The organism is Mycobacterium sp. SMC-18 (assembly GCF_045310895.1).
Taxonomy (GTDB): domain Bacteria; phylum Actinomycetota; class Actinomycetes; order Mycobacteriales; family Mycobacteriaceae; genus Mycobacterium.
In genome coordinates this window covers 114,589-171,226 of record NZ_JBJIAL010000009.1, presented here as the reverse complement: position 1 = coordinate 171,226, position 56,638 = coordinate 114,589, and the positions used below count along the sequence as shown (strand labels likewise).

The window sequence follows — 56,638 nt, the reverse complement described above, 5'->3', positions numbered from 1 at the left end:
GCTCGACCGGGCCTTCGCCAAGAAGTTCCGCTTCCCGACGTTCCTGGGTGCGTTCAAGTACTACACCAGCTACACGCTGAAGACCTTCGACGGTAAGCGCTACCTGGAGCGCTTCGAGGACCGCGTCGTCATGGTCGCCCTCACGCTGGCCGCCGGCGATACCGAGCTGGCCGAGAAGCTCGTCGACGAGATCATCGACGGCCGGTTCCAGCCGGCCACCCCGACGTTCCTCAACTCGGGCAAGAAGCAGCGCGGCGAGCCCGTGTCGTGCTTCCTGCTGCGCATCGAGGACAACATGGAGTCCATCGGTCGCTCCATCAACTCGGCGCTGCAGCTGTCCAAGCGCGGCGGCGGAGTTGCGTTGCTGCTCAGCAACATTCGCGAGCACGGCGCGCCGATCAAGAACATCGAGAACCAGTCCTCGGGCGTCATCCCGATCATGAAGCTGCTGGAGGACTCGTTCTCCTACGCCAACCAGCTCGGTGCCCGTCAGGGTGCGGGTGCGGTGTACCTGCACGCGCACCACCCGGACATCTACCGCTTCCTCGACACCAAGCGCGAGAACGCCGACGAGAAGATCCGCATCAAGACGCTCTCGCTGGGCGTCGTCATCCCGGACATCACGTTCGAGCTGGCGAAGAAGAACGAGGACATGTACCTCTTCTCGCCGTACGACGTCGAAAAGGTCTACGGACTCCCGTTCGCCGACGTCAACGTCACCGAGAAGTACTACGAGATGGTCGACAACGGCGCCATCCGCAAGACGAAGATCAAGGCGCGCGAGTTCTTCCAGACGCTCGCCGAGCTGCAGTTCGAGTCGGGCTACCCGTACATCATGTTCGAGGACACGGTGAACCGGGCCAACCCGATCGACGGCAAGATCACGCACTCGAACCTGTGCTCGGAAATCCTGCAGGTGTCGACGCCGTCGCTGTACAACGACGATCTGTCCTACGCCAAGGTCGGCAAGGACATCTCGTGCAACCTGGGCTCGCTGAACATCGCGAAGGCCATGGACTCGCCGGACTTCGCGCAGACCATCGAGGTGGCGATCCGTGCCCTGACCGCGGTGTCGGATCAGACGCACATCTGGTCGGTGCCGTCGATCGAGCAGGGCAACAACGACTCGCACGCCATCGGCCTCGGGCAGATGAACCTGCACGGCTACCTGGCTCGCGAGCAGATTTACTACGGCTCCGAAGAGGGCATCGACTTCACCAACATCTACTTCTACACAGTGCTGTTCCACGCGCTGCGCGCCTCGAATCGCATTGCGATCGAACGCGGTACGAAGTTCGGTGGGTTCGAGAAGTCGAAGTACGCCTCGGGTGAGTTCTTCGACAAGTACACCGACCAGGAGTGGGTGCCGAAGACCGACAAGGTCCGCCAGATTTTCGCCGATGCCGGCATTCACATTCCGACGCAGGACGATTGGCGTTCGCTGAAGGAGTCGGTGCAGGCGCACGGCATCTACAACCAGAACCTGCAGGCCGTCCCGCCGACGGGCTCGATCTCGTACATCAACCACTCGACGAGCTCGATCCACCCGGTCGCGTCGAAGATCGAGATCCGCAAGGAAGGCAAGATCGGTCGCGTCTACTACCCGGCGCCGTACCTGACGAACGACAACCTGGAGTACTACCAGGACGCGTACGAGATCGGCTACGAGAAGATCATCGACACCTACGCCGCGGCCACTCAGCATGTGGACCAAGGACTTTCGCTGACGCTGTTCTTCAAGGACACCGCCACGACGCGTGACGTCAACAAGGCCCAGATCTACGCCTGGCGCAAGGGTATCAAGACGCTGTACTACATCCGGCTGCGCCAGATGGCCCTGGAAGGCACCGAGGTGGAGAACTGCGTCAGCTGCATGTTGTAAGCGTAGCTAACTAAAATGCGGGCCAGGGGAATCCCCTGGCCCGCATTTTTTGCGGCGACCACCTTGCAAACTTGGCGTGTCTGCGGCCCGCGGTCCGCGGAAGGCGCGGCATGCTTCATGTGAGAGGGGAGTGTCGATGACTGCGCACGAATCAAGCCTGGTCGACCGCAGCGGGCACCGGTACCCCGCTGACCAACCCCGCTGGCGTGGTGACGACGGCAGCGCGCTGGTCTTCGAACCGCTGCCGGGTATCGGCCGCGCGCAGATCGACAACGCGGTCAACTCTCAGTGGCGTCACCGCGCGGCGCTGCCAAATCCCTTGGCGCACATCGACCCGGTGACACTCGGTGAGGGTCGGACGCCGTTGATCACCCGAACCTTCGACGGCATCGACGTCGGCCTGAAGGTCGAGTCGATGAACCCCACCGGCAGTTTCAAGGATCGTGGCGTCGCGGTGATGGTGACGGCCTTGCGTCACCAGGGCGTCGAGCGCGCGCTCGAGGATTCCAGCGGTAACGGGGGATCCGCGGTCGCGGCGTACTGTGCGGCGGCGGGAATCGAAGCCCACATCCTCGTGCCGGCCGCTACCTCGCCGAACAAGATCGTGCAGAGTCGGTGGCACGGCGCGCACATCGAATTGGTTTCCGGCACAAGGCAGGAGGTGGCGGACGAGGCCGTCCGCCGAGCCGGAACAACCTTCTATGCGAGCCACAACTGGCACCCGCATTTCCTGCAGGGCATCAAACTGATCGCTTACGAGATTTGGGAAGACCTCGGATTCCGTGCTCCCACGGCGGTTCTCGTTCCTGCCGGTGCCGGCAGCCTGGTCCTCGGGTGTGCCATCGGATTCGGCGAGCTGCACCGGGCCGGCGCGATCGACCGAATGCCACGGGTCCTCGTCAGCCAGCCACGGAATTGCTGTCCGCTCGTTGCGGCCGTCGAGCAGGGCCGGGATGAGGTCGCCGAACACCAGTGGTCGACGACCGTCGCCGAGGGAACAGCCATCGCGAAGCCGGTGCGGGACCGCGAAGTCCTGCACGCGATCCGCGACACCGGCGGGACTGCCGTCGCGGTACCCGAGGACGAGTTGCTGCCCGCGGTGGGGGAGCTCGCCAGGGCCGGGCTGTTCGTCGAACCCACCAGTGCCCAGGTTCTTCCCGCACTGCGTCGGCTCCAGGCGGCTGGCGCGATCGACGCCGCAGACACGGTCGTTGCGGTCCTCACCGGATCGGGACTGAAGGCCGGTCACCTTCTCACGCAAGGGCATAACGCTGACGAGGACGGCCGGTAGCGCCGTACTGCAGGCCCATCGTGATAGTGCCGGCCCGAACCAGATCCGCGAGGTAGCGCCGCGCGGTGGCGGGGGACACGCCCACCAGTTGCGCGATCTCGTCTGCCAGTAGTGGTTCACCCGCCGCACGGAGCGCGTCCACGATCAGGCGCTCGGTCGGCGAGGCGCTGTCGTCTTTCTTGGTGGCCGGGCGCTCGGACCGCAGCACCGAGACCGCCGAGTCCACCTGTTCCTGCGTCAGGTGCGGGCCGTCGAGGATCCGCCGATACGCCGTGTATGCCGCCAGGCGCCGCGCCAACTCGGTGTTCGGAAACGGCTTGATCAGATAGTGGAGGGCGCCCGCGGCGAGCCCGGCCCGGATGCTGGCCGCATCGTCAGCGGCACCGAGGATGAACGCGTCGCAGCGCAGGCTGCGCACCAGATCGATGCCGGAGCCGTCCGGCAGGTAGACGTCGACCAGTGCCAGGTCCACCGGTGCCTGCGCGGCGTCGGCGCCGGCCACGATCGTCCCGGCTTCCGCGATCGTTCGCGCCGAGCCGACCGTGACCAATCCGAGCATCGAATCGACGACCGAGGCGTGCAACGCGGCGACCCGAAAGTCGTCGTCCACCACCAGGATTCGCAGCTCACGCGTCATCGCCCAGAACACCTCCCGGAATCATCGCCAGCACCGTGGTCGGCGCGCCGTCCGTGCCGCCGCGAGCGGCGATGGTGATGTCGCCACCATGCCCGCGTGCCACTTGCCGTGCGATGGCCAGACCCATGCCGCGCCCGCCGGGCACCGTCGGATCGGATCGCGTCGTAACTCCTTCGAGGAAGGGGTCGTCGACGGTGAACCCGGGCCCGGTATCGGTCACCACGATCACCAGATCATGCCCGTCGCGCAGCAGGTCCAGCTCCACCGTCGGGACGCGCGCGTCGGGCGCCGCATTCTCGGCTGCCGCGTCGATCGCGTTGTCGAGCAGATTCCCGACGACGGTGGTCGTATCCACCGGGTGGGCGAGTGCGCCGACAAGCGCCGTCTCTTCGCCCACCCGAAGCACGACGCCGCGTTCGTGCGCACGGGCGGCCTTCGCGCCGACGAACGCCCGTAAATGCGGCTCGTCCAGGCGTTCCAGACCTGGCACCGGGGCCACGCCGGCTCGCCCGGTGATCTCGTCCAGGTACCTCAGCGCCTCGGCCGTCCGATTGTCGCGGAGCAGGCCTGACACCACGTGCAGACGGTTCGCCGACTCATGGCGCTGTGCCCGGAGCGCCGAGCTCATCGCCTGCACCGAGTCCAGCTCGCGGGTGAGCGCCTCGATGTCGGTGCGGTCCACGGCGGTCAGTACGGTGCCCAGGTCGGTGCCGTCGCGGTGCACGCGCCGGGACGACACCAGCACCACACGTTCGTTGACGGCCGCGGCCACCGGCACCGTCGTCGGCTCCGCCGCGACCGCCGACACACGGGGAGTCAGACCCAGCTCGCTGAGCGGCGTCCCCGGTGCGGCGGTGATGCCGAGCAACTCCCGCGCCCGCTCGTTGATCACCCGGGCGACACCGTCCGCGTCGATCGCGACGACTCCCTCGGCGCCCGAATGCAGCACCGCGTCCTGCTCGCGGATCAGCTCAGCCATCTCCTCGGGCTCCAGGCTCAAGGTGAGGCGGCGCCAGCGCCTGGTCAACAGCGCCGAGCCGATCGCCCCCACGGTCAGCGCAATCGCCACCAACGTGATCAGCAGCATCAGGGTGCGGTGGGTGGCCTGGTTGACGGTATCCATCGGCACGCCGACGCTGACCAGGCCGACGACCGTGCCGTCCGGACCGCGGATCGGGGCCTTCGCGCGCACCGAATCACCGAGAGTGCCCTGCTGCACGGTCATTTCGGACTCGCCACCGAGCACGGCGGATGGGTCGGTGCTGAGGGGCCGGTCCAGCTGCGCCGGGTCCGGATGCGCGAGGCGGTATCCGGCGTCGTCGGCGATCACCACGAACAGCACCCCGGTGCGGGCGGTGATCGCTGCGGCCTGCCGCTGCAGCGGGCCGGTGGCCAACTCGGCGGCGGTGGCCGGGTGCCCGGCCCGGCGTGCCGCGGATTGGGCGGCCGCGCCGGCCTGAACCTCCTGATCCGAGGCCACCGTCTCCGCGATGGCCTGGGCGCGGCGCGCGAATTCGGTGCGGGTCTGCGTGTCGGTGCGGTGGATGATGATGCCGAAACCGGCGGCCAGGCTGGCGGTCACGATCACCATCTGCAGGAGCAGGATCTGCGTGCGTAATCGGATCCTCGGCATGAGGGTCGAGGCTAACTGCGTCGACGACGGATCGGCCGCGGATCGGTGCGTCAGAGCGGTATCTGGCCGAGGGCGACGCCCACCACGAGCATCGTCAGCGAGACCACCGCCGCGCGCCACAACACCTTCTTGTGGTGATCGGCGAGCCCCACGCCGGCCAGCGCGACCAGCAGCAGGATCGCCGGGACCAGTGGGCTCTGCATATGGAACGGCTGTCCGGTGATCGAGGCCCGCGCCATCTCGGCCGCGCTGATCCCGTAGTGGCTCGCGGTCTCCGAGAGCACCGGCAGGACGCCGAAGTAGAAGGCGTCGTTGGACATCAGGAACGTGAACGGGATGGACAGCACACCGGTGATCACGCCGAGGTGCGGACCCATCGACTCGGGGATGATGCCGGTGACCCAGGTGGCCACCGCTTCCACCATGCCGGTGCCCTTGAACACTCCGGTCAATACCGCGGCGGCGAACACCATGCCCACCACCGACACGATCGACGACGAATGCCGGGTGATCGCGGCCTGCTGTTCGGCCACTTGCGGGAAGTTCACCATGAGGGCCACGGCGGCGGCGATCATGAAGAGCACCGGGATCGGCAGGATGTCCATGGTGAGCACCGCGAGCAGCGCGACGGTGACAATGGCGTTGAACCACAACAGCTTTGGTCGGGCGAACGCGCCGGAGATCGCGCCCGAGTCGTCGGCGGCGCCCTCGAATGCGTCGCCGCCGCCGAGGCCCGCCGGTTCCGGGCCGGCACCGACACCCGCCAGGACCCGCTCGCGAACCACGATCGAACCGATCCGCTTGCGTTCCAGCACTCCCAGGTGCCACGCGAAGGCCAGCACGATGAACATTCCGGCGATCAGCGACGGGATCATCGGGACGAACACCTCGGACGGAGAGATCTTCAGCGCGGCCGCCGCGCGGGCCGTCGGGCCGCCCCACGGCACGATGTTCATGGTGCCGTTCGCCAACCCGGCGACCACGGTGAGCACCACCGGGCTGACACCCAGCTTCAGATACAGCGGCAGAAGCGCGGAGACCGTGACGATGAACGTCGTCGAACCGTCACCGTCGAGCGAGACCACCGCGGCGAGCACCGCGGTGCCGACCACCAGTCGCGCCGGATCGTGGTCCACCACGCGGATCACGGTGCGGACGACCGGATCGAACAGCCCGACATCGATCATGATCCCGAAGAACACGATCGCGAAGAACAGCATCGCGGCGGTGGGCGCCAGGTCCTTGATGCCGTCGGTGATCATCTTCCCGATCCCGCTGCCCGCTCCCGCCAGCAGGCCGAAGGTCACGGGAACGGCGATCAGCGCCACGATGGGCGTGGCGCGTTTGGTCATGATGACGACCATGAAGGCGGCGACCATGGTCAGGCCGAGGGCAACCAACATCAGCTATCTCCTGAGGGTGTGACTGGAGCAATCTCAGAAGGGTCGCTGTAACCGGCATCACAATGCGAGCTTGTACGTATTAGTCGCGCTTTTGCGCGTTTCGCTCGGTGTTGTGTTGCCGGGTGACTAGCGCAGGGCGTGTCGGATCGCGGCGGCGACGCGGCTCACCGCATCGCGGGCTGCTGGGCTGATCTGGGTCATGGAGATGTACCCGTGCACCAGGCCGCTTTCTCGTAGCAGGCGGGTCGGGACGCCGAAGTCCTTGAGCCGCTGGGCGTATGCGATGCCCTCGTCCCGCAAGGTGTCGAAACCGGCGACGGTGACGAGCGTCGGCGGCACCCCGGAGAGGTCCTCCGCCAGAATCGGTGAGACCCGTGGGTCGGAGCCGTCATCGGCATCGGGGACGTACAGCTCGGACAGCCACGCGATCTGCTTGGCGGTCAGCGCGGGGTTGTCGGCGAACTCCGCACGCGAACGGTAGCTGCCCACGGCATCGACGACCGGATACATCAGCACTTGCATCCGGGGCAGCAATGCGTCGCCCTGGAGTTTGTTCGACAGCACCGCACAGAGATTCGCGCCGGCGCTGTCACCAAGCAGGACGATCCGCGCCGGATCGATGCCCCAGTCGGTGCAGCGGGCGACGGCGAAATGCCATGCGTCCCAGGCATCGTCGACAGCCGCCGGAAACGGCGCCTCCGGAGCGAGCCGATACTCGACCGACAGGACATTGACGCCGGCGCCGGCCGCGATGAGGCGGGCGGGGGAGTCGTAATCCTGGCGACTGCCGAGGACGAAACCGCCGCCGTGCAGGAACAGCACGAGCCCGTTGGAGCGCACCTTCGGGCGATACAGGCTGGCCCGAATACCGCTGGGGAGAACGATATCGGGGTCCACGTCCACCGTCACGTTCTCGGATTTGTCCGCGAAGACCCGGCAGTCGTTCGCCATGATGGCGCGCGCCTCGGCCACGGTGCCGTCACTGAAATCAGGCTCCTCGGCGGCGAAGCGCATCAGCAGTGCGATCTCCGGCGCCATCACGTCGCCGTCGGCGTTGACGGTCGGCGGGACGAGCCGGCGGAGGACGGCCTGCGGAGCCCGGCCCAGAGCCGTGAACAGGCTCCGCTGCATCAGCTCGGCCGCGGTCAGTCGGCGGTCCGGCGTCGTGGGTCCGGCAAGGGTCGCCGTCATGACGCGACTCGTCCGGACGCTGCCCGGTTGATCTCGGCCCGGCGATCCTCGTTTTGCGTGCCGCCGACGGCGAGTTCACGTTCCAGCCGCGAGTTGAAGCGCAGATTGTCGTCGATGATCGATCCCCGGTACATCTTCCGGTCTTCCAGGAACACGTTCCGCATCTGCCAGGGCATTCCGTCGCCCTGGCGCGGTAGCGCACGCTTGGCGCGTTGCATGTACCCGGCGTCCAAGTCGAGGATCGACCGCGTGCCGACGCCCTCTGCCGCATACGGCGCGACGGTGTCGTACCCATGGGTGTCCATGTACCGGAGCAGCTCGATGAGGCTCTTGCCGAGCAGCGAAATCTTCAGTGTCCAGGACGATTTGGTGTAGCCGATCGCCATCATCCAGTTCGGGATACCGGACAGCAGGGCACCGCGGTACACCACCGCGTCGGAAAGCTCGACCGGTCGGCCGTCGACGGTCAGGTCGATGCCGCCGAACAGCCGCAGGTTCAGCCCGGTCGCCGTGACGATGAGGTCGGCCGGCAGGTGCTCACCGGACTCGAGTTCGATGCCGGTCTTGGTGAAGCGGCGGATCCGGTCGGTCACCACCGACGCGCTGCCGTCGCGGATCGAGGCGAAGAAGTCGCCGTCGGGCGCGAGGCACAGGCGCTGGTCCCACGGGTCATACGGCGGGTTGAAGTGCCGGTCCACGTCGAATCCCGCCGGCAGTTGCTTCTTGTTCAGGTGGCGGATGACGCGCCGTGCGGTCTTCGGGAACGTGGTCATCAGTTCGACGACCACCCAGTCGAGCAACACGTTCTTCCATCGGGTCGCGAGGTAGCCGCGCCGCTCGCCGAGGAGCCGGGTGAGCTTGAGGCTCAGCGTGTCGACTCGTGGCAGCGACATGATGTACGTCGGCGTGCGCTGCAGCATGGTGGCGTGGTCGGCAGCGCCCTCGCCCTTGAGGAGCGACGGGATGAGCGTGATTGCGGTTGCGCCGCTGCCGATTACGACGACCTTCTTGCCGGAGTGGTCGTAGTCCTCGGGCCAGAACTGTGGGTGGATGATGTCGCCCTCGAAGTCGTCGCGACCCTCGAACTCCGGGGTGTACCCCTCGTCGTACCGGTAGTAGCCCGTGCCGGCGTAGACCCACCCCGCCTTGATCACCTCGTTGTGCACCGCACCGGTGGCATCGGTCACCTCGACAGTCAGGACCCATTCCGCGTCGTCGCTCGACCATGCGGCGGCCACGACGTGGTGGCGGTACCTGATGATCTTGTCGAGGCCGTACTCCTCGACGGTCTCCTTGAGGTAGTCCAGGATCAGCGGTGCGTCCGCGATCGCCTTCTCATCGCGCCAGCTCTTGAACTCGTATGCGAAGGTGTGCAGGTCCGAGTCGGACCGAATGCCGGGGTACCGGAACAGATCCCACGTCCCGCCGATGGCGGCGCGCCCCTCGAGCAGTGCGATCTTCTTCGCCGGGAACTCTTTGGTTAGATACGCCGCCGCGCCGATTCCCGAGATGCCGCCGCCGATGATGACGACGTCGTAGTACTCCGGGTTGGGTACTGGGATGCTCATCTGTCGTTTCCTTCCTGCGCCGGCACTGGCGCCTTGCGATGTGCCTCAGACTGCCGGGGCCGACGTGGTGCGCACCACACCGAAATGCAACAACCTGTATCCGGTAGCGGTGTGATTCGCACCGCGCAGAATTAGGTGTGTCCTCGGCTGAACCGACTGCGGTGCCGGCATCGGCCAACCGACCCCGGGTTGGTGGGACGGGCCGTACCATCGCATGCGCGTCCGGACAGATAGAGGTGCACCGCCATGACCACGTACCGCAGGATCGCTGCACTCGGCAGCTCCTATGCCGCCGGCCCAGGCATCCAACCGGTCGTCAACCGCGCTGCGATGCGTTCGGGCAACAACTACGCGCACGTATTGGCGCGTGCCCTCGGCGCCGAACTCACCGATCTGACGGTTTCGGGCGCGACGACGTCAACCGTCCTGGATACGCCGCAGCGCGTCGGACTCGTGAAGTTCGCGCCGCAGATTCTCTCGCTGCCCGTTGACGCCGACCTGGTACTGATAACGGCCGCCGGCAACGATCTGGAGTACCTGGGTTCTGCGGTCAAGCTGGGCGTCCATTTCACGCTGAATCGCTACACGCGCGGACTCCTGCAGCGGTGGATTCCCGCCGACGTTCCCACGGCGACCGTGGAGCAGCAGAACAAGGCCGCCGCGGGACTGGCCCGCATCGTGACCGAAACACGTTCGCGCGCACCGGAAGCACGTGTCATTCTCGTCGACTATCTCCCGATGGTCGGTGACATGACCGTGCCTTTCATGGATGTTCCGTTCGACAAAGCTGTCGTCGACGCTCTCGCGGCAATTCACGATCAGCTGTCGCGCGTATTCACCGACGTCGCAGAACAAACCGGAACCGATCTCGCGCAGGCATCCCGGTTCGGCCGCGGGCACGAGCTCGGTAGCCCTTCCCCGTGGATCCAGCCCCTGCAGCCTGTTCATCGCATCGCGAGTTCGTTTCACCCGACCGCAGACGGGATGAAAGCCGTTGCCACCGAACTACTGCGCATAATTGGTGAGCCTTCGAGATGACGCCGCGAGGCCGCCCCAAGGCCGATTGGCATCGGCGCCCCTCGGGGGGTGAGTAGGGCCGACGGTGCTTGGCCCGTCTGCTCGTACCCGAGGGGCGCCCGACGGTTATGCCGAGACTTCTGCGGGGCGGCCCAGTCGTTGGGCGATCTGCTCGGCGGTGTGCAGACCGGTCAGGATGGCGCCGTTCATGGTCCCGGCCCACTCGCCCGCGGTTTCCGTGCCCGCCCAGTGGATGCGCCCGTGCGGCGTGGTGAGGGCCTCGCCGTAGTTCACCGATGCAAAAGGCGGCGCGGCCGGATGCGGGCCACCCGGGGCGAAAGGTTCTGTGCCCCAACAGTGATCGATGTAGTCGATGGGGCTGCCGGCCTGCTCGCCGTACAGTTCGACCAACTGGTCGAGCACCAGTTTCCGCCGAACGTCCGGACCGAAGCCGTCGTACACCCGAGCGGTGCAGAAGACCATCAGGATGCCCGGCCCGCCATCGCCGGGGGACACGTCGAAGGTGATGAACACCGGCGCGGTATCGGTCAATGCCTCACCCGAAAGCCCCTCGGACCGCCAGAAGGGCTTGTCGTAGGCGACGAATGCCTTGCTCAGGGCACCCATCGGGAAGCTCGTCGTGAGCCCCTCGGTCTTGGCGGGCAGGGCGGGGTGGTACTCGATGTACGCCCGATGCTCAGGGGCCGCGGTGACGATGGCGTACTTGGCGCTGATCTCTCCCGAGTCGGTAAAGACCGTGACGCCGTTGTCGTCTTGGGAGATCTCGCGGACCTGGGTGTTCAGCACAATTCGGTCGCCGATCTGCGCCGCGAGCCGCTTGGCGATCTCCTGCGTGGTTTCGGTGACGCGGAACTCCTGCTGTCCGCCTTCGACGGCGAGCATGTGATCGAGCCCGCCCACGGCCTGGATGTAGCGCAACACATGCAGCAGTGACACGTCGAGCGGGCTGCAGCCCCACTGCACCCTGGTGACGATGAACATCAGGGCACGTGTGCTGGTCGCGGCCTGCTGCCGGTCCAACCATTCGCCGAACGAGATCGCGTCGAGCTGACCGGCGTCGGGGGATTTCCAGGCGGCGTTGACGTCGATGGTGTCCAGCAATGTGGTCAGCTCCATCAGGATGCGGCCCAGGTCCTCGGCGTCCACCGGTCCGGTCGTCGGCAGGGTGCCGGTGTAGGTCTGGCGTTCCCCGGCCATCCAGAGAACGTTGAGCCCTTCATCGAACTGAGGGGTCAGCGAACATCCCAAGCGCTCCATCAGGTCACGGATTGCGTTGTGGCGCTGGGCAACCCAGGTTGCACCCAGGTCGACCTTGACACCGGCCACTTCCCCTGAGTACGAACGGCCACCGACCCGGTCACGGCCTTCTACGACGAGAACTGATACACCCTGACTGGAGAGCCGATCCGCGGCGCTCAGGCCGGCGAAGCCCGCACCGACAATCACGACGTCGACCGATGCGACTTCGGCGTCGCCCTCAGGTGATTTCGACAAGGTCTGCTCTTTCACGGTTTCCTCCATCGCACTCGCGGTTGAATGACGCGAGATGCAGCGGGCGGCAGTGTCGGTCAGCACCTGCGCAATGATGAACTGCCGCCCGCAGCGGATCACCCTGGCAATCTCCGCATCTCGCTACTGACAGGTTCAGTGTCGCCAGCGATGATTCGACGTGGCCACGACAACGGCCACCGACTTCCGTCGTGCAGGGGTGCACCGTGCACCCCTGATCATCGGCGAGAGGGCGATGTGACGGCTCTGTTGGGGTCGGTCGGTGGAGGTGGTGAGGTGAAGGGCGGAGCCTCCGGCGGTAACAGGCCTTTCTCTGTGGGTTGGACGGGGGAGGTGCTCGTGGGCGCCGTCGAGCTGGGCGCCCGTTGGTCTTCGTTGCCGCAGTCCGCGGTAAACAAGCCGATGACGAGAAGAACTGCCGCGGTCCGGATCGAGACCGAGTTGAGTACGGTGGCCATCGTTATTGCGCAGACTGCTGAGTGGGCGCGGGCTGGGCGGGCGGCTCAAGTTGCGGGTAGCTCGGCGGGGCCGCATTTGTCGCCTCGCCGGTGGGCACCCCCGTCTTCGGTGGTGTCCCGGTGGGACTTTCCAACAGGGGCTGCGGCCACGGCCCCGCATTGGAGACCATGCCCGGTAGCGTGCCGGTGTCGGACTGTAGGAGGGCCGAGGTGCTGTCGGGTGGCACGATGCCACCCTGCACTCCGTAGCGCATGTTGGTGTAGTTCAGGATGAACGACTGATTGGGCGCTGACGGACCGGGCTTGCTATTAGGCAGACTCACGCTGGTCTGCGTGGGATCCGCGGTGGGCCCGCTGGTTCGCACCCCGCGGGTGTCGGTCATGTGCGGGGGATAGGTGTATGCGCCCGTGCCGAATTCGTAGGTATATGCCCCGGGATAGGGGGCGGTAGGCGTTCCCGGGAGAAACGGCAGAATCGGGTCCGCGCTCGCGACAGCGCTGCAGACTGAACCCATCGTGAAAATCATCGCACTGCCCGCGACGAATCGACCGACTCGGAGTTGTGACACAGAGCTCTCCTTTCTCGTGGGACGTCAGATCTTGATCGGGTCGCCGTAGATGGCGTACGAGAAGTGGCTGGCCGCAGTCGAAATGCGCAAGTATGCGTATGAGCGGATGTTGACGTCGCCGCCACAGGCATCGGCTTTGATGTGCAGATTGTCAACGCCCAGAGACGCGGTGTTGCCCGGGCTCAGCGCCATGTTGGTCATCGGCAGATCGACGATGACGCCAGGCTGGACAATGGTTTCCAGGAAGCCCGCAGCGCCGATGGTGCCGCCGACGCCGGACGGTACGCCCGCTGAACCGGCAACGCCGCCGGTGCCGCCCATGACCAAACCTGCCGAAACGTCCGATTGGCAACCCAATTGATAGCCGAGGATGAAGAGGCTGTCCTGGATCGGATTTCCACCACCGGTCGCCGTTGCGGTCGCGGTGGCAGTGACAAATGCTTCACGCGAGTTGGCCGCCGCCGCGAGATTGGGAACAGAGTTCACGACCTCGTTCTTGATCTGCAGATTCAGATGCCAGCCGTCCGGGGACACCTTGTCGTAGACCTGCGGAGCCATGTCGACCGGCGCGGCATGTACTGCCGGTGCCATGCACAGGCTCGCCACCGACGCAGCCACTGCCGCAGCGGCAAGGACGGGAGAGGGTGCAACCTTCAATCTCATTGTTTTCCTTTCATTTTGGTGTGTCGTCTTCATCCGAGGCTGTGCCGGAGGTCTTTTCGATAACTCGAGGTTGTGCCCGCGTCCGCGGCGACGTTGTGGGCATACAGCGCGCGGTAGGCGCGAAGGTAGATGACCCCCTGGGCGCCCCACGTCGCCAGCGCAGCGGTGTAGAAGAACGTGCGGTTGTGGTCGTCGAAGGGGAGCGGGCAGAAGTCATAGGTGATCGCGATGGCCGTCGCGGCAGCAGTGACCAAACCTGTTGCGACTGCGATCTTTCGGGCGCCGGCGTCCCAGACCTTCTTGGCGAAGTAAGCCAGGAATGCTGTCGTCAGCAGATTGGCCACCAGGTAGAACGTTGCCGGTCCGACGTGGAGTGTCTCGTCGTGGAACTTCTTCAGGAACATCGCGGCGACGGCGGCCAGTCCGAAGACGCCGACCTCGACAGCGACTGTCGGCTTGTACCGATGGGTGACCGCCATCAGGCCCATGACGAGGATCAGCGTGAAACCGACCGACCGGGAGAACGCGTCGAGGAAGAAGGAGACGTCGAAGGCGATCCCGCCCTCCGCGGCGCCGAGCAGCGACCCGACGAGGAAGTTGGTGGCAGAAATTCCAACGATCAAGGATTCCAGGCCGAGAAGGTAGTTGCCGTAGTCGCGGATGAACTTCCATCCGATGTAGTAGCCGACGGCCGCCAGCCATACCGCGGCTGCCAGGAACACAAGGTCCGTCATGGTGGTGATTCCTCTCGAAGTGCGGTTGATGGCGGGACGCCGCCAAGTGGCGGGAGGGGTTTCCCGCCGTTGCTCGTCAGGTGGTGCACTACTGTCGCGGTCTGGTGAGCTGGGTCACAACGACGGTGCTCACCTCTTTTGGGGCGGGAGCGGTGCATGGTGCACATATCTGAATTCCCGCTGTGTGGCCCACTCTGGTTAGTGGCCGCCCAAGAGCTCAGGGGGCAGTTTCGTGGCGCTGTAGTCGGTCGAACCAGCGAAGTGCCGGCATCGCGATGAGGGTCGCCGCGGCCAGAGTGAGGAAAGCGGTCGCGGGATGCGTGACGAGCAATCCGACGGCGGTGGCGATGACGACGCCGCCCAGATTGCCGGCCATCCAGATGAGTCCCGCCGCGGTGCTCTCGGCATCGGGAGCGTGGCGCTCACTCAAGGCGAGCACGATGGGCAGCGCCGGCAGTAGCACGAAGCCCACCCCGATCAGGGTGAGGAAGGCCATCGTCGTACTGGGTGCCAGCGCCAGGTGTAGGCACGCCACCGCGGTGAAACCGATTCCGACGCCCATGATCTGGACTTCCCGGCGGTGCCGGTCGGCCCACACCGGTACGACGGCGCAGCCGATGACCCCGGCAATCATGGTGACGGCCAAAACGAGGCCGGCGGTCGATTCTGAGACACCCGAGGGCTCGAGCAGTGGCTGTACGAAGGTGGCGAGTGCGATGAACGTGCCCATCGGGATGGCGACGACCGCGCACAAGCGCCGCAGATAGCGGTTGCCGAATGCGGTGCGGAAGGCCCGAAGTCCTCCAGTCGTGCGAATGGACTCTGGACCGCCCAGTGGCTGTGCGAAGCGAAGCGCCGCCAGGAGACACAGCCCGGCGTCCAGGGCGAGCAGTGCAGTGATGACGGTCAAGGTGTGGATGTGGTTTTCGCCCGGGAGGCACGCGCCGAGCAGATATCCCACGACCATCCCACCGAACGTGGCGGAGGACGCGGCGGCGATGCCGGTGGCGCGGTCCTTTACGGCGAGGTAGCTGACGGCGAGGCCGGGGATCGCGTTGAGGACGAAGGGCTGACCCACCGCTGCGACCATTTGTCCGATCAGCGTCCAGGTGAAGTCACCGGCGACCAGCCGCAGGAACGCGCCGGCCGCGGTGAGTACCGCGCCTGCGATGAGGGCCGGGCGGAAGAACCGATCGAGTGCCAGGCCTGCGGGTATGGCGAGCAGCACGTAGATCAGCGGGAAAACCTGTGACAGCCAACCGATTGCGGCGATTGACACGCCGAAATGCCGGGCCGCGTCGCCGGTCACGGGCGCGTAGTTCACCACGAGTGCCTGCGTGGCGGCGGCCAGGAGCCCGTACGCGGCGAAGACCGACCACCGGCTCTTCACGTGCGCCTCGACGCGGGAGCTTTCGCGCGTGTCCTGGATGCCGTTGCGGCTCACCCGTTCTTCCGGGACACCCGTGGGCCATGCGGCATGAGCATGAAACATATTGCGCTGTTTGGTATTACGTCGAATCAAGACCCACGCGACGGCACCTGCGGCAGCGGCACGCGTGGCCGCCAACTCGGGCAGACTCATCTGCTGTCCTTTTGTTGATCAAATCCGGATTGCGCCCGACTACGTCGGCGGACTACGGGAGGTGTGACCGAACGAATATTCGTTCGTATGAGTGACGTAGGTTACTGCCGCGCGAAAGTCGTGTCAACGGTTGGTTGGTTTCGTCGTCCGCGGCTCTCCGAATCATTCACGAATAGCATTCGCGCCCTTGAGATTTAGGCGTGCAGTGATGATTCGCCACGCAGAGATGGCTGGCTGGCGGCCCGATGCTCGGACGGCGCAGTGGATGGGGACCGCCCCGGGTAGCAGACCGGGTGGCGAGACGGTGACCCGCCGCTGTTAGGAGTGGTTCGGTCCGAGCCCGACGAGCATGGCGCGTACCAGCTGCCAATGCAGGTCGGCCAGTTCTTCGGGGTCGCGCGCACCGTCTGCCGGGAACCAGTTCGCGACACGATCGCACATCGCGATGATCGCCATGGAGGCGACGGTGACCTTGGTTTCCGACACGTCGGGCGCGAAGGCTGTCACGCGATCGCGCACCAGATTCAGGTGGGCGCTCTGCAGGGCCAGCAATCTGTCGTAGTCGCCGGTCGACAAGAACTGGCCGGCGGAGGCGGTGTAGAGAACGAGATCCGCCACGCGGGCGATGTGCATGTTGTGCATTTGGTAAAGCACGTGCTGTCGTACCGTCTCGCGCAGGTCTGCTTCGGGATCGACACCGTCGACATGCGTTGAGTTTTCCAGGAAGTCGGCCAGCACCCGGGAGACCGCCTCGGTGAGGATTGCCTCCTTCGACGGAAAGTGGCTGTAGAGTCCGGGTGCTTTGATGCCGGCGACGGCCGCGACTTCCCGGACTGTGAACGCACCGAATCCGTGATCGGCGACGTTGGTGATGGCCGCTGCCAGGATGCGTTCGCGCATGACATCCAGATCGAAGACCCGGCCGAGGTTGGCAATGTCGGCTGAGCGGTCGAGTTCCGAAGCGCTCGAGGCGGGCCGAGCCGAGGTTCCTCGTGCGGCGGTCATCTTTCCTCCTGTTGGCAGCTGAGTCCAAGGTTACGGCGCTCGAGTGCGTACCCGGCTCAACGGTGTGCCCGGTGTCGCCGGTCTGTGTGCCGAGCGGATCTTCGCCTGCAGCTGCGGTTGTCGGGGTGTCGTGGCCGGGCTGTCGGCAATTGACTCTGCGTCACCTATTGACGGAAGCCACGGCCAACGCTAGCTTAACGAATGTTCGTTCGTGCAGGTACTGATGGTGAACCTGCGATATTGGAAGAGGTTCGACATGGTGTCAGTGGGTATTGCCGGACTGGGGCAGATGGGGAGCGCCGCGCTGCGGATCCTTCTCGAGCAACTCCCGGATGCGCAGTTCCTGGCGATGGATCGGGCGCCCGAAGCTGTCCAGCGTGCCGAGTCGCTGGATCCGGCGCGCGTCCGGGGGCGCGTCGTCGACGTCACCGCGGAGTCGGTGGACCTCAAAGGTGTCGACGTGGTGCTCAACCTTTCCGGACCGTTCTTCGCCGGATCCGACGGCCTCGCCCAGGCCGCGCTGCGGTCAGGCACGACCTATATCGATATCGGTGACGACCTCGAGGCGACCGAAACCGTCCTGGCCCTGGACGCCGAGGCCCAGCGCGCCGGCGTCGCGCTCATCAGCGGTGCCGGCTGGTCGCCCGGGGTGTCCAACTGGTGCGCTGCCCGCCTGCTCGACGAATTTCCCGACAGCGACGGCGTCCAGGTGGTGTGGGCAACACACGAGCGCGACCCCGGCGGACTGGCTCCGCTGCGCCACATGCTCCACATGGCGGTGACGCCGTGCCCGGTGTGGCGGGACGGACAGTGGGTGCAGTCGCCCGGCTTTGTTCCGGAAACCGCGGGTACCTTCACCTTTCCCGAGCCACTCGGTGTCATCGATGCCTTCGACACGGCGCACCCGGAACCGCGAACCCTCAGCAGATTCTTCCCGCAGTTGCGCAACGCGAGTTGTAAGGGATCGCTGCGGCCCGACTGGGCCAACGCGGCGTTTTCGACGTTGGGTCGCATCGGATTCGGTCACAATGACGTCCTGGTGGACATCGCCGGTCACGATGTCGAGCCGGCCGAGTTCCTCTGGAAGCTGATGTGGGCCCGCCACCAGGCCGCTTCCGCGCCGAAGGCCGGTAAAGCGTTGACGGCGTTGCTGATTCAAGTTCTCGACGGCGCTCGGGTCCAGGGGGCGCTCGCACTCGTCGACGACGCGCCGATGTCCCGTGGTACCGGCCTCGGCGCCGCTGTTGCCGCACTCGCCGCGCTGCGCGAATGCCCGCCGCCGGGGGCGTGGGGACCGGAGGTCCTCCCGTGGCAGTTCGCGCTCAGAGAGTTCGAGCGCATCGGACGATCGCTGGGCGGGTTCGGGCCGGGTATCCAGACTCTGACCGAAGTACGCCGATGATCCGCTCACCGCAGACCGGACACACCAGCCTGTCGGGCGCCGTTGCGCACTGGGCCGACACGCGGCCGAATGCCATCGCACTACGTTGCGGGGAAACGACTCTGACGTGGTCGGAACTCGATGACGCGATGACGCGCTTCGGCGTCCTACTCCTCGATCGCGGTGTGCGCATGGGTGATCGCGTTGTGCTGCTCGGCGAAAACTGCCTGGAATGGGTTGTCGCGTTTCTCGGATGTCAGCGCGCGCACGTGATCGTCGTCCCGATGAATACCCGTCTCGCGCAGAGTCAGGTCGTCGCGCAGATCGCGAAGGTCGATGCCAAGTTGGTGCTTCACGATGCCGGCCTCGGGGGAACCGATCTCGCCACCCGGACCGGTGCACAGTACCTGGAGCTGTCGGAGCTTCTGCGCGAGACAAGCCGCAGCAGTCTCGAATCGGTTGCCGCAAGCGACCATTCAGATGGGGGCGAGATCCCCGCCCTCATCAGCTTCACCTCAGGTACCACCGGGATTCCCAAGGGTGCGGTCATCAGCAGCGCCGCGATGGCCGAGCTGGCATACGCGTTCTCGGATTACTTCGAAACGGGACCGGACGACAGCACCTTGATCGTCGTACCCATCTTTCACAACACGGGCTTCGCGGATCAATTGGCGCACATGGTCGCATCCGGAGGGACGATCAGTCTCCTGCGGCGCTATCGGACCGGCGACGCGGCAACAGAACTGATGGCGCACCCGGTCACGTTCCTCGCAGCGGTGCCGAGCATGCTGAGAATGCTGATGCTGCACGACGAGGCCGACGCGATCTTCAGCGGCGTCCGCGCAATCATGTACGGCGGCAGCGCCATGCCCGAGGCCTGGGTGCAGGAGCTGCAGCAGCGGTGGCCGCATCTCAAGCTGGTGCACGCGTACGGGCTGAGCGAGTTCACGTCGGTGTGCACGTTCCTGCCCAGCGATCTGGCGGCGACGAAAGCCGAGTCCGTGGGACTGCCGTTGCCCGGCGTCCAATTACGCATCGTCGACGAGTCGGGCGATGACGTGGCGCCCGGCGGGTTGGGCGAAGTGTGGCTGAGTGGGCCGACGCGCATGCTCGGTTACTGGGACGAGCCGCGGCTGACGGCGGAGAAGATGACCGGGCAGTGGCTGCGCACTGGCGATGTCGGCCGGATCGACGGCGACGGCCTGCTGTGGCTGCACGGCCGGGCAGACGACGTCATCAACCGCGGCGGCGAGAAGATCATGCCGACATTCGTCGAGTCCCACATCGCTCGCCACGAAACCGTCGCGGCCGCATGCGCTTTCGGGTACGCCGACGACATTCTCCAGCAGCGTGTCGCGGTCGCCATCGAGACGCGCGCCGGCGCGGCGTTCGATGAGCAGGAACTCGTCGGGTTTCTGCGCACTTGCCTGCCCGACTATGCGATTCCCGACCGTTGGGTCGTGTACGACGCGCTTCCCCTCAACGCCTCCGGCAAGTTCGATCGCAAGGCCCTGCGTGCGGACTTCGAAGCAGCACTTCAACCGAAATCAATTGAGCACGAACAGGAGTCAGCGAAATGAACATGTCGTTGTATGTCGTGACCGACCCGGCGACCGGCGAACTGGTCCGGGAGTACCCCACGGCGACAGATGCGGCGGTGGCTGCCGCGCTCGGAGCGGCTGAGAACGCTTATCAGGGTTGGTCGAGGAAGGCATCCGTCAGTGAGCGCGCTGACCTACTGAGAAAAGTTGCCGCACTGCACAACTCGCGCAGCGGCGAACTTGCCGAAATCATCCGCCGCGAGATGGGCAAGTCCCTCGACCAGGCCATCGGTGAAGTCGAATTCAGCGCAGCCATCTACGAGTACTACGCGGACAACGCCGCCACATTCCTCGCGGACGAGCCGATCGAGCTCATCGAGGGAGAGGGAACGGCGTTCGTCCGCCGCCAGCCGATCGGCGTGTTGTTGGGCATCATGCCGTGGAACTACCCGTACTACCAGGTCGCCCGATTCGCCGCGCCGAATCTCGCTCTGGGCAACACGATCGTGCTCAAACACGCGCCGCAGTGCCCGGAATCAGCCGCCGCATTGCAGCAGATCTTCGTCGACGCCGGCTTTCCCGAAGGCTGCTACGTCAACACCTATGCGACCAATGAACAGGTCGCCGGCGCCATCGCCGACCCCAGGGTGCGAGGTGTCTCCTTCACCGGTTCTGAACGGGCCGGCGCAGCAGTCGCGGAAGTAGCGGGTCGGAACCTGAAGAAGGTGGTGCTCGAGTTGGGTGGCTCGGACCCGTTCATCGTGCTGTCATCGGATGACCTCGATGCCACCGTGCGGGCCGCGGTAGCCGCCCGATTCGAAAATGCGGGTCAGGCGTGTAACGCCGCAAAGCGGTTCATCGTTGCCGACGATCTGTACGAACCGTTCGTGGATGCGTTCACGGAACAGGTTCTGGCCCAGGCCGGCTCGCTTGCTCCGCTGTCCTCGGTTGCCGCCGCCGAGCGACTGGAAGAACAGGTCCGGCGCGCTGTCGCAGACGGCGCGACGCTGGTTCGCGATGGCGAGCGAGAGGGGGCGTACTTCCCGCCCGCCGTGCTGACCGACGTAGCGCCGACGTCGCCGTCGTCCACCGAGGAACTGTTCGGTCCGGTGGCCACCATCTATCGAGCCGGGTCCGAAGCCGAGGCTGTCGAGCTGGCGAACAACACGCCCTACGGACTGGGCTCATACGTCTTCACCACGGACCCCGGGCAGGCGATACGCGTCGCCGACCAGATCGAGGCAGGCATGGTGTTCGTCAACGGCGTCGGTCTCGACAGCATGGAACTGCCCTTCGGCGGCGTCAAGCGATCCGGCTTCGGGCGCGAACTCGGCCGGGCGGGGATCGAAGAGTTCGCCAACAAGAAGCTCATCCGCACTCTTCGCGGCTAGCCGCCGACCGTCGCCGCCGCATCTGATCCACCACATCCACCCTCAAGAGGACATCTGCCATGACCATCGAATTCGACGCCGCCGTCTTCAGGACGCCGAACGCGCCGCTGACCATCGAAACCGTTTCGCTCCCATCGACCCCGCCGCCCGGCGACGTACTCGTGCGGCTCAAGGCAAGTGGATTGTGTCACAGCGATTTTCACGTTCTTGCCGGTGAGTGGGACGTCCCCACGCCAATGATCCTCGGTCACGAAGGCGCGGGCGTCATCGAGAGTGTGGGTGAAGGGGTGACGACCCTGAAGAAGGGCGATCACGTCGTCCTGTCCTGGACGCCCTCATGTCGCCGGTGCCGCTACTGCATCAGTGGCAGGCCCGTCCTGTGCGACATGGTCGCTCAACATTCGGCCAACCACCTCTCGTTCGACGGCCGGTCGCGGATCACCGCGGCAGATGGTGCGGACGTCCTCAGCTTCGCCGGCCTCGGCACCTTCGGTCAGTACGTCATGGTGCCTGAATCGGGCGCGATCGCGATCCGCGATGACGCCCCCTTCGAACAGTCGGCGCTGATCGGCTGCGCCGTGACCACCGGTGTCGGCGCAGCGGTCAACACCGCCAAGGTGCGCCCGAGCGACACCGTGCTGGTCATTGGATGCGGCGGCGTCGGACTCAACGCGATTCAGGGTGCCCGCCTGGTCGGTGCCCGCCAGCTCATCGCCGCCGACATCTCCGACGAAAAGCTCAAGCAGGCACGGGTTTTCGGAGCTACCGACATTATCAACAGCGCCCAAGAGAATCTGGCGGACCGGATCGCGGAGCTCACCGATGGGCGTGGCGTCGAGGTGGCCATCGAGGCCATCGGTCTGCCGCAGACCATCGAAGCCGCCTATGCGGTCCTGGCTCGAGGTGGCACCGCCGTCGTCGCGGGGCAGGTGGCCGACGGCATGAAGGTCACGATCGACCCCTTCGTCATGTCCGATCAAGAGCTTTCCCTCATCGGCTCGAACTACGGCTCGAGCAAGCCCGCCACCGACTTCCCGCTGCTCGTCGAGCACTACATGCGGGGCCGCATCGATCTCGACTCGCTCGTGACCCGGGTCATCGACCTGGCAGAGATCAATGACGCGTTCGACGAGATGAAGCGCGGCGTCGGCATCCGCTCGGTGATCAGGTTCTGACGATGGACACGACAGCAAATGGGAGCACCGCTCCGGCTACCAGCGAGAACGCCGCTGAGCCCGGGACTACGCCCCGTCTGAGCGGCAAGCTCGGCGTCGGCTCGATCTCCCTCATGATCATCGCCGGGGCCGCCCCGCTCTGCGTGGTCGGCGGGCCGATGGTGCTGGGCCTGGCCTTGGGCAACGGCGCAGGCCTGCCCATCGGCTACGTGGCGACCCTCGTCGTCCTGCTGCTCTTCGTCACCGGTTTCACGACGATGACGCCGTTCGTCCGCTCGGCGGGGGCGTTCTACTCCTACGTGCATGCGGGTCTGGGCCGAGCTGCCGGGATCGGCACCGGCTATCTGGCCATGCTGTCGTATACGTGCATCTTCATCGGGCTCTTCATTCTGTTCGGGACCGGTGTGGACGCGCTGGTGAAGTCCTACGGCGGACCCGCGTCGCCATGGTGGCTGTGGGCCGGCGTGGGACTGGCGCTGACGTTGTTCCTGGGCTACCGGGACGTCGAGCTGTCCGGCAAGGTCCTGGGTGTCCTCCTGGTCGCCGAGGTGAGCATCGTTCTCGCACTGGACCTTTGGATCGTCGCGCGCGGCGGTGGACCGGAAGGTCTGTCCGGTGGGATGTTCTCGCTGAAGACGATATTCAGCGGCGCACCCGGGGTGGGCCTCATCTTCGCCGTACTCAGCTTCATCGGCATCGAGGCAGCTGCGGTGTTCCGGGACGAAGCGCGTGATCCTGCCCGGACGGTGCGCCGGGCGACGATCATCTCGGTGATCGTCGTGGGACTCTTCTACACCTTCACCTCGTGGGCGGTGATCAGCGGCGTCGGCGACAGTCGAGTCGTCCCTGCCGCGACAGCCGACCCCGAGGGCCTGTTCTCCGCAGTGGCGCTTCAGTACCTCGGGCGCATCGGTGCCGACCTCACCGTGGCGATGTTCGTCACCAGCACCTTCGCGGCCGCCTTGACGTGGCACAACATCCTCGCCCGCTACACGTTCTCGCTGGCGTCCCGGGGCCTGTTGCCGACCACCCTGTCGGCGAGCCACCCGACGCACGGCTCGCCGCACCGGGGAGCGGTGGCCGTCGCGATCGCCACCGGCGCTGTGCTGGCCGGCGGCACCATGATCGGGCTCGACCCGATGAGCGAAATCTACACGTGGACATCGGGTCTGGGGTCCATCGGATACGTCGTGCTGCTCATCCTCACCTGCGCGGCCGTGCTGGCGTTCTTCCGTCGCGAACCGCACGGGGCGCCGCTGACGCGGACACTGATCGCGCCACTGCTCGGCATGGCGGGGCTGCTGGCCATCCTGGCGATCATGCTGCTCAACCTCGATCTGCTCGCAGGAAACAGTCGCGTGGTCTCCGCCGTCATCGTCGTTTCCCTGATCGCCGCCTTCGCACTCGGACCCGTTGTCGGAATACTCCTGCCGTCCTCGGGCCGGCAGGAATAGCGAAACCACCGAACAACGAATCCCTCTGAAAGACAACGAATAATGGCACAACGAATCGTGATGGTGGGTCTCGGCGCCACCGGCCGCGCCATGGCGCAATCCCTGCTGCGACGCACCGACGTCCAGATCGTCGGTGCGGCCGACCGCAATCCCGCGGTCGTCGGCACGGATCTCGGCGTCCTCGTCGGCAGCGCGGCGACCGGCGTGACCGTCGTCGACGACCCCGCGGGTCTGCCCCCGGCGGACCTGGCGATCGTCGCGACGACGTCGGATCTGAATCACGTGGCCGACACCCTCGTGCCGCTTCTGCAACGTGCGTACAACGTGATGAGCATCTGCGAGGAACTGGCGTACCCGTGGTCGAGTCACCCGGAGATCTCGCGTCGCCTCGATGACACCGCGAAAACGCACGGCGTGACCGTCCTGGGCACCGGGGCCAACCCCGGCGTCCTCATGGACACCCTGCCTCTGCTGCTGACCGCCCTCACCCAACGTGTCGACCGCGTGATCATCCGCCGCCGCACCAACATGTCGCGGTACGGGGCGATCCTGTCGAAGTTCGGCCTGGGACTCACGCCTGCGCAGTTCGCCGCAGCGCAGGAATCTGGAGATGTGGTCGGCCACTACGGTTTCGAACAATCGATCGGTGCGCTGGCGAGCGGCCTCGGCTGGACCTTGGACGCTATCGCGGTCGACCGGGTGACACCCGCGACGGTCAGCGAGATCACTCGCGTCGGCGAGCACATCACCGTCGAACGTGGCCAGATCGCCGCCGTCACCCACGCCGCCCGCGGATTGCGCGGCGGCCGTGCGGTCATCGACTTGGAGATCATGTTCGGCTTCTTCGACCCGAGTGACTCGCTCACCGCGGGTGACGATTACCGCATCGAAGGCGCTGACCAGACGATCGAGCTGACATCACTGACCGGCTTCGAGTCCTTCGTGAGCACCATTGCCGCAGCGGTCAACACCGTGACGGCCGTGATCGACGCGCCCGCCGGATTTCTGTCCATGGGTGATCTCCCCGTCCGTGCCCTGGCATCGAAAGGTGCTCGGCTGCTTGAAGATGGATTGCTGTGACACATGCAGTGTCGGTGCTGAACCCGGTGCGTTTTCTCGATCGAGCCGCTGCGGTGCACGGGGACAAGGTCGCCGTCATCGACGGCGCACGCGTGCTGACGTACCGCGATCTGCATGAGCGCTGCCGGCACCTCGCGGGCGCGCTGGTTGGTGACGGACTGGGGCCGGGTGCCCGAGTCGCGGTGCTGGCGCACAACACCCTGGAAATGCTCGAGGCACACTACGGAGTGCCCTACGCGGGTGGGGTTCTGGTGCCGCTGAACTCTCGCCTGAGCGCAGGGGACATCGCATACATCCTCGAGCACAGCGGAGCCGAGGTGCTGATCGCAACGGACCCGCTGATCGCGGTCGCGCGGGAGGCGGCCGAGTTGGTCGGCGGCACTGTGAAGGTCATCGCCGGCAATGAGCAATACGAGCACTACGTGGCGTCGGCAGCGCCGATGGATGTTGCCTGTGATGACGAATTCGCCACGGTGGCAATCAATTACACGTCGGGTACCACGGGTAAGCCGAAGGGGGTGGTGTACACCCACCGCGGCGCCTACCTGCAGGCGCTGGCCATGGCCTTCCGCTCGGGCCTGGACCTCGACTCGGCGTACCTGTGGACGCTGCCGATGTTCCACTGCAACGGCTGGTGCTTCACCTGGGCGGTCACCGCGGCCGGCGCCACCCACGTGTGCCTGCCGAAGGTCGAGGCGAAGGCGATCTGGACGGCCGTCGAGGACCACGCGGTCACCCACATGTGCGCGGCGCCGACGGTCCTGTCGACCATGACCTCGCAGCCGCCCGCGAACCGCGCGGAACGAACCGTGTGGGTGGCCACCGGCGGAGCGCCGCCCGCACCCGCACTGCTTGCGCGGGCCCGTGCTTGCGGCCTCGCGGTCACCCATCTCTACGGCATGACCGAGACCTACGGCCCGGCCGTCATCAATGAGTGGAAGCAGGAATGGGATTCGGCGCCGGAAGACGAGCGTGACCGCCTGAACGCCCGCCAGGGCGTCGGCAACGTCGTTTCCGACCCGGTTCGGGTGGTGGACGAACAGGGCCGGGACGTGCCCGCAGACGGTGCAACGATCGGTGAGATCGCGTTGCGGGGAAACAACGTCACCCCCGCGTACTACCGAGATATGGCCGCCACTGCGGCAGCGGTGCCGGACGGCTGGTTCCGCACTGGCGATCTCGCGGTGCGTCACCCCGATGGCTACCTCGAAATCCGTGACCGCGCAAAGGATGTCATCATCTCCGGCGGCGAGAACATCAGCTCGGTCGAGATTGAGAGCGCCATCCTCGAGCACCCCGCCGTGCTGGAGGCCGCGGTTGTCGGCATGCCGCACGAGCATTGGGGTGAGCGGCCCGTGGCGTTCGTGTCGCTGCGCCCAGGTGCGGCTGTCACGAGTGCGGAACTGCGGGCCCACCTGCTCGACCGCGTCGCGAAATTCAAGGTCCCGGACCGCATCGAGTTCACCGCGCTCCCCAAGACTGCCACCGGCAAGATTCAGAAATTCGAACTCAAGCGACAGCTGGCCGGCGGCCTCAACCGATAGGTGCAATATGCACCGTCCGCCCGCTCGATTGGTTGAGAGGTGCCATGGCACACCACCGGGCCCGGCGGCAATAGTGAGATCAACGCCACACCAACAACTCGGCGTTCTCCCCAAACTTCAACTCGCAGAAAGAGATCACGCGATGACAACCGCTGTTTCGAACCTCCGGAAGCTTCCTCACACCGCGGACGTCGCGGATATCCGTGCCATCGTCGCCGAGGACGGCGGGGTGATCATCGAGGGTCTGCTGACCCCGGAGCAGGTCACCCGGTTCAACGCCGAGATCGAGGGCCCCCTCGCCGCGCTGACTCCCGGCGGCAAGCACGAGCTCGAGATCGTCAACGAGTTCCACGGCGCCAACACCAAGCGCCTGACGAACCTGGTCACCCACAGCCCGGTCTTCCGGAACGAGATCATCAACCACGACCTGGTGCACGCCCTGTGTGATGCGACCTTCCTCGAGGAATCGGGCACGTACTGGATGACCACCGCCCAGGTGATCGAGATCGGCCCCGGCAACCGCGCGCAGTTCCTGCACCGCGACCTCGAGAACTGGTACCCCTTCGTCGGCATGGGCCCCGCCGGCCCGGAGATCACCCTCAACTTCCTCATCGCCCTCACGGACTTCACCGAGGAGAACGGCGCCACCCGCGTCATCCCGGGCAGCCACAAGTGGCCCGATTTCCAGGACCGCGGGACGCCCGAGCAGACGTTCCCCGCGATCATGAACGCCGGCGATGCCCTCTTCTTCAGCGGCAAGACCGCGCACGGCGGTGGCGCCAACGTCACCACCGATGAGTACCGGCGCGCGGTGTCCTTCGCGTTCAACCCGGGGTTCCTGGTCGGGGAGGAGGCCTACCCGTTCCTGGTCGATCGCGACGTGGTGAAGACCCTGCCGGAGCGCGTCCAGCGCATCCTCGGCTTCCGCTCGCAGTACCCGACCGGCTCGCCCGGCCTGTGGATGGTCGACTACCGCGAACTCGCCGATCACCTCGGTCTGTAAGCGGCAGACTGTTGCCATGACACCGGATCAGCTGTGGCCCGATGCATCCGATCCGGTCCGCCGGCTGATCCGGGAACTCGCTGAGTCGATGCTGGCGAGGTCCGCAGACGTCATCGACGATCTGACTGCAGCGTCGCTGCAGGACCCGAAGTACCGGGCGATCGCCGATGACCCGGTGCTCGCGGATGCCGATGCCCAGATGGTGGTCTCGCACCTCAAGCACTGGCTGACGTCCAACATCGCCGAGCCCGGTCGCCGGGTCAGTCCCGCCACGGGAAGCGTCATGCGCACGTATGCCCGCGATGTGGTGCTGCGCGGCCTCACGACTGACGATGTCCTGGGGTGGCGATCCGCACAACGCGTTGCCTGGAGTTGGTGGCTGGCGGCGTGTTTCAAGACGACGGACGATGCGGATCAGCTTCGCGAACTGATCGAGATCTCCGGGAATTCGCTCACGACGTTCGTCGACGACTCGATCGCTGAGCTCGCTGAGCACATCCGCCGGGTCCGCGAGGAGTTCGCCGGTGGCTCGCAGCTGCAGCGGTACGCCACCGTCGAGCTCCTGCTCCAGGGCGCGGACATCGCACCGTCGCGTGCCGAAGCGCAGCTGGGCTACGCGCTGACCGGTTCGCACATCGGCGCCGTCGTCTGGGTGAATTCCGAGAAGGACGTCGCCGAACTCGAACGCGCCAGTGAGCAGGTGATGCGGGCCTGCGGCGCGGACCGGCGGCTGACTGTGGTCGCCGGTACCGCTGCGGTGTGGCTGTGGATACCGGCGAAGACGACGCCGACGGTCGCCGAACTCGCCGAACGCCTGGGGCGACGGTGCGGTGCGCGCGTGGCACTCGGCCGTGCGGCTCCTGGGGTCAGCGGCTTCCGGCGGACGCACATGGACGCCGCTGCAGCGCAAAGGCTTCTGGCTCGCCTGGACTCCGGGCTGTCCATCGTGCGCTATGAGGACGTCCACCTCGTAGACCTGTTGTCCACGGATCCCTCGTCGGCCGACCAGTTCGTCGCGGACGTGCTCGGTGAACTGAAGGACGCCAGCCCGGTGCTGCATCAGACGGTGCTGACCTATGTGGACGAGGGTCTCAACCGCACGAGCACCGCCGAACGGTTGTACACCCACCGCAACACCATCGACCGGCGTCTCGCCCGCATCGACGAACTGCTGCCGAAACCCTTCGCGCGCAACCCGATCGAGGTGGCTGCTGCCCTCACGCTGCTCAGCGTGCGTGGGGGACACTGACTCCGACGAACTACCCGCGACTCGGGATCGTGGACGCCAGGCGACGTCCGACCCGCGTCGCGACGCGCCCGACCCGGATCAGCAGCGTCGGGAGTGGGGTGCGCAGCGTGGCGTGCTTGCGGACGTAGTCGGGCACGTACCACCGGTGGGTGGTGCCGGCGGCGAACACTGCGGAATCGCCTGGCCGGAGCCAAGTTCCGGTCTGCGGATCACCGATTCGGACCTCGCCCGCGACGATGTGCACCGTCTCCTCTACGACGAAGGTCCAGTCGAATGTGCCGGCCGAGCAGTCCCAGATATAGAACTCGACCGCCGAGTCACCACTGGTGTGCCAGCGCCGCGACCGTGCCCGTGGCTTGCCGTCGACGACCCATGACGGATCGATCGGGCTGTCTGCCAGGTCGTGATCCTGTGCGAATGCTGACTGCATGCTGGGAAATCGTAGCGGTGTGCAGGCTTGGCCGGGGTCAGTTTTGGGCTACGTGGCCGTGGGGTCCACCCAGAAGATCTGCCAGGAGTGGCCGTCGAGGTCGTGGTAGCTGCGGCCGTACATGAAGTCCTCGTCATCGGTGTCGCCCGGCGTGGCGCCCGCAGCGATGGCGCCGTCCACGAGGGTGTCCACGCACTCGCGGCGGTCGACACCCAAGCAGACGACGCACTCCTTCGTCTTCGACGCATCGGCGGTCTCGGCCGTGTGCAGGGAATCGAAGACATCGCGCTGCGTCAGCATCGCGAACTGGTTCTCGCCCAGCACCAGTGTCACTGCGTTGTCATTGCTGAACGTCTCGTTGACCGCATAGCCGAGCCCGGAGAAGAACTTCCGCGAGCGCGCGACGTCGGCGACGGGCAGGTGAACGAAGATCATGGCGTGCATCGGGCTGCTCCTGTGGTCCGCGGCGCCCGGAAGCGGGTGCCGTCACAGGGGTAGACAGCCGACCCGCGCACAACTCATCGCGCGGCGGTTCAGGGGAAGGCGTAGTGCACAACCACAGGCGCGTGGTCGGACAGCCGCGCGCTGGGCGCGGCTTCCTTGTCGACCGTCACCGACATAGCGGTCCGCGCGAGCCGCGGCGTGGCCAGGTGGTGATCGATGCGCCAGCCCACGTCTTTGACGAACGACTCGCCGGCCCAACTCCACCAGGACAGCGGCCCGGGCCGGTCACCATGCAGCGTCCGCACCACGTCGACGAGTGTGCGCGGCCCGATCTGTGCGTCCAGCCAGGCGCGTTCCTCGGGGAGGAAGCCCTCCATCTTCTGTGCGGGCCGCCAATTCGTCACGTCGTGCGGAAGGTGCGCCAGGTTCAGATCGCCGAGCAGCAGGAACTCGCGGCCCGCCGCGAGCGCCGCCCGCCGGTTGCGGCTCAGCTCGCGCGCGAACGCCCCGAGGAAGCGCATCTTCCTGTCGTACTTGGCGCCGCCGTCGGGCAGATCGCGCATGTTGCCGGGCCGCTGCAGGTGCGCCGGCAGGCCGCCTTTCGGCAGATAGAGGCACGCCACTGTGAGGGGAGCGTGCGCGAGGTCGACCTCGAGGTACCGCCCCTCGTTCGCGAATGTCCCGAGCCCCCGGGTGCGCGGGGGATGCGAGACCCAGGTCCGCACGGCCGTCGGCGCGTCGCGCGTCAGGATGGCGACGCCGTTGCGGCCCGGGATCGAGCCGGAATCCATCGCCGCGTGATAGCCGTCGAATTCGCCGACCTGGTCGGGCGGGCAGCGCAACTCCTGCAGGGCCACCACGTCGAGTCCGCGCCCGGCGAGCCAGGCGTCGAAGCCGCGACGGCGTGCCGCCCGGATCCCGTTGACGTTGAACGTGGCAATGCCCAGCGGCGCGTTTGGTGTAGCCATCGCCTCTACCAAAGCAGATCGGCATGGCGGCTGTTCAGCGGCCTCGGTCTGTCCGCCGATCGGGGGAGAACGGTTCCACCGGCGAATCCGCTGTTCGGGGGAATCCGGAAAGTGGCCGCTCGCGAAATAGTTGTCGGTGTCAAGAGACGGCCCAAACCCCTTCTCGGATCACAACATTCACGTACAGGAGGCCCCATGAACATCACGACGGCTCGGATCGCCGCAGCAGGAACGGGGATCGCCGCCGCGCTGTCCTTCGCCGCGGTCGCCCACGCGGGAACCATGCCGGTCACTCATCCCGGCGAGCCGACCATCGCCATGACGATCACCAACCACACCGACAAGGTGCAGTTCCTGCTCGATGACGGGACGAGCCCCAACGGCAAATGGGTCGACGGTCCTCAGCGGCTACTGGCACCCGGCGCCACCGAAACCGTGACAGCCGTTGCGCCACAGGGCGACTCGCTCGACATGCACGTCGCCTACCGGGTTGGTGTCGGCGGCCCGACCGCCACCTACGAGGTCAACGACTCGAAGACCAACACGAATGTCGCGAACACCAGTGTCACCGGTTTTCTCGCCAAGAACTACTGGATCAATCACAGCTTCAGCAGCCATTACCCCAACACCAACGTGGGCTTCGATCTCTGGTGAGTGCTGCTGTGACGACCGGTGGTAGGTGGCGACCGGTCGTCAGGCTTCGCGCGCCTGATCCGCGTGCAGTGCCTTGATCCGCCGCTGCTCGCGCAGTACCTGCTGGTAGCTCTCGCGTTCGATGATCAGCCAGTCCGGCTTCTCCTCGAGCAGGGCGTCGATCTGCTCGGTGGTCAGCGCCTTCTCGACGCCGCCGCGTGCGAGGCCGGCGATCGAGATACCCAGCTTGGCGGCCACCAGGTTCTTGGGGTGCGGCCCGTTCTTGCGAAGGTCCTTGAGCCACTGTGGCGGATCGGCCTGCAGCGCCGCCAGGTCGGCGCGGGTGATCGCGTTCTCCTGGAACTCGGCAGGTGTCGCGGGCAAGTACACGTCCAGCTTCTTCGCCGCGGTGGCGGGTTTCATGGACTGCGCGTTGGGCCTGCTCATGGGCATCAGCCTATCGGTAGGTCGCTGCGATGACCCCGTACGATCCGCGACGTGGAGTTTTCGACTCTGGATCTCGCGACCCGCAAGTTCTGGCGGGCCACCGGCAGAGGCGTCGACCTCGACGGCGTCGATGCCTGGCTGCAGGCGCCACTCGGGTCCCGGGGCGGCGGGAACAACTGGCTGCGTGATGAAGCGGCCCGCCGCGGTGGCGCGCTGCGCGACGACGACCCCGACGCCGGTTTGCAGCCCGATCTCGAGGGACTGTCCGGGCCCGGATTCGATGCCGCGGCCGTCCACCCGATGATTCACGACTTCTACACCCACACGGCGCGCTGGCGGATGGAGGTGTGGAGCAGCTGGTCACCGTTGTTCTGGCCGGGCGGCGAATTGATATCGCGCATGTTCGGTAAGCGGGTACAGCAACTGGCGCTACCGATGCGTCCCCTTGACGTGGCACGCGGCATCGATGGTCGGGTCTCGGTGATCACCGACGGCACCGGCGCGCAGGTCGCGGCCGGCTGGATCCGGACCTTGCGCGGCAACGGCGACACCGTGTTCAGCGGATGCTATTCGCGCAGAACGCTTCCCGGTGCCGACCGGGCCAGCGTGCACGTGACGTTCCCGTTGGAAGAGGGCAACGTCCAGGTCTTCCTGCGGCCGCAGCACCTGCCGGACGGCGGTCTGCGGTTGTCTTCCCCGGCCGGCCCGTGGGGCGCTGACGGGGCGTACGTCCTGGTGCGCGACCGCGGGCGCTACTTCGCGCGGCGGGTACCCGTGCATGAGACGTTCGACCTCTACGTCGACCGTGAGCAGGTACTTCGCACCGACCATGTGCTGCGGATGTGGAACCTGCCGGCCGTCCGCCTGCACTACAAGCTGGAACGCCGCGGGACGTAACCGGTACGCCCGTCCCAGTAGCCGTGTTCGGACAGCGGCCGGAACCGGTAGGTCGCGAACTCGCGGTGGAAGTCGCGGCGCCGGCGCTCGGCCATCGCATCGGCATGTCGAGCCGGGTCGGCGACCTCGGTCACACCACCCCGGCCGTGCACCATCCCAGTCATCGCCCGCACCGAGGTCCAGATCGAGAAGGTCGAGATCGAACGGGGCGGACGCATCGCGGCCAACGCCAGGGTGGCGTCCGGATGGTCGCGCACCAATCGCTCGACCGGCTTGCCCCACGTGAGGAAGCGCGGGACTTCGGGCAGTCGCATCCGGGCCAGGGTGACGGCGACGACGGGCTCGTCATCGTCGGAAGCCTCGGCCTCCTGCGGTAGATCGGGGAGCGCCACGAGCGTGGACCAGCGCCGTAGAAACGTCATCCGGACATGCCAGCCCGTGGCGAACCGCGCGCCCGGACCGGCCAGGAATGCGTCGATCGCGGCCTCGTCCTCCCACCGGGCGAACATCGCCAGCCGCCGCAACTGCAGCCGGTCGGGGGAGATGGTCGGGGCGCCGAGCCGCATCAGGGACAGACATTCGGCGTAGCGCAGCCCGGCCATCCGGTCGGGCTGCGGTGGTCGCCGCAGCAGCGGCACCGTCGCCGTGACAGGCAGCTCGACGAGATGGAACGTGAAGACGCCGAGCTCGGTCATGCCTCAATTATCGGCGCTGACCACGAACCGCCCGACGCGCGTTTGGGTAGCGTGATCGCCGTGACACCGTCCTCGTCGGCCTCATTGACTCTCGGGTACGTCCCCGGTGGGACGCCCGCGAAGTGGGCGCGGATCTGGGCCGAGCGTCATCCCGAGGCGGCGCTGATTCTGCATCCGGTCTCGGCGGCCGATGCGGCCGACACGCTGCGGGCCGGCGGCGTCGACGTGGCGCTGCTCCGGCTGCCGGCGAACACGACGGGGCTGGCCGTCATCTCGCTGTATGAGGAGACGACGGTGGCTGTCGTGTCGACTGATCATGTGCTCACCGCGGCCGACGAGATCACCGCCACGGACCTCGACGGCGAGCCGATCGTCGTGCCGCTCGACGACGTCGTCGGCTGGGCGGATGCACCGGGAAACGCGGTCGAGTACCGGCCCGAAACCACCGAGGGTGCAATAGAACTCGTCGCGACGGGCATGGGTGCCCTCATCGTGCCGCAGTCGCTCGCGCGGCTGTATCACCGCAAGGATCTCACGTACCGGCCGATCACCGACGCGCCCACCTGCCCCGTCGCACTGGCCTTTCCGGAAGGGGAACAGTCGGAACTGGTCGAGGAGTTCATCGGCATCGTGCGGGGCCGAAAGGCCAGTTCGTCGCGGGGCCAGGCCGAGCCGGCGCCGAAACGCAGCGCGCGCGAGAAGACCCTTGCCAAGCAGGCGGCCCGGGCGGCTGCCGGGAAGGGCGCCGTGGGCAAATCGGCCCGAAAGTCAGGCCAGGCCAAGCGCGGTCGGCGCTGACGCCGTTGTAGCCCGTGGCGTTTGCTCAGCGCTACTACACTCCCAGGCCATGAGCAGACCGTCGGCGGGCACAGGCAAAACCACCGCGCCACGATCCGCGACATCAGGAAGTCCGCGCACGATACGCGGTCTCGACGCCGAGCAGCGCCGAATCCACCGCCGGGAACAACTGCTGGCATCAGCGTTCGAGCTGTTCGCCCGCGACGGCTATGCGAATACTTCGATCGAGCAGATCTGCCAGAACGCGTTCGTGGGGAACAAGGCGTTCTACGAGACGTTCGACAGCAAAGAAGACTGCTACATCGAGTTGCTCCGGCAAATCGCCGAGCGAATCGAACGCCATGTTGTCGAGATCCTCGACAGCGCACCGGATGACAACGACGAGACCGTCCGGCTGTTGCTGTCGGCGTTCGCCCACGCTCTGGTCGATGACCCACGGATTGCGGTGGTGGCGTTCGGGGAATGCGCGGGTATCTCGCCGCGGGTCGAGCGACAGCGTCGCGAGAATCGGCGTTGGACCGCAACGTTTGTCGAAGACTTGTGGCGGCGTCGCGAGTTCCCGGAGATCGCGGACAATGCCGCGGTCGACTTCCACGCGCTGGCGGTCCTGACGGTCGGTGGTCTGTTCGAGGCTGTTGCCGACTGGCTGCACGACCACGAAGCCGACCCCGAATCGCGCCCGAGCATCGACACCCTGATCGGCAATCTGACGAGCTTCATGGCAGTGGTGCGGGCCGGTATCGCCGCCTCGGTGCGGTGATCGCGGTCCCGTCATACCTGCTGATCGCCGATTGCGGACGGTTTTGAACAAGACTTCTTGTTTTTAAAAAGAACTCTTGTTTTCAAATGCGGGATTGCTATAGCGTCCTGCGGCTATGGGGGTCAACTCAACACAACAATGGCAATCATCGCGGTGGACGACCACGGTCTTGGCGAGGGGTGTCGCGGTCGGCATCGCGGCGGCGGCAGTGGCCGGTGTGGCGGCACCGGGCGCTCCGATCGTGTCGCAGGTCGCCGTACGGCTCGTCGACACCACGATCGGCATCGGTGGCTCCTTCGACCCGCTCGGGCTGAGCATCCCGATGTTCTTCTACGGAACCGCTGTCCCGCAAGGAGATTCGTTCCACGTTGTGCCCTACCCGGGGCAGATCAACGTCGAGTGGCCGATCATCTCCGCGCTGCCGGGTTTGTCGGGTATTCCGTACTGGCCGCATTCCTTGAAGCAGTCCGAACGCATCGGTGCCGGATATCTGGAGCAGGACATCGCCAAACAGGCACCGGGCGAGAAGATCACCATCCTCGGCATGTCCCAAGGGGCCGAGGTTGCCGAGATCGCGCGCGCCGACATGGCCAAGGACCCGGCCTATGTGGCCCATGCGGGCGACTACACGTTCACCCTCATCGGCGATCCGTACCAGCCGAACGGTGGAATCCTGTCCCGCTTCACCGCATGGAGTCGCATGCCGATCCTCGGTGATCTCTTTCCGTTCGGACGGCCGGGGCCGTCCGACAGCCCGTTCCAGACCACGGTCTACCAGAACCAGTACGACGGATTCGCTGATTTCCCGGCGTATTTCAACCCGCTGGCCGTGGTCAACGCCGTCATGGGCATCGTGTTCGAGCATGTCCTGCCCGGGTATGCGTTGGAGCCCAAGGTCAGTTCGAACACGGTCAGCACCACCGTGGGCAACACCACGTACGTGACCTTCCCGCAGCGCCTGCCGCTGCTCGCGCCCCTGCGCCTTGCCGCATCCCTGATCGGGGCGCAGCGCCTCGTCGACGCCATGGACCCGGTTCTGCGCGTCATCATCGAAAGCGCTTATGAGCGCACGGCGGATCCCAGCCAGGTCAAGCAATTCAGCTGGACCACGCCGCAGGCCAAGATCAGCGCCGCCCTCAAAGAGTTGCCCGGAGCGCTGGCACAGTCAGTGCAGATTCTCCGTACCGGCAGCTACACGCCCACGTTGCCGCAACCGACGGTGGATGCCACCGAACCGGCCACACCCACCACCGACCATCCGGCGAAGTCGGTGGACAACTCGCCGCTGGCCAAGGCGATCCGTCAGTCGGTGGTGAATCTGACTGCGGCGCTGACGAATATCACGCGCCCGGTCGCCAAGCTGTTGCAGGTGGTCGGCGGCCAGAAGCCGACGGCGGCAACGCCGCCGAGTACCGCGCCGAAGTCCGTCGCCGCGGTGACGACGCCCCAGGCGGTGCCGACAACCGGAAGCCGCCTCGCGATAACGGCACCGCGGACGGCGACGTCGGGGGACCCCGATTCGACCGCGGCCTCGGCGGGCGCGGCGGCCCCGCCGTCATCGGCCGCCTCGAAGGGGAAACCGGCCAAGCGCGCACGCTCGCTGCGGCCGACACCAGACGCCGTCGCGCCGGTGCGGCAGACCCGCGATCGGCGGCCACAGTCCGCAGACGCCGGTACCGACGCGACCGCACCGTCCGTCAAGGCCGGTGACCGGCGAAGCGAATCCACCAGGAGCACAACCAAATCCGACGCGCCCGCCGGGGCGAAGGCCGATCACACGCCGTCAGGCAAGGGCGCGCGGCCGGCCGCGTAGTCAGGTGTGTGCCGGCCCCTCGGCCTTCTTGTACAGCGACTTGAGCAGCACATCACGAAAGACGCGGCTGTCGACCGCGCGGCGGCCGGCCTCGGCCACCCACGGGATGCCGGCCAGCTTGTGAAAGAACCGGCCACGCCGGTACTCGCGGCCCCACGCCGCCTCGATGCGCTGCTGGTAGTTGGTGAAGTCGTCGGGACCGCCGTTGGTCAGCGCGGCGACGGCGCATTCGCCTGCGGCCAAACCGGATTCGAGTGCTTTCGAGATGCCCGCACCGGAGGCCGGCTTGCCGGCGCCCAGCGCGTCACCGGCGAACAGGACACCGGGCTGCCACGGCGGCCATGCGGTGAACCCCATGGGCAGGCGCCAGGCCCGCACGCTCCGGTTCTTCTTCAACTCGTCGATCGACGGCAGCGCCCAGTCGCGCGGCAGCGTGTGCAGGAAGTCGCCGAGGAACCGCGTTGCGTTGATGGCCTGCCAGTTGCGGTAGCTGTTGACGTAGCCGAGGCCTATGTTGAAGGTGCCGTTGCCCATCGGGAACACCCAGCCGTAGCCGGGCAGCTGGTCACCGTCGAACAGCAGCTTGAGGTAGATCTCCAGCGCGTCGGAGTCGGGACGGTCGGCCGGCATCTCGGCGCGAATGGCGATCGCCGAATAGCCGTGATAACTCGAGTCGACATGCAGCGCTCGTTTGATCGGGGAGTAGGCGCCGTCGGCTGCGATCACGGCGTCCGCGTGCACCGTCTCGCCATCCTTCAGCACCACACCGGTGACCCGGCCGTCGTCGTTGCGCTCGACACCCGCCACCTCGCCACCCTGGCGCACCTCCGCGCCCGCGGCCGCGGCATGGCCGAGCAACAGCGCATCCAGGTGGGTACGGCTGACGGTGCAGCCGTGGTCGGGCATGCCGGGGCGGCGCGGGAACGACAGCTCCCATTGGTGCGGGCTGAACACCGTGACCCGATTGATCCGGTGGAACCGGGCGACCTCGTCCGCCAGGCCCATCTTCTGCAGGTAGCTGACCCCGCGGGCCGTCAGGCCGTCGCCGCACGGCTTGTCGCGCGGGAAGGTGGCCTTGTCGATGACGAGCACGCTGGCGCCGGTTTGCGCGGCCTGCCACGCAGCCGCCGATCCGGCGGGACCTCCGCCGGCGACGATGACGTCGTACCGCTGCACCATGTGATCAATTCCTTGTCGGGCCGGTACTTTCGGGCGAGGCCTGACGCCGATGCTACGCGTGCAGCCTGTTGATCCGCTGGCTGTGACGAGGCGTCCGAAGGTGTGACATGCGCCGCGCCGGGCAGTCTGAGCAGGTCAGATTTGGCCCGCCCGGTACAGTGGCGGGGTGCGCAGGCCATCTCTTCCACGCACCGGCATCCAGGCCGGGGTGAAAGTTCCTGGTGTGCCGGGCGTGAACGTTCCGTCGGTCACCGTGCAGGTGAAGGTCACTCCGCCCAAGGGTGCGCCCGAGAAGGTCGACGCCCGTAGCGAGCGCTGGCGCGAACACCGGCTCAAGGTCCGCGAGGAGATCGTCGACGCCGCTTTCCGCGCGATCGACCGGCTCGGCCCGAACGTCAGTGTGCGGGAGATCGCCGAAGAGGCCGGCACCGCCAAGCCCAAGATCTACCGGCACTTCGCCGACAAATCCGACATGTTCTCGCAGATCGGCGAGCGGATGCGCGACATGTTGTGGGCGGCCGTCATTCCGTCCATCGACATCGAGCACGATTCGACCGGGCAGATCATCGGCCGCGCCGTCGAACACTACGTCGACCTGGTGGACCAGCACCCCAACGTGGTGCGCTTCCTGCTGCAGGGCAGGTTCGCCGACCAGTCCGCCGCCGCGATGACGACCGTCAACCGCGGCCGCGACATCACCCTGGCGATCGCCGCCATGATCAGCGGCGAACTCAAGGACATGGATCTGGATTCGGCCATCTTCGAGCTGGCGGCGTTCACGCTGTTCGGCGCGGCCGCATCGGCGACCGACTGGTGGCTCGGCGGTAGTGATGAAACTCCGCGCCGGCTGCCCCGCGACCAGTTCGTCGCGCACATGACCACCATCATGATCGGTGCCATCAACGGCACCGCCAGGTTGCTCGGCATCCGGTTCGACCTGGACCTGCCGGTGCACGACGCGGTGCGCCGCGAAGAGTCCGTCGGCTGACGATTCCGTTCCTGACGTGGTGCGTTGACACCTCGCGGGTCGGACCGGAGACTGTGCAGTATCCGGTACCGCCGTTCCCAGGAAAGAGCAGGTTCATGACGGTCGAGCAGTCAACTGGAGCGCAGTCCGTCGGCAACGAGGCCGCCGAGCCCATCGTGACGCGCGCGGTGATCATCGGGTCCGGTTTCTCCGGTCTGGGCATGGGCATCGCGCTGCGCAAGCAGGGCTTCGGCGAGCGCGACTTCCTGATCCTGGAGAAGGCCGACGAGGTCGGCGGCACCTGGCGCGACAACACCTACCCGGGCTGTGCGTGCGACATCCCGTCACACATGTACTCGTTCTCCTTCGAGCCGAAGGCCGACTGGACGCACATGTGGTCGTTCCAGCCCGAGATCTTCGACTACCTCAAGGGCGTCACCGACAAGCACAACCTCCGCCGCAACATCCGGTTCAACACCCATGTCGACCGCGCGCACTGGGACGAAGACGAGCGGCGCTGGCACGTCTACGACACCGACGGCCAGGAGTACATCGCGCAGTTCCTCATCTCCGGTGCGGGCGGCCTGCACATCCCGGCGGTTCCCGAAATTGAAGGCAGCGACGAATTTGCCGGTGCCGCTTTCCATTCCGCACAGTGGGACCACAGCGTCGACATCACCGGCAAGCGCGTCGCGGTGATCGGGACCGGCGCCAGCGCCATCCAGATCGTGCCCGCGATCGTCGACCAGGTGTCCGAGTTGCACCTGTACCAGCGCACCCCGGCGTGGGTCATGCCGCGGCCCAACAACGCTTTTCCGGAATGGATGAAGAACACCTTCCGCCGGGTGCCGGGTACGCGCGCGCTCATGCGGGATGCCATCTACTGGATCCACGAAGGCGTCGGCTTCGCGATGACCAAGCAGCCTCGGCTCCTCAAAATCGGTGAGCTGCTGGGCAAATGGAACATCAACCGCAGCATCAAAGACCCCGAGCTGCGCCGCAAGCTGACGCCGAACTACGTGGCCGGCTGTAAGCGAATCCTGAACTCCGACACCTACTATCGCGGGATCGCCAACCCGAAGACACAGGTCTTCACCGAGGGCATCGAGCGGATGACCGCGGCCGGCATCGTCACCCGCGACGGCGTCGAGCACCCCGTCGACGTGGTGGTGTGGTGCACCGGTTTCCACGTCACCGACTCGTACACCTACGTCGACATCAAGGGCCTCGGGGGAGAGGACCTGGTCGACCGGTGGAACCGCGAGGGGATGGCGGCGCACCGCGGCATCACCGTGGCGAACATGCCGAACCTGTTCTTCCTGCTCGGCCCGAACACCGCGCTCGGCCACAACTCGGTGGTGTTCATGATCGAGTCGCAGATCCGCTACGCCGCGCAGGCCATCGCCGCGGCCGACAAGGCGGGCGCCGCCGCACTGATGCCGAGCCGCCGCGCCCAGGATGAGTACAACGCCGAACTGCAGCAGAACCTGGCCGGCACGGTGTGGAGCACCGGTGGTTGCCACAGCTGGTACATGGACGAGCACGGCGTGAACCGCACGCTGTGGAGCGGCATGACCTGGCAGTACTGGCTGGAAACCCGGAAATTCAAGTCGACCGAGTATGAGTTCATCCGCTGAATCGGCTCCGCGGGCGCGACACGCGAACACAACTTTTAGCGGTGTTCGGCGATGGCAGACACCAGGGGTAGTGTCTGTGGTGCCGATCCGGCAAACACAGTTCCAGGCGAAATGGGGTCACGGTGTCTGAAGGTATGAAGCTGATCGACCGGGCCTCCGCGATCAACTGGAACCGCGTGCAGGACGACAAGGACGCGGAGGTCTGGGACCGTCTCACGGGCAACTTCTGGTTGCCGGAGAAGGTGCCGGTGTCCAACGACATCCCGTCCTGGGGCACCCTGACCGACAGCGAAAAGCAGCTCACCATGCGGGTTTTCACCGGCCTGACACTGCTGGACACCATCCAGGGCACGGTCGGCGCCGTCAGCCTCATCCCGGACGCGCTGACCCCGCACGAGCAGGCCGTCTACACCAACATCGCCTTCATGGAGTCGGTGCACGCCAAGAGCTACAGCAACATCTTCTCGACGCTGTGCTCGACCGTCGAGATCGACGAGGCGTTCCGCTGGTCGGAGGAGAACCCGAACCTGCAGCGCAAGGCCGAGATCGTCATGAAGTACTACCGGGGTGACGAGCCGCTCAAGCGCAAGGTGGCCTCGACGCTGCTCGAGAGCTTCCTGTTCTACTCCGGCTTCTACCTGCCGATGTACTGGTCCTCGCGCGCCAAGCTCACCAACACCGCCGACATGATCCGCCTGATCATCCGTGACGAAGCGGTGCACGGCTACTACATCGGCTACAAGTACCAGCGCGGATTGGCAGCGGTCGACGAGGCCAAGCGGACCGAGCTCAAGGACTACACCTACGAGCTGCTGTTCGAGCTGTACGACAACGAGGTGGAGTACACCCAGGACCTGTACGACGGCGTCGGCCTCACCGAGGACGTCAAGAAGTTCCTGCGCTACAACGCCAACAAGGCGCTGATGAACCTCGGCTACGAAGCGCTGTTCCCGCGCGACGAGACCGACGTGAACCCGGCGATCCTGTCGGCGCTGTCGCCCAACGCCGACGAGAACCACGACTTCTTCTCGGGCTCGGGTTCGTCGTATGTCATCGGCAAGGCCGTCAACACCGAAGACTCGGACTGGGACTTCTAGAAACGCAGTCACGTGCTGTGATGGCGGGGCGCACTCGGGCAACCGGCTGCGCCCCGCAATCAATTGACCGGTGTTCTGGGGCAGGGGCCGTCAGGCCAGCGGCGGCACCGGGTTGATGGTGAACCCGAACTTCGTCAGCGGCTCAAGGGATTTGCGTGCCTCGGGGCTGGCCACCGCGAAGGTGATGATCGCCGTCTGATCGCTGACGGCCGATGCGAACAGCGCCATGAAATTGCGCTGCAGCGCCGAGGTCATGTCGCTGTTGGCGGTCCACTGCGTGATCCACAGGCCGTTGGTCAGGCCGGGATTCACCGCGCTCGCGCAGGTGCCCGCTCGCACCGCGCCGGGCCAGTCACGGGCGGCGATCGCCGGATCGTCCTGGTTGAAACTGCCTGGCGCACAGACGGATTTCTGCCAGTCGTTGAGGACGCCGGTGACGCCGGCGGACACGGGAGCCGGTGCCGGTGCCGGCTCGGGATCGGCCTGCGCGACGCCCGTCGGCAGCAGGGCGATGGCCACGCCGGCAAGGGCCAGCTGGGGCAGCGGAGCACGGCGGCGAGCGGACGTCATGCTCCAAGTATTAATGCGTGACAGTAAATTCCGTCAACAGGGGCAGGTCAGTCCGCGTTGGACTCCCGGTCGCCGACGAAGGCGAGCAGTGCCGCATCGCCGGAGCGGATCACGTCGACGCGCTCACCGCCGTCGCACTGGAACAGCCCGATGGTCAGTTCGTGTGCGCGGCGGCCGATGATCCGCCAGACACCGCCTGCCAGCTCCCAGCGCTGCAGGATGTCTACCGGATCGTCGGGCACAAGGGAGATTGTGGCCGGTACTCCGAGAGCAGACGCGAAAACCCCAGATGCCGGCGCGTCCAGTGGTGGGTTGACCGGGCAACGGCGAGACTTACCGGGTGTCGACGAAGTCGCTGCTGCTTTCGGTACTGAACTGGCTGCGTGCCGGTTACCCGGAGGGGGTCCCAGGCCCCGACCGGGTGCCGCTGCTGGCATTGCTGCGGGCCACGCCGCTGACCGAGGAGCAGGTGGCCGAAGTGGTGCGCAATATCGCCGAGGCCTCAGCGCCCGCCGACGTCGACAATCCCATCGAGCGCGACGACATCGCCGAGTTCATCGCCGACGTCACCCACCATGACGCCGGCCCGGAGAACGTCGCGCGGGTGGCTGCCAAACTGGCCGCGGCCGGCTGGCCGTTGGCCGCTATGGACCTGTTGCCTGACGCCCGCCCCGGCGCAGACGGCCGATAACGCGTTACGCCGAGGATTGCAGTCAGTATTTGACTGCAATCCTCGGCGTTGACGAGAAACCCGCGGCTAGATGGTCGCGGTGTCGATCACGAAGCGGTACCGCACGTCACTGGCGATGACGCGCTCGTAGGCCTCGTTGACGTACGACGCGTCGATGACCTCGATCTCCGGGGTGACATCGTGCTCGGCGCAGAAGTCCAGCATCTCCTGGGTCTCCGGGATGCCGCCGATCAACGAGCCGGCGAGGGTGCGGCGCATACCGATCAACGGGAACACCGGCACCTCAAGCGGCTTCTCGGGGGCGCCGAGCTCGACGAGCGTGCCGTCGCTCTTGAGCAGGTTCAGGTACAGGCCCATGTTGAGGTTCGCCGACACCGTGTTGATGATGAGGTCGAAGGTGCCGGCCAGCTTCTTGAAGGTGTCCGGGTCGTTGGTGGCGTAGTAGTGGTGTGCGCCCAGGCGCAGACCGTCTTCCATCTTCTTGAGCGACTGGCTCAGCACTGTGACCTCGGCACCCATCGCGACGGCGAGCTTCACACCGACGTGGCCCAGGCCGCCGAGACCGACGATCGCCACCTTCTTGCCCGGCCCGGCGTTCCAGTGCCGCAGCGGCGAGTACAGGGTGATACCGGCGCACAGCAGGGGAGCGGCCTTGTCCAGCGGGATGCTGTCCGGGATGCGCAGCACGTAGTTCTCGTCGACGACGATGGCGGTGCTGTAGCCGCCATAGGTGGGGGTGCCGTCACGGCCCACGGCGTTGTAGGTGCCGATGTTGCCGCCCTTGCCGGTGCAGTACTGCTGCAGGCCGGCCAGGCAGTTCTCGCACTCGCGGCACGAGTCGACGAAGCAGCCGACGCCGACGTGGTCGCCGACCTTGTACTTGGTCACCTCGGAGCCGACGGCCGTGACGACACCGGCGATCTCGTGGCCGGGTACGACGGGGTAGTTGGCCGGGCCCCATTCGGACTTGACGGTGTGGATGTCCGAGTGACAGATGCCCGCGAACTTGATGTCGAATGCCACATCGTGCGGGCCGATGTCACGGCGCTCGATGGTGGTCTTGGTCAGCGGGCTGGTCGCTGAAGTCGCGGCGTAGGCGGAAACGGTCGTGGTCATGCGTGTCAGTCCTCTTCATTCTCGGCTTGCCTAGCGGCGGTTACCTACTACAAAGATTAGCGAAGGTAACGAAATGTGGGGCATTGCGTCAGGCCCTGACCACACTCAACGGCGGCCGGCGTCGAACTAATCCCGGATGAAGCTGTGAATTTCCGGTCAGAGCCCGGCGGCGCGGAATCCGGCGTTGAAGCTCACACGCTCGTAGGTGGCGACACCGGCGTGCACGTACGGGTCGCTCGCGGTGAGGGCGTCGGCTTCCTCGGCCGTCATGTCCGAGGCGATCAGGACGGCGCCGCCCTGCGACTCCAGTCGGCCGGCGAGAAGGATGCGACGTTCCTCGACCAGCTTGCCGAGCCATTCCAGATGCGCGGGCCGTGCCTGGTCCACGACGTCCAAGGGTTGCGTGTAGGTGATGTTCAGTACGTGAAACACGCTAAGAGGTTATCCGGGGCCGGTGTGCAGCTCGATGACCTGCCTGGTGCGCTCGCGCAGTGCGGGTGTTTCGGCGTCGGGGATGCCCAGCACGCGCACGCCGGCATCGGCGACCTGCATGGGCAGATCACATCGTTCGGGGCCGTGCGGCACCGACCACATGTTGACCAGCGATTCGACGAGTCGGAACGGCAGGTCGGCGGCTGCCTGATGGACGCCGGTACGTTCCAGCACTTCCCGGCTCAGGGTCAGATAGTGCTGTCGCAGGCGTTCGCGGTCGGACCAGAACGGCTCCAGGCGATCGGCGCGCAGTTCGGGAAGCAGGTAGAGCGCGCCCAGGTTCCATGTGCCACCGAGTAATTGATCTCCGTCGAACGTCGCCAGGGCGTGGAGATGCTCGGTTGCGGACAAGGCCGGCGTGGCGCTCAGCAGGCTCGGGATGAAGGCCAGTGTCGGGGCGACGGTCTGGCTCAGCACGGCACACAGGATGTCGTCCTTGGTCTTGAAGTAGTGGTACAGCGACGCCTGCCTGATGCCCACCGAATCGGCGATGGTTCGCGTCGACGTACCTGCGTAGCCCAGGGTGGTGAACAATTCGCTTGCGGCATCGAGGATTTCGTCTCGTCCCGTGACGCCCGGGCGTCGCTGGGGCCGCAGTCGAGGCCTTCCTGTGTGGGTGGTCGACATTCATTCATCGTGGTCCAAGCCAGCAGCCATCGATACCGGCGGTCGGTATCTGTCACGCGACAGAAACCTGCGATATCGGCCGGTTACCTACGGGCCCTGGTTGCTTACATCGTGCTTACTTCGGCGACACCATGCGAGATGGTCGGGGGAGAAAACTGTCAACTGACAGGCCAGCGGTCAGAGACGTACCAAGGCATGGCGATCAGAACGCAGGAGAGCGCACATGGGCACTGCTGTATCGGTGGCGGACGCCACGCCCGTCGCCACCGTGTCGTCGAACCCGGATGCGGTGGCGACCGTGGCGGGCCTGCATGTCACGTTCCCGCGCAACGGTCGCGACGTACACGCGCTGCGCGGCGTCTCGCTGACCGTTCGGCGTGGCGAAATCCTCGGTCTGGTAGGCGAATCGGGCTCAGGGAAAAGCGTATTGGGCTTCGGGATGCTCGGTCTGCTGCCGGCGTCGGCCCGGATCGAGGGCGGCATCTCGGTGGCCGGCTCGGACATGGTGCATGGTGACGCAAAGGCGCTGCGCACGGTGCGCCGGCTCGACCTGGGCGCGGTGTTCCAGGATCCGATGACCTCGCTCAACCCGACCATGCGGATCGGCAAGCAGGTCGCCGAGGCGGCGGGCAGCGACGACGAAGCCCTGCGCCTGCTGACCGCGGTCGGCATACCCGACCCGGCGCGACGGATGCGCGCCTACCCGCACGAGCTCTCCGGCGGCCTGCGCCAGCGCGTGATGATCGCCATCGCGATCGCCGGCTCGCCGGAACTCATCATCGCCGACGAACCGACGACCGCACTGGACGTCACGGTGCAGGCCCAGGTCCTCCGACTGCTGCAACGACTCCGCGACGAAATCGGTTGCAGCATCGTCTTCATCACCCACGACCTCGGGGTGGCGGCCCAGATCTCCGACCGCATCGCGGTGCTCTACGCCGGCCGCATCGCCGAGGTCGGCCCGGCCGCCGACGTTCTGGGCGCACCTGCTCACCCCTATACCCGCGGGCTGCTGCGGTCACGGCTGACGCTGGACACCGCACGCGGCCGTCGGCTGGCGGCGATGCCCGGTTCGGTGCCGAGCCCGGTGTCACCGCTACCGGGATGCGCTTTCAGCCCGCGCTGTGATCAAGCCACCGAAAATTGTGAGAAGTCCTCTCCCGAACCGACTTCCGTGGGCCCCGGGCGGGTCAGCGCCTGTCTGCTCACCCCGGAGGAGCTGGCGCACGATCCGGCGGCTCTCGACTCAGTGCCGGAACCCGTTGCCGCACAGCCGGTCAGTACTGCCGCTGCGGACGAGCCGGCCGCCGTCACCGTGACGGACGTGACCAAGACCTTCACCGTCGCGCCGCGCGGCAAACTCCAGGCATTGCGCGGTGTGACGCTGCGCGTGGGGCACGGCGAGTCGGTGGCGCTGGTGGGGGAGAGCGGTTCGGGAAAATCCACGCTGTTGCGGGTGATCGCGGGCCTGGAGAAGGCGACCACGGGCGCCGTCGAGGTGGCCGGGGAACAGCGCCCACAGATGGTGTTCCAAGACGCCGGCGCCTCCCTCACGCCCTGGCTGTCGGTCGGTGAGTTGATCGCCGAGCGCCTGCGCGGCAGGAAACTGTCGCGGGCCGCGCGTCGCGATGCGGTCATCGAGGTTCTCGGCCGGGTGGGGCTACCCGCGGAGGTGGCGAAGTCACGCGCCGGTCAGCTGTCCGGCGGTCAGCGCCAACGGGTTTCGCTGGCTCGCGCCACCGTCGTCCCGCCCGCCGTGCTGTTGTGCGACGAACCCACGAGTGCCCTCGACGTGTCCCTGGCGGCCTCGGTGCTCAACCTGATCGGGGACCTGCGCCGAAGCCTGGACATGTCGGTGGTGTTCGTGACGCACGACCTGTCGGTGGCTCGGGTCGTCGCCGATCGCATCGCCGTGATGTACCTGGGCCGCATCGTGGAGATCGGACCGGCCGAAGAGGTCATCGGAAACCCGGCACATCCGTACACCCGTGCGCTGGTCGACGCGATTCCCGACCTGGGTCGCGAATCGCGGGTATTGCCAGGCGAACCGGCGAGCCCGTTGTCACCGCCGACCGGATGTGCGTTCCATCCGAGATGCCCGATCGCCGTCGACGCCTGCAGCGGTGACGAGCTCGACGTCCGACTCGTCGGCAAATTCGGTGGCGCACATCAGGTCGCCTGTATCGAAGAGAAGGTGCGCTGATGGCCATCGCGATCCCCGCCCCGAGTCTCATCCGCGGTCGTGGCCGGCTGCGGCTGGCGCTGCCACAGTCCCGGTCGACGATCATCAACAGCGCGGGTTTCGCCCTCGTGATCCTGTTGACGCTGGCTCTCGTCGCGGTGCCGCTGCTGGCTCCCCACGACCCGCTGATCCCGGTCGGGATGCCGTTGCAGGCGCCGGGTGAGCACGGGTTCCTGCTCGGCACCGACAGCGTGGGACGCGACATCCTGTCCCGCGTGCTCTACGGCGCGCGGTCGAGTTGGCTGGCCGCGCTGGCGGTCGTGGCGCTGGGCCTGTTGATCGGCGGGCTCGTCGGCCTGGTCGCCGGGGCGGCCGGTGGCTGGGTCGACTCGACGCTGATGCGCATCACCGACGGTTTCCTGTCGCTGCCCGCGCCGGTGCTGGCGATCGCCGTGGTCGCCGCGCTGGGACCGAGCTTCCTGCACACGCTGATCGCGGTGTCCATCGTGTGGTGGCCGTTCTACGCGCGGCTGGTGCGGGGGGAGGTGGCGCGGCTTGCGGCGCGTCCCCACGTCGAGGCCGCAAAGCTGGCCGGTGTCAGCCGATTTCGGCTCGCCGGACGGCACCTGCTGCCGGGTGCGGTGCCCAACGCCTTGGTCGCCGCGAGCCTGGACATCGGCACGCTGATTCTCACATTGGCCGGCTTGTCCTTTCTCGGGCTCGGTCAGGCCGCGCCGGCACCCGAGCTCGGCGCCGACTCGGCGCGCAACCTGAGTTACTTCCTGCAGCAGTGGTGGATTCCGGTCATGCCGGGACTGGGTGTGCTGGTGCTTGCGCTGGTCGCCAACATCTCCGGCGACTGCCTGCGCAACCTGATGAAGACGACGTAGGCCGCCGATCCGGTGGTGGTGATGAGCGCGCGCATGAAGAGAGGTGGGTGAAACATGAAGACGTTCGTGGCCTCGCGGTTGGGGTCGATGGTCGCCATCCTGGTGGCCTTGACGGCAGTGATGTTCGTCCTGCAGAACATCTCGCCGCTGGATCCGGTGAAGGCCCAGCTCGGCGCTCAGGCCTCAGCTGACGCGGTGGCGGCCCGGCGCGCGGCGCTGGGACTGAATGACCCTGTGCTGGTTCAGTTCTGGCACTACCTGGCCGGTGCCGCGACCGGCGACCTGGGCACGTCGTACCGGACTCGGCATGCGGTGATGGCCGACCTCGGGTCGTTCGTGCCCGCCACGCTGGAGCTGGCGCTCGCCGGCCTGCTGATCGCCGTCGTCCTCGCGGTGCTGCTGGCGTTCAGCACAACCTTGAACTGGCGCGGCGCGAATGTGCTTCGGGCCGTGTTGTTCGCGGGTTCCTCGGCGCCGATGTTCCTGCTCGGCATCCTCGGCCTCATCGTCTTCTATCAAGACCTGGGTTGGGTACCGGCCAACGGCCGCAGTGCCGTGCCGAGTCCGCCGACCGGGCCGACGGGCATGCTCACCGTGGACGGTCTGCTCCACGGGCGGCTCGATGTCGTGGCCGACGCCGCGCACCACCTGATCCTGCCGGCGTTCGTCATCGCGATCGGCCCGGCTGTCGCGATCGGCCGGGTGCTGCGCAGCAGCCTGCTGGCCGACATCGACAGCGACTACGCGCGGACGGCCCGCGCCAAGGGACTGTCCGAGACCCGAATCCTGGCCAGGCATGTGCTGCGCAACTCGGTCGGCGCCGCCCTGTCGATGACCGGACTCCAAGTGGGCCTGATGTTTTCGGGCGTGTTGGTGGTCGAGCAGGTCTTCGGCTGGCCCGGCATCGGGCAGTACGTCGCGCAGAGCATTCCCGTGGCGGATTTCCCGGCGATCGCCGGCGTCACGCTGATGCTGGGAGCGCTCTACGTCGTCATCAACACGGTGGTGGACCTGCTGCAGGCCGCCGCTGATCCGCGTATCGCCGTCACAGGAGGTTAAGTGCCGAAACAGCCGCTCATCGTAGGTAATCCCGTCCTGGTCGTCGTCGACATGCAGGAGTCCGGCGACATGCCGGCCGAGGTGGTCGGCATCGAGCACATGGCCGGTTACGACGGCCGGATCGCCCGGGCCCAGCGCCTGATCGCCGCCGCCCGCGCCGCGCGGATCCCGATCGTGTTCTTCCAGGAGGTGCACCGCCCCAACGGCATCGACTTCGGCCGCGAGCTCGACGGCGCCGAGGGCGAGCACTGTGTGGACGGCCGCCCGGGCACCCCGCTGCATCCCGCGCTGCTGCCCGACCTCGATGGGCCCAACCACGAGTTCCACATCGTCAAGCGCCGCTATTCCGGTTTCATCGGAACGGATTTCGAGATCGTGCTGTCGGGTCTGCGGGCCTCGACGCTCATTCTCATCGGCGGGCTCACCGACGTCTGCGTGCACTACACCTTCGCCGATGCGCACCAGCGTGACTTCTACGTCCGCGTCGTGACCGACTGCGTGGGCGGCTCGTCGACCTATCGCCACGACGCGGCCCTCGATGCCATGGAGTACCTGCAGGCCGGTGCCATGCGCACCACCGACGAGATCGTCGCCGCCTTTTCCGATATGTGTCCGCCCGAGTTGTCCAGCCCCGCCCTCGAAGGAGTTGCCCGATGATGAAGAGCCACAAGGTCCCCGGTCGCGCGCGCGGAAGCTGGCGGATCGCCGCTGCCGGTGCCGCCGCCGTCATGTTGACGCTGAGCGGTTGCGGTGGCTCGAACTCGGGGAGCGGCACGCCCAACGCCGCGCCCACCGACAAGGTTCTGCACCTGTCCTTCCTGCAGGACCCGGGGCAGCCGCCGGACCCGGACATCTACTACGCGGGACAGGGTCTGTTGCTGACCACCAACACCTACGAAGGCCTGCTGCAATACAAGGCCGGTGTCGACAAGGCCGTCCTGGAACCGCTGCTGGCCACGAGCTGGACGGCGTCGCCGGACAACAAGGTGTTCACGTTCAAGCTCCGTGAGGGCGTCAAGTTCCACGATGGCACGCCGTTCACGTCGGCGGCGGTCAAAGCGTCGTTCGATCGCCGGGTGGCCGTCAACCAGGGCCCGGCCTACATGGTCAAGGACGTGGAATCGGTGACCACACAAGGGGATTACGACGTCACCGTCACGCTGAAGGCACCCAACTCGGCGTTCCTCGACTACCTGGCGTGTCCGTACGGCCCCCGCATGCTCAGTCCTGAAGGACTGAAGAAGAACGCCGGCACCGACAACGCGCAGGGTTACCTCACGACTCATGACCTCGGCACCGGTCCGTTCACGCTGACCGACGCCCAGGTGGGGTCGCACTACGCGATGGCCGCCTTCCCCGGATACTGGGGCACCAAGCCGTATTTCGAGAAGGTCGAGCTACCGGTCATCACCGACGTGTCGGCGCAGCAACTGCAGTTCAACAACGGCCAGGTGGCCGCCATCCTGCACGACCTGCCGTCCTCGGCGGTCCAGTCCTACCTGAACAACAAGGCGTTCACCAACTACTCGCTGCCGACCATGATGTCGAACTACGCGTACATCAACCCGAGCAAGGGCATGATGACCGACGCCAAGAACCGCAACGCGGTGATGCAGGCGATCGATGTCGACGAGCTGGTGAAGCAGACGTACTTCGGGCGCGGTAAGAAGGCCGAGCAGATCTACCCGCCGAACATGATGGCCGCCGAATACGGCAAGCAGTCGGTGCCGCACGACCCCTCGGCGCTGTCCGCCATCGCCGCGACGCTGCCGGCCGATCAAAAGGCCGTCACCATCGGCTACGACTCGAGCAACCCGGACAACCAGTTGATCAGCAACCTGATTCAGACCGAACTGGCCGCAGCCGGTCTGACCGTCAAGGTGCAGGCGTATCCCACGTCGGAGATCTACGGGTGGGTCGGTACTGACGGAAAGTCCGCACCCGAGATCATGACGTACGTCGGCTGGCCTGATGCGCCGTCGCCGTACACCTGGGGCCACATCTCGTGGGATGCCGGCGGCGGCCTGAACTTCTTCGGCTGCTCGTCGCCCGCGGTGACAGACGCATTGGCCAAGGGCCTGCCCGCCGATTCGGCCCCGGACTTCTCGACGGCCGGTGTGGAAGCGGTCAAGACCGGGTGCTGGCTGAACATCGCCGACGTCAACGACTTCATGGTGGCCCAGCCCTGGCTCAAGGGCGTCGAACAGGCACACGTGGTCACCAACCCGAATTCGCTGCGCCTGAACGCCCTTTCGGTCGGCTGATGGCCACTCTGGTCGGCAAGCCCGGAGTGCGGCGGATCATCCTGCTGACCCTGGGCTGGGAGGAGCTGCCGAAGTCGGTGTCGGTGTACGGGGCACCGCCGGAGGAGCGCATGCGGGAGCCGGTGCCCGGGGTGTTGCTGCAGACCGACGGCGGTTGGGTACTGCTCGACACGGGATTCAACACCGCGCTCGTACGGGACCCGGCGCTGTACCGGCGGTTCTTCCCGACCGTCGAGTACCGCCCGGTGCTGCCCGGACCGGGCGAGCCGATCGAGCAGCGACTGGCGGAGGTCGGGGTGGATTTCGACGAGATCCACACCGTCGCCGTCAGCCACCTGCATCACGACCATGCCGGCGGGCTCAAGCTGTTCGCCGGAAAGGTCCCGGTGCACGCCCAGCGTCGTGAACTCGAGTACGGGCTGTCGAATCACCCTGAGCCTGAACGCAACGCGATCAATCGGATCGATTTCGACGACCCGAACATCGAGTGGCACCTGGCCGACGGGGAAGCCGAGATCGCCCCGGGCATCACCGCGGTGCCGACCTATGGGCACACGCCGGGGCATCAGAGCTTCGTCGTCGAACTCGACCAGTCCGTCGGCGGTGACGGCTTCGTGTTCGCCTTCGATGCGGCCGACCTCACGGAGAACATCGAGCACGAGCTCGCCATCGGCGGGTTCATCGACGTCGACCCGCAGGACACGATCGAGCCGATCCGCCGACTCAAGAAGTTGGCCGCCGACAGGGGGTTTCAGCTGATCCCCGGCCATGATCCACACGTGTGGCCCGAGCTCACCGACCATTTCCATCATCGGTTCGGCGGGCTGTGATGGAGTGCGTGCTGCGCGCCGACCGGGTGCTCGTCGACGGTCACGAGGTTCCCGCCGCGGTGGGGATCGACGGTGGTCGCATCGTCTTCGTGGGTGACGTCGACGCCGATTGCGCTGCAGTAGAGGACATCCGGTTGCCCGAATCGGTGGTGCTGCTCCCTGGTTTCGTCGACACGCATGTCCACATCAACGAACCGGGTACCGATTGGGAGGGCTTCGAGACCGCCACCGCCGCGGCGGCCGCGGCCGGGATCACCACCGTGGTCGACATGCCACTGGACTGCGACCCGGTGACCACCAGCGTCGCGGCCCTGTACACCAAAAAGGCCACGGCAGCGGGTAATTGCCACGTCGACGTCGGGTACTGGGGTGGCGTGGTGCCCGACAACCTCGACGATCTGGCCGACCTGGCACAGGCCGGGGTGCGCGGCTTCAAGTGCTTCCTCGCCGACTCGGGCAACCCGCATTTCCCGCACCTGAGCCCGGGACAGTTCCGGGATGCCATGCGGCGCATCGCCGAACTGGGGTCGGTGCTGCTCGTCCACGCCGAGAGCAACCAGGTGATCGACGCCGGGCCAGCGCCGGCGGGCCGGGAATACCGGTCGTTCCTGGCGTCGCGACCCGACGCCGCCGAAGACGATGCCGTGGCACTGGTGATCGACGCGGCAGCGGCGACCGGGGCCCGCGCGCACATCGTGCACGTCTCCAGCGCCACAGTGTTGGCCCGCCTCGTCGAGGCCAAGCGCGCCGGGATACCGGTGACGGCCGAAACCTGCCCGCATTACCTGACATTCGCCGCCGAGACGGTGCACGACGGTGGCACCGAATTCGCCTGCTGCCCGCCCATCCGGGACGGCGCCAACCGTGAACTGCTGTGGTCCGCGCTGCACGACGGCACGCTGGACCTGGTGGTGTCCGACCACTCGCCCTGCGCGCCGCGGCTCAAGGGGGACGGGGATTTCGGCCGGGCATTCGGTGGGATCAGCTCACTGCAACTGAGCCCGCGCGCAGTCTGGACGCAGGCCGCCGCACGCGGTTTCGGGCTCACCGACCTGAGCCGGTGGATGACGCAACGGCCCGCCGCGCTGGCCGGTTACACCGACCGGGGCCGGATCGCCGTGGGCCTGCGGGCCGACCTGTGCGCCTTCGATCCGGGTGCCCTCGACACCGTGCGGGCGGCGACGCTGCGGCACCGTCACCCGGTGAGCCCGTATGACGGTGTCACGCTGCGGGGTTCGGTCCTGCAGACCTGGGTTGCCGGCGTGCCCGCGTTGGTGGGGGAGCCGGCATGAGAATCCTGGTGCTCAACCCGAACACCTCGGCGGCCATGACCGCCGAGATCGCCACTGCCGCGCGTGCCGCTGCGCATACCGACACTGAGATCGTCTGCATGTCACCGTATTTCGGCTCGGCGGCAATCGACTCCGCCGCCGAGAGCTACCTTTCCGCGGTCGGGGTGATGGACCTGGTTGCCCGACTGGCCCGGTCGGGCGACTTCGACTTCGATGCCGTTGTGCTCGCCGGATTCGGCGAGCACGGCCGCGACGCGCTCGCCGAGATGCTGACGGTGCCGGTGTTCGACATCGCCGAATGCGCCGCGCATGTCGCGCACCTGATCGGCCGGCGGTTCTCGGTGATCACCACGCTCGCCCGGTCGATCCCGCCCATCGAGGACCGGCTGCTGCTGGCCGGCCTGAACGCACACTGCGCCTCGGTACGGGCCTGCGGCCTCGGCACGGCAGCCGTGGACGCCGACCCCGCCGGCGCCGTGCAGGCGATTGTCGACGAGGCCGCACGCGCCGTCAACGAGGACGGCGCCGACGTGATCTGCCTGGGGTGCGCCGGGATGGCAGGCGTGACGGCGGCGATCTCCGCCAAGCTCGGGGTGCCCGCGGTCGACGGGGTCGCCGCCGCGGTGGCCCTCGCCCAGGCCGTCGTCGGGCTGGGCCTGTCCACCAGCAAGGCAGGGGTGTTCGCGCCGGGACCGGACAATCCGCGCAGCCACTGGCCGCTGTCGGAAGCACTGGGCCGATGACCGACGTCGATCTCGCCTCACGCCTCGTCGGCGGCAGCGTGGTGGCCGCCAGTGACGAATCGTTCGGATTCAAGGAGCGGCTCGTCGACCCGGCCGAACCCGCCTTCGTGCCCGGAACCTTCGACCTGCGCGGCGAAGTGGTGGACGGCTGGGAGACCCGGCGCCACGCCGGCCGCGCCGGCGACTGGGCGATCATCCGGCTGGGCACACCCGGCCGGCTGCGCACCATCGACGTGGACACCCGGTTCTTCTCGGGCAATCACCCGAGCGGCTGCGCGGTGGACGCCTGCGTGCTGGCGCGCACCGACGATCCGGCAGACCCCGCTGTGGCCTGGACACCGATCGTGGAACCCACTGTGCTCAAGGCGGATTCGCACAATCTGCTGGCCGTCGCGGACCGCCGGCGGTGGACGCACCTGCGGCTGCGGCTGCAGTCCGACGGCGGCGTCGCCCGGCTGCGGGCGTACGGCGAGGTGGTGCCGGACCCCGCGTCCTTCAGCGATGTCACCGTCGAGGTGTCCGGTCTGGAAAACGGTGGTCGGGTCGAATGGTGCAGTGACAGTTTCTATTCCAGTGCCACGTCGCTGATCATGCCGAACCGGCCGCACAACATGGGCGACGGCTGGGAGGCGCGCCGACGCCGCGACGTCGGACCGGACACCCACGACGCGGTGATCGTCTCGTTCGCCGCGCCCGCCGACCTGCGCCGCATCGAGGTCGACACGTCGTACTTCGTGTTCAACGCCAGCCTGGAGGTGTCGGTGCTGGGCAGCCGGAGCCGTCCCGATCGGGAACACGGTTGGGGGATGGTCGCTTTCGACGTTCCGGTGCTGCCGCGGACGCGACTGCTCGCCGATGCGCGCCAGGTGTTCGCGGTCGACGTGCCCGACGTGGCGGCACTGCGCGTACAGGCCTACCCGGACGGCGGGATCGCCCGGGTACGGGCAATAGGGGTGCCCACCGTCGACGGACTGCGGATGCTGCAGCACAACTGGGAGGAATCGTCATGACACCACTGCTGACCGACTGCGCCGGCCTCTGGCGCCGCACGCTGTTGATCGACGTCGACGGCACGCGCGACACCGAACCGGGTGTGCTGTGGCTGCAGAGCCTGACGGCCTACGTTGACTCCCGCGGATTCGCGGGCACCCTGCACCAGGACGGCGACGTCTTCGAGTGGCATCGAGAGTTCGACATCACGACGCCGGGACCGCATCCCGACGCCGGCGTAATGCACTGGGAGAGCGATGTTCTCGTCGAGACCGGGGTGCACGAACACTACATCGAGCACTGGGTCCGCGACCCCGGCGACGCGGGGCCGACAGGCGCGCTGCACCTGTCCGGGCCGGCCGGAGCGTCGGCGCTACTGGTCCGGGTCGGCGCCATGTTCGGCTGGGCCGACGGCACTCAGGTGGTGCTCGGCACCGTGGGCGGCGACGCGCAGCGAGCGCTCGGTATCGACTTCGCCGACATGGCTTCTGTCGGCGACCAAATCCAGGCCAACGGCGTGCACTGGACGGTGGACAACTCGGAAGGGAATGTGAATTCATGAGTGGCGTAACGTCATTCACGTCGGTGCCGATCATCGACATCAGCGGATTGTCGTCACCCGAGCGTGCCGAGCAGCACCGCGTGGCCGCCGAGCTGGGCCGGGCGGCGGCCGACGTCGGCTTCTTCTACATCAGCGGCACCGGCATCGATGAGTCGTTGTTCAGCGCGATGCTGGCGGCGGTGAAGGAGTATTTCGCGCTGCCGGTGGAAGAAAAGATGCGCAACTACATCGGGCTGTCGCGCTGTCACCGGGGGTATGTGCCGGTCGGCGAGGAGGGCCTGGAGGGCACCGTCCCGGATCTGAAGGAAGCGTTCGACACCGCGCTGGATCTGCCCGCCGATGATCCGGATTACCTGGCCGGCAATCCCATGCTGGGCCCCAACGCGTGGCCGGACCTACCCGGCTTCGCCGACGCGGTGACTGCCTACTACCAGGCGGTGCTGGCCGTGGGCCAGCGGCTGCTGTGGGCGTTCGCCGTCGCCCTCGGTGAGGATCCGGAGGTCTTCTCCCGCCACGCCACCAAGACGCCGAGCCAGCTGCGGCTCATCCACTATCCGTACAACCCGGACGCCCATGACAGCGTC

At 66.7% G+C, this 56,638-nt stretch carries 54 protein-coding genes (2 of these 54 running past the window's edge); 32 read left to right on the top strand and 22 right to left on the bottom strand.

Going from position 1 to position 56,638, the window contains the following annotated elements:
- Positions 1 to 1,882: the 3' portion of a class 1b ribonucleoside-diphosphate reductase subunit alpha gene (gene nrdE / locus ACJH6J_RS10910; RefSeq protein WP_318986106.1), read on the top strand. It extends 287 nt beyond the left edge of the window; the window shows 1,882 of its 2,169 coding nt (coding positions 288-2,169); its start codon lies beyond the left edge, outside the window; it ends in the stop codon at positions 1,880 to 1,882.
- A gap of 136 nt (positions 1,883 to 2,018) precedes the next feature.
- Entirely contained in the window at positions 2,019 to 3,173 is a 1,155-nt protein-coding gene (locus ACJH6J_RS10905; RefSeq protein WP_406803939.1) for a pyridoxal-phosphate dependent enzyme, read from the top strand.
- Here ACJH6J_RS10905 and ACJH6J_RS10900 read toward each other — a convergent pair.
- The 5 genes from ACJH6J_RS10900 to ACJH6J_RS10880 form a co-directional block, all read right to left on the bottom strand.
- Positions 3,136 to 3,810, bottom strand: coding sequence for a response regulator (locus tag ACJH6J_RS10900; protein WP_318986108.1), 675 nt, complete (start codon positions 3,808 to 3,810; stop codon positions 3,136 to 3,138). The two genes, ACJH6J_RS10905 and ACJH6J_RS10900, sit on opposite strands and share 38 nt — an antisense overlap.
- On the bottom strand, positions 3,800 to 5,443 hold the full coding sequence (locus tag ACJH6J_RS10895; RefSeq protein ID WP_318986109.1) for a sensor histidine kinase: 1,644 nt from the start codon (positions 5,441 to 5,443) through the stop codon (positions 3,800 to 3,802). The genes ACJH6J_RS10900 and ACJH6J_RS10895 overlap by 11 nt, the downstream gene beginning before the upstream one ends.
- Before the next feature lie 50 nt (positions 5,444 to 5,493).
- Positions 5,494 to 6,846 (bottom strand): citrate:proton symporter, encoded by a 1,353-nt coding sequence (locus ACJH6J_RS10890; RefSeq protein ID WP_318986110.1) that lies wholly within the window; start codon positions 6,844 to 6,846, stop codon positions 5,494 to 5,496.
- Between the two features lie 126 nt (positions 6,847 to 6,972).
- Positions 6,973 to 8,037 (bottom strand): alpha/beta hydrolase, encoded by a 1,065-nt coding sequence (locus tag ACJH6J_RS10885; protein WP_212813735.1) that lies wholly within the window; start codon positions 8,035 to 8,037, stop codon positions 6,973 to 6,975.
- On the bottom strand, positions 8,034 to 9,605 hold the full coding sequence (locus tag ACJH6J_RS10880) for an NAD(P)/FAD-dependent oxidoreductase (protein WP_212813737.1): 1,572 nt from the start codon (positions 9,603 to 9,605) through the stop codon (positions 8,034 to 8,036). Before ACJH6J_RS10880 ends, ACJH6J_RS10885 begins: the two co-directional genes overlap by 4 nt.
- 246 nt (positions 9,606 to 9,851) lie before the next feature.
- Here ACJH6J_RS10880 and ACJH6J_RS10875 point away from each other — a divergent pair, with 246 nt between their 5' ends.
- A complete protein-coding gene (locus ACJH6J_RS10875; RefSeq protein WP_212813740.1) occupies positions 9,852 to 10,643 on the top strand; it encodes an SGNH/GDSL hydrolase family protein in 792 nt (263 codons plus the stop codon).
- A gap of 105 nt (positions 10,644 to 10,748) precedes the next feature.
- Here ACJH6J_RS10875 and ACJH6J_RS10870 read toward each other — a convergent pair whose 3' ends face one another.
- From ACJH6J_RS10870 to ACJH6J_RS10845, 6 genes are all read right to left on the bottom strand, one after another.
- Entirely contained in the window at positions 10,749 to 12,137 is a 1,389-nt protein-coding gene (locus ACJH6J_RS10870; protein WP_212814736.1) for a flavin monoamine oxidase family protein, read from the bottom strand.
- A gap of 475 nt (positions 12,138 to 12,612) precedes the next feature.
- Positions 12,613 to 12,993, bottom strand: coding sequence for a hypothetical protein (locus tag ACJH6J_RS10865; protein ID WP_212813742.1), 381 nt, complete (start codon positions 12,991 to 12,993; stop codon positions 12,613 to 12,615).
- A 210-nt stretch (positions 12,994 to 13,203) separates the two neighbouring features.
- The gene (locus tag ACJH6J_RS10860) at positions 13,204 to 13,770 is read right to left on the bottom strand and encodes an MspA family porin (protein ID WP_234880711.1); all 567 of its coding nucleotides are present in this window, start codon (positions 13,768 to 13,770) and stop codon (positions 13,204 to 13,206) included.
- 101 nt (positions 13,771 to 13,871) lie between these two features.
- Positions 13,872 to 14,576: a transporter gene (locus tag ACJH6J_RS10855; protein ID WP_212813744.1), complete on the bottom strand. Its 705-nt coding sequence runs from the start codon at positions 14,574 to 14,576 to the stop codon at positions 13,872 to 13,874.
- A 217-nt stretch (positions 14,577 to 14,793) separates the two neighbouring features.
- Positions 14,794 to 16,158 carry an MFS transporter gene (locus tag ACJH6J_RS10850; protein ID WP_244872849.1) on the bottom strand — a complete coding sequence of 455 codons (1,365 nt, stop codon included), beginning with the start codon at positions 16,156 to 16,158 and terminating at the stop codon, positions 14,794 to 14,796.
- Between the two features lie 318 nt (positions 16,159 to 16,476).
- Positions 16,477 to 17,163 carry a TetR/AcrR family transcriptional regulator gene (locus tag ACJH6J_RS10845; RefSeq protein WP_212813746.1) on the bottom strand — a complete coding sequence of 229 codons (687 nt, stop codon included), beginning with the start codon at positions 17,161 to 17,163 and terminating at the stop codon, positions 16,477 to 16,479.
- Positions 17,164 to 17,419: 256 nt separating this feature from the next.
- Between ACJH6J_RS10845 and ACJH6J_RS10840 the strand changes: the two genes are divergently transcribed.
- The 9 genes from ACJH6J_RS10840 (at position 17,420) to ACJH6J_RS10800 (ending at position 28,981) form a co-directional block, all read left to right on the top strand.
- Positions 17,420 to 18,565, top strand: coding sequence for a saccharopine dehydrogenase family protein (locus tag ACJH6J_RS10840; protein WP_212813748.1), 1,146 nt, complete (start codon positions 17,420 to 17,422; stop codon positions 18,563 to 18,565).
- Positions 18,562 to 20,124: a class I adenylate-forming enzyme family protein gene (locus ACJH6J_RS10835; protein ID WP_212813750.1), complete on the top strand. Its 1,563-nt coding sequence runs from the start codon at positions 18,562 to 18,564 to the stop codon at positions 20,122 to 20,124. The genes ACJH6J_RS10840 and ACJH6J_RS10835 overlap by 4 nt, the downstream gene beginning before the upstream one ends.
- Before the next feature lie 2 nt (positions 20,125 to 20,126).
- A complete protein-coding gene (locus tag ACJH6J_RS10830) occupies positions 20,127 to 21,476 on the top strand; it encodes an NAD-dependent succinate-semialdehyde dehydrogenase (RefSeq protein WP_212814738.1) in 1,350 nt (449 codons plus the stop codon).
- Between the two features lie 59 nt (positions 21,477 to 21,535).
- Positions 21,536 to 22,651 (top strand): Zn-dependent alcohol dehydrogenase, encoded by a 1,116-nt coding sequence (locus ACJH6J_RS10825; protein WP_212813752.1) that lies wholly within the window; start codon positions 21,536 to 21,538, stop codon positions 22,649 to 22,651.
- Positions 22,652 to 22,653: 2 nt separating this feature from the next.
- On the top strand, positions 22,654 to 24,105 hold the full coding sequence (locus tag ACJH6J_RS10820) for an APC family permease (RefSeq protein WP_406776071.1): 1,452 nt from the start codon (positions 22,654 to 22,656) through the stop codon (positions 24,103 to 24,105).
- A 42-nt stretch (positions 24,106 to 24,147) separates the two neighbouring features.
- Entirely contained in the window at positions 24,148 to 25,185 is a 1,038-nt protein-coding gene (locus ACJH6J_RS10815) for a dihydrodipicolinate reductase (protein WP_212813756.1), read from the top strand.
- A complete protein-coding gene (locus tag ACJH6J_RS10810) occupies positions 25,182 to 26,729 on the top strand; it encodes an AMP-binding protein (RefSeq protein WP_406776072.1) in 1,548 nt (515 codons plus the stop codon). Before ACJH6J_RS10815 ends, ACJH6J_RS10810 begins: the two co-directional genes overlap by 4 nt.
- 142 nt (positions 26,730 to 26,871) lie before the next feature.
- Positions 26,872 to 27,732 carry a phytanoyl-CoA dioxygenase family protein gene (locus ACJH6J_RS10805; protein WP_212813760.1) on the top strand — a complete coding sequence of 287 codons (861 nt, stop codon included), beginning with the start codon at positions 26,872 to 26,874 and terminating at the stop codon, positions 27,730 to 27,732.
- Positions 27,733 to 27,748: 16 nt separating this feature from the next.
- Complete coding sequence (locus ACJH6J_RS10800) at positions 27,749 to 28,981, top strand: CdaR family transcriptional regulator (protein WP_212813762.1); 1,233 nt, start codon at positions 27,749 to 27,751, stop codon at positions 28,979 to 28,981.
- A gap of 10 nt (positions 28,982 to 28,991) precedes the next feature.
- On the opposite strand, the gene ACJH6J_RS10795 is transcribed toward ACJH6J_RS10800, so the two are convergent.
- From ACJH6J_RS10795 to ACJH6J_RS10785, 3 genes are all read right to left on the bottom strand, one after another.
- Positions 28,992 to 29,411 (bottom strand): cupin domain-containing protein, encoded by a 420-nt coding sequence (locus ACJH6J_RS10795; protein ID WP_212813764.1) that lies wholly within the window; start codon positions 29,409 to 29,411, stop codon positions 28,992 to 28,994.
- A gap of 48 nt (positions 29,412 to 29,459) precedes the next feature.
- Positions 29,460 to 29,855 carry a VOC family protein gene (locus ACJH6J_RS10790; RefSeq protein ID WP_212813766.1) on the bottom strand — a complete coding sequence of 132 codons (396 nt, stop codon included), beginning with the start codon at positions 29,853 to 29,855 and terminating at the stop codon, positions 29,460 to 29,462.
- Positions 29,856 to 29,944: 89 nt separating this feature from the next.
- The gene (locus ACJH6J_RS10785) at positions 29,945 to 30,823 is read right to left on the bottom strand and encodes an exodeoxyribonuclease III (protein ID WP_212813768.1); all 879 of its coding nucleotides are present in this window, start codon (positions 30,821 to 30,823) and stop codon (positions 29,945 to 29,947) included.
- 195 nt (positions 30,824 to 31,018) lie between these two features.
- On the opposite strand from ACJH6J_RS10785, the gene ACJH6J_RS10780 reads away from it, so the two are divergent.
- The gene (locus ACJH6J_RS10780) at positions 31,019 to 31,477 is read left to right on the top strand and encodes a hypothetical protein (protein ID WP_212813770.1); all 459 of its coding nucleotides are present in this window, start codon (positions 31,019 to 31,021) and stop codon (positions 31,475 to 31,477) included.
- Positions 31,478 to 31,516: 39 nt separating this feature from the next.
- Here the strand turns inward: ACJH6J_RS10780 and ACJH6J_RS10775 are convergent, their stop codons facing one another.
- On the bottom strand, positions 31,517 to 31,903 hold the full coding sequence (locus ACJH6J_RS10775; protein ID WP_138249832.1) for a DUF5997 family protein: 387 nt from the start codon (positions 31,901 to 31,903) through the stop codon (positions 31,517 to 31,519).
- Between the two features lie 51 nt (positions 31,904 to 31,954).
- On the opposite strand from ACJH6J_RS10775, the gene ACJH6J_RS10770 reads away from it, so the two are divergent.
- A complete protein-coding gene (locus tag ACJH6J_RS10770; protein ID WP_212813772.1) occupies positions 31,955 to 32,800 on the top strand; it encodes a hypothetical protein in 846 nt (281 codons plus the stop codon).
- Here ACJH6J_RS10770 and ACJH6J_RS10765 read toward each other — a convergent pair.
- On the bottom strand, positions 32,773 to 33,495 hold the full coding sequence (locus ACJH6J_RS10765) for a hypothetical protein (RefSeq protein ID WP_318986114.1): 723 nt from the start codon (positions 33,493 to 33,495) through the stop codon (positions 32,773 to 32,775). The two genes, ACJH6J_RS10770 and ACJH6J_RS10765, sit on opposite strands and share 28 nt — an antisense overlap.
- Positions 33,496 to 33,546: 51 nt before the next feature.
- On the opposite strand from ACJH6J_RS10765, the gene ACJH6J_RS10760 reads away from it, so the two are divergent.
- From ACJH6J_RS10760 to ACJH6J_RS10750, 3 genes are all read left to right on the top strand, one after another.
- Positions 33,547 to 34,293 carry a LysR family substrate-binding domain-containing protein gene (locus ACJH6J_RS10760; protein WP_318986181.1) on the top strand — a complete coding sequence of 249 codons (747 nt, stop codon included), beginning with the start codon at positions 33,547 to 33,549 and terminating at the stop codon, positions 34,291 to 34,293.
- A 49-nt stretch (positions 34,294 to 34,342) separates the two neighbouring features.
- Positions 34,343 to 35,053 (top strand): TetR/AcrR family transcriptional regulator, encoded by a 711-nt coding sequence (locus ACJH6J_RS10755; protein ID WP_212813776.1) that lies wholly within the window; start codon positions 34,343 to 34,345, stop codon positions 35,051 to 35,053.
- Between the two features lie 169 nt (positions 35,054 to 35,222).
- Positions 35,223 to 36,866 (top strand): PE-PPE domain-containing protein, encoded by a 1,644-nt coding sequence (locus ACJH6J_RS10750; protein WP_406803938.1) that lies wholly within the window; start codon positions 35,223 to 35,225, stop codon positions 36,864 to 36,866.
- Here the strand turns inward: ACJH6J_RS10750 and ACJH6J_RS10745 are convergent, their stop codons facing one another.
- Positions 36,867 to 38,045 (bottom strand): geranylgeranyl reductase family protein, encoded by a 1,179-nt coding sequence (locus ACJH6J_RS10745; RefSeq protein ID WP_346416768.1) that lies wholly within the window; start codon positions 38,043 to 38,045, stop codon positions 36,867 to 36,869.
- Positions 38,046 to 38,298: 253 nt separating this feature from the next.
- Here ACJH6J_RS10745 and ACJH6J_RS10740 point away from each other — a divergent pair, with 253 nt between their 5' ends.
- From ACJH6J_RS10740 to nrdF, 3 genes are all read left to right on the top strand, one after another.
- On the top strand, positions 38,299 to 39,033 hold the full coding sequence (locus ACJH6J_RS10740; RefSeq protein WP_212814740.1) for a TetR/AcrR family transcriptional regulator: 735 nt from the start codon (positions 38,299 to 38,301) through the stop codon (positions 39,031 to 39,033).
- Between the two features lie 95 nt (positions 39,034 to 39,128).
- Positions 39,129 to 40,649, top strand: a complete 1,521-nt coding sequence (locus ACJH6J_RS10735) for an NAD(P)/FAD-dependent oxidoreductase (protein ID WP_212813782.1) — start codon at positions 39,129 to 39,131, stop codon at positions 40,647 to 40,649.
- A gap of 134 nt (positions 40,650 to 40,783) precedes the next feature.
- Positions 40,784 to 41,746, top strand: a complete 963-nt coding sequence (gene nrdF, locus ACJH6J_RS10730; RefSeq protein WP_036427309.1) for a class 1b ribonucleoside-diphosphate reductase subunit beta — start codon at positions 40,784 to 40,786, stop codon at positions 41,744 to 41,746.
- A gap of 90 nt (positions 41,747 to 41,836) precedes the next feature.
- On the opposite strand, the gene ACJH6J_RS10725 is transcribed toward nrdF, so the two are convergent.
- On the bottom strand, positions 41,837 to 42,316 hold the full coding sequence (locus ACJH6J_RS10725) for a hypothetical protein (RefSeq protein ID WP_133427146.1): 480 nt from the start codon (positions 42,314 to 42,316) through the stop codon (positions 41,837 to 41,839).
- A gap of 47 nt (positions 42,317 to 42,363) precedes the next feature.
- On the bottom strand, positions 42,364 to 42,558 hold the full coding sequence (locus ACJH6J_RS10720; RefSeq protein WP_110767288.1) for a hypothetical protein: 195 nt from the start codon (positions 42,556 to 42,558) through the stop codon (positions 42,364 to 42,366).
- Between the two features lie 98 nt (positions 42,559 to 42,656).
- On the opposite strand from ACJH6J_RS10720, the gene ACJH6J_RS10715 reads away from it, so the two are divergent.
- A complete protein-coding gene (locus tag ACJH6J_RS10715; protein WP_212813792.1) occupies positions 42,657 to 43,007 on the top strand; it encodes a DUF3349 domain-containing protein in 351 nt (116 codons plus the stop codon).
- A 66-nt stretch (positions 43,008 to 43,073) separates the two neighbouring features.
- Here the strand turns inward: ACJH6J_RS10715 and ACJH6J_RS10710 are convergent, their stop codons facing one another.
- From ACJH6J_RS10710 to ACJH6J_RS10700, 3 genes are all read right to left on the bottom strand, one after another.
- Positions 43,074 to 44,123 (bottom strand): NAD(P)-dependent alcohol dehydrogenase, encoded by a 1,050-nt coding sequence (locus ACJH6J_RS10710; protein ID WP_212813794.1) that lies wholly within the window; start codon positions 44,121 to 44,123, stop codon positions 43,074 to 43,076.
- A gap of 156 nt (positions 44,124 to 44,279) precedes the next feature.
- Complete coding sequence (locus tag ACJH6J_RS10705; RefSeq protein WP_064859063.1) at positions 44,280 to 44,555, bottom strand: YciI family protein; 276 nt, start codon at positions 44,553 to 44,555, stop codon at positions 44,280 to 44,282.
- A gap of 9 nt (positions 44,556 to 44,564) precedes the next feature.
- Entirely contained in the window at positions 44,565 to 45,242 is a 678-nt protein-coding gene (locus ACJH6J_RS10700) for a TetR/AcrR family transcriptional regulator (protein ID WP_212813796.1), read from the bottom strand.
- Positions 45,243 to 45,465: 223 nt separating this feature from the next.
- On the opposite strand from ACJH6J_RS10700, the gene ACJH6J_RS10695 reads away from it, so the two are divergent.
- The 11 genes in view from ACJH6J_RS10695 to ACJH6J_RS10645 are tightly spaced (at most 54 nt apart) and all read left to right on the top strand, a layout consistent with a single transcriptional unit that may run on beyond the window.
- Positions 45,466 to 47,445 carry an ABC transporter ATP-binding protein gene (locus ACJH6J_RS10695; RefSeq protein WP_318986139.1) on the top strand — a complete coding sequence of 660 codons (1,980 nt, stop codon included), beginning with the start codon at positions 45,466 to 45,468 and terminating at the stop codon, positions 47,443 to 47,445.
- Complete coding sequence (locus ACJH6J_RS10690; RefSeq protein ID WP_318986140.1) at positions 47,445 to 48,314, top strand: ABC transporter permease; 870 nt, start codon at positions 47,445 to 47,447, stop codon at positions 48,312 to 48,314. The genes ACJH6J_RS10695 and ACJH6J_RS10690 overlap by 1 nt, the downstream gene beginning before the upstream one ends.
- 54 nt (positions 48,315 to 48,368) lie before the next feature.
- Positions 48,369 to 49,373: an ABC transporter permease gene (locus ACJH6J_RS10685; protein WP_212813802.1), complete on the top strand. Its 1,005-nt coding sequence runs from the start codon at positions 48,369 to 48,371 to the stop codon at positions 49,371 to 49,373.
- Positions 49,374 to 50,030 carry a cysteine hydrolase gene (locus ACJH6J_RS10680; RefSeq protein WP_318986141.1) on the top strand — a complete coding sequence of 219 codons (657 nt, stop codon included), beginning with the start codon at positions 49,374 to 49,376 and terminating at the stop codon, positions 50,028 to 50,030.
- Entirely contained in the window at positions 50,030 to 51,637 is a 1,608-nt protein-coding gene (locus ACJH6J_RS10675) for an ABC transporter substrate-binding protein (RefSeq protein WP_318986142.1), read from the top strand. Before ACJH6J_RS10680 ends, ACJH6J_RS10675 begins: the two co-directional genes overlap by 1 nt.
- Positions 51,637 to 52,467: an N-acyl homoserine lactonase family protein gene (locus ACJH6J_RS10670; protein WP_318986143.1), complete on the top strand. Its 831-nt coding sequence runs from the start codon at positions 51,637 to 51,639 to the stop codon at positions 52,465 to 52,467. Before ACJH6J_RS10675 ends, ACJH6J_RS10670 begins: the two co-directional genes overlap by 1 nt.
- Positions 52,467 to 53,759, top strand: a complete 1,293-nt coding sequence (gene allB / locus ACJH6J_RS10665; RefSeq protein ID WP_318986144.1) for an allantoinase AllB — start codon at positions 52,467 to 52,469, stop codon at positions 53,757 to 53,759. Before ACJH6J_RS10670 ends, allB begins: the two co-directional genes overlap by 1 nt.
- A complete protein-coding gene (locus tag ACJH6J_RS10660; RefSeq protein WP_318986145.1) occupies positions 53,756 to 54,502 on the top strand; it encodes an aspartate/glutamate racemase family protein in 747 nt (248 codons plus the stop codon). Before allB ends, ACJH6J_RS10660 begins: the two co-directional genes overlap by 4 nt.
- A complete protein-coding gene (gene alc, locus ACJH6J_RS10655) occupies positions 54,499 to 55,512 on the top strand; it encodes an allantoicase (protein WP_318986146.1) in 1,014 nt (337 codons plus the stop codon). Before ACJH6J_RS10660 ends, alc begins: the two co-directional genes overlap by 4 nt.
- Positions 55,509 to 56,054, top strand: coding sequence for a hypothetical protein (locus tag ACJH6J_RS10650; RefSeq protein ID WP_318986147.1), 546 nt, complete (start codon positions 55,509 to 55,511; stop codon positions 56,052 to 56,054). Before alc ends, ACJH6J_RS10650 begins: the two co-directional genes overlap by 4 nt.
- A protein-coding gene (locus ACJH6J_RS10645; protein ID WP_318986148.1) for a 2-oxoglutarate and iron-dependent oxygenase domain-containing protein crosses the window boundary here: on the top strand, positions 56,051 to 56,638 show its 5' portion. 450 nt of this gene lie beyond the right edge of the window; only the first 588 of its 1,038 coding nucleotides appear in the window; it begins with the start codon at positions 56,051 to 56,053; its stop codon lies beyond the right edge, outside the window. Before ACJH6J_RS10650 ends, ACJH6J_RS10645 begins: the two co-directional genes overlap by 4 nt.

Coding starts and splice junctions, on each gene's coding strand:
- ACJH6J_RS10905 (WP_406803939.1), top strand. CDS start 2,019: ATGACTGCGCACGAATCAAGCCTGGTCGACCGCAGCGGGCACCGGTAC.
- ACJH6J_RS10900 (WP_318986108.1), bottom strand. CDS start 3,810: ATGACGCGTGAGCTGCGAATCCTGGTGGTGGACGACGACTTTCGGGTC.
- ACJH6J_RS10895 (WP_318986109.1), bottom strand. CDS start 5,443: ATGCCGAGGATCCGATTACGCACGCAGATCCTGCTCCTGCAGATGGTG.
- ACJH6J_RS10890 (WP_318986110.1), bottom strand. CDS start 6,846: ATGTTGGTTGCCCTCGGCCTGACCATGGTCGCCGCCTTCATGGTCGTC.
- ACJH6J_RS10885 (WP_212813735.1), bottom strand. CDS start 8,037: ATGACGGCGACCCTTGCCGGACCCACGACGCCGGACCGCCGACTGACC.
- ACJH6J_RS10880 (WP_212813737.1), bottom strand. CDS start 9,605: ATGAGCATCCCAGTACCCAACCCGGAGTACTACGACGTCGTCATCATC.
- ACJH6J_RS10875 (WP_212813740.1), top strand. CDS start 9,852: ATGACCACGTACCGCAGGATCGCTGCACTCGGCAGCTCCTATGCCGCC.
- ACJH6J_RS10865 (WP_212813742.1), bottom strand. CDS start 12,993: ATGACCGACACCCGCGGGGTGCGAACCAGCGGGCCCACCGCGGATCCC.
- ACJH6J_RS10860 (WP_234880711.1), bottom strand. CDS start 13,770: ATGGCACCGGCAGTACATGCCGCGCCGGTCGACATGGCTCCGCAGGTC.
- ACJH6J_RS10855 (WP_212813744.1), bottom strand. CDS start 14,576: ATGACGGACCTTGTGTTCCTGGCAGCCGCGGTATGGCTGGCGGCCGTC.
- ACJH6J_RS10850 (WP_244872849.1), bottom strand. CDS start 16,158: ATGAGTCTGCCCGAGTTGGCGGCCACGCGTGCCGCTGCCGCAGGTGCC.
- ACJH6J_RS10845 (WP_212813746.1), bottom strand. CDS start 17,163: ATGACCGCCGCACGAGGAACCTCGGCTCGGCCCGCCTCGAGCGCTTCG.
- ACJH6J_RS10840 (WP_212813748.1), top strand. CDS start 17,420: ATGGTGTCAGTGGGTATTGCCGGACTGGGGCAGATGGGGAGCGCCGCG.
- ACJH6J_RS10835 (WP_212813750.1), top strand. CDS start 18,562: ATGATCCGCTCACCGCAGACCGGACACACCAGCCTGTCGGGCGCCGTT.
- ACJH6J_RS10830 (WP_212814738.1), top strand. CDS start 20,127: ATGTCGTTGTATGTCGTGACCGACCCGGCGACCGGCGAACTGGTCCGG.
- ACJH6J_RS10825 (WP_212813752.1), top strand. CDS start 21,536: ATGACCATCGAATTCGACGCCGCCGTCTTCAGGACGCCGAACGCGCCG.
- ACJH6J_RS10820 (WP_406776071.1), top strand. CDS start 22,654: ATGGACACGACAGCAAATGGGAGCACCGCTCCGGCTACCAGCGAGAAC.
- ACJH6J_RS10815 (WP_212813756.1), top strand. CDS start 24,148: ATGGCACAACGAATCGTGATGGTGGGTCTCGGCGCCACCGGCCGCGCC.
- ACJH6J_RS10805 (WP_212813760.1), top strand. CDS start 26,872: ATGACAACCGCTGTTTCGAACCTCCGGAAGCTTCCTCACACCGCGGAC.
- ACJH6J_RS10800 (WP_212813762.1), top strand. CDS start 27,749: ATGACACCGGATCAGCTGTGGCCCGATGCATCCGATCCGGTCCGCCGG.
- ACJH6J_RS10795 (WP_212813764.1), bottom strand. CDS start 29,411: ATGCAGTCAGCATTCGCACAGGATCACGACCTGGCAGACAGCCCGATC.
- ACJH6J_RS10790 (WP_212813766.1), bottom strand. CDS start 29,855: ATGCACGCCATGATCTTCGTTCACCTGCCCGTCGCCGACGTCGCGCGC.
- ACJH6J_RS10785 (WP_212813768.1), bottom strand. CDS start 30,823: ATGGCTACACCAAACGCGCCGCTGGGCATTGCCACGTTCAACGTCAAC.
- ACJH6J_RS10780 (WP_212813770.1), top strand. CDS start 31,019: ATGAACATCACGACGGCTCGGATCGCCGCAGCAGGAACGGGGATCGCC.
- ACJH6J_RS10775 (WP_138249832.1), bottom strand. CDS start 31,903: ATGAGCAGGCCCAACGCGCAGTCCATGAAACCCGCCACCGCGGCGAAG.
- ACJH6J_RS10765 (WP_318986114.1), bottom strand. CDS start 33,495: ATGACCGAGCTCGGCGTCTTCACGTTCCATCTCGTCGAGCTGCCTGTC.
- ACJH6J_RS10755 (WP_212813776.1), top strand. CDS start 34,343: ATGAGCAGACCGTCGGCGGGCACAGGCAAAACCACCGCGCCACGATCC.
- ACJH6J_RS10745 (WP_346416768.1), bottom strand. CDS start 38,045: ATGGTGCAGCGGTACGACGTCATCGTCGCCGGCGGAGGTCCCGCCGGA.
- ACJH6J_RS10735 (WP_212813782.1), top strand. CDS start 39,129: ATGACGGTCGAGCAGTCAACTGGAGCGCAGTCCGTCGGCAACGAGGCC.
- nrdF (WP_036427309.1), top strand. CDS start 40,784: ATGAAGCTGATCGACCGGGCCTCCGCGATCAACTGGAACCGCGTGCAG.
- ACJH6J_RS10725 (WP_133427146.1), bottom strand. CDS start 42,316: ATGACGTCCGCTCGCCGCCGTGCTCCGCTGCCCCAGCTGGCCCTTGCC.
- ACJH6J_RS10710 (WP_212813794.1), bottom strand. CDS start 44,123: ATGACCACGACCGTTTCCGCCTACGCCGCGACTTCAGCGACCAGCCCG.
- ACJH6J_RS10700 (WP_212813796.1), bottom strand. CDS start 45,242: ATGTCGACCACCCACACAGGAAGGCCTCGACTGCGGCCCCAGCGACGC.
- ACJH6J_RS10695 (WP_318986139.1), top strand. CDS start 45,466: ATGGGCACTGCTGTATCGGTGGCGGACGCCACGCCCGTCGCCACCGTG.
- ACJH6J_RS10690 (WP_318986140.1), top strand. CDS start 47,445: ATGGCCATCGCGATCCCCGCCCCGAGTCTCATCCGCGGTCGTGGCCGG.
- ACJH6J_RS10685 (WP_212813802.1), top strand. CDS start 48,369: ATGAAGACGTTCGTGGCCTCGCGGTTGGGGTCGATGGTCGCCATCCTG.
- ACJH6J_RS10675 (WP_318986142.1), top strand. CDS start 50,030: ATGAAGAGCCACAAGGTCCCCGGTCGCGCGCGCGGAAGCTGGCGGATC.
- ACJH6J_RS10670 (WP_318986143.1), top strand. CDS start 51,637: ATGGCCACTCTGGTCGGCAAGCCCGGAGTGCGGCGGATCATCCTGCTG.
- allB (WP_318986144.1), top strand. CDS start 52,467: ATGGAGTGCGTGCTGCGCGCCGACCGGGTGCTCGTCGACGGTCACGAG.
- ACJH6J_RS10660 (WP_318986145.1), top strand. CDS start 53,756: ATGAGAATCCTGGTGCTCAACCCGAACACCTCGGCGGCCATGACCGCC.
- alc (WP_318986146.1), top strand. CDS start 54,499: ATGACCGACGTCGATCTCGCCTCACGCCTCGTCGGCGGCAGCGTGGTG.
- ACJH6J_RS10650 (WP_318986147.1), top strand. CDS start 55,509: ATGACACCACTGCTGACCGACTGCGCCGGCCTCTGGCGCCGCACGCTG.